58 protein-coding genes (2 of these 58 cut by a window edge) are annotated in these 57,671 nt (G+C 48.0%); 37 read left to right on the top strand and 21 right to left on the bottom strand.

From position 1 onward, the window contains the following. Positions 1-1,931, top strand: the 3' portion of a protein-coding gene (locus AB3R30_RS04440; RefSeq protein WP_458647934.1) for a DUF1565 domain-containing protein. Its footprint begins 196 nt before the window's first position; only the last 1,931 of its 2,127 coding nucleotides appear in the window; its start codon lies beyond the left edge, outside the window; its stop codon occupies positions 1,929-1,931. A 77-nt stretch (positions 1,932-2,008) separates the two neighbouring features. Here AB3R30_RS04440 and rpsJ read toward each other — a convergent pair whose 3' ends face one another. From rpsJ to AB3R30_RS04400, 8 genes are all read right to left on the bottom strand, one after another. After that, on the bottom strand, positions 2,009-2,326 hold the full coding sequence (rpsJ, locus tag AB3R30_RS04435; RefSeq protein ID WP_190343883.1) for a 30S ribosomal protein S10: 318 nt from the start codon (positions 2,324-2,326) through the stop codon (positions 2,009-2,011). A 174-nt stretch (positions 2,327-2,500) separates the two neighbouring features. Further along, entirely contained in the window at positions 2,501-3,730 is a 1,230-nt protein-coding gene (gene tuf / locus AB3R30_RS04430; RefSeq protein ID WP_458647933.1) for an elongation factor Tu, read from the bottom strand. 23 nt (positions 3,731-3,753) lie between these two features. Continuing rightward, entirely contained in the window at positions 3,754-5,874 is a 2,121-nt protein-coding gene (gene fusA / locus AB3R30_RS04425; RefSeq protein ID WP_458647932.1) for an elongation factor G, read from the bottom strand. Positions 5,875-5,963: 89 nt separating this feature from the next. Beyond that, positions 5,964-6,434, bottom strand: a complete 471-nt coding sequence (gene rpsG / locus AB3R30_RS04420; RefSeq protein ID WP_458647931.1) for a 30S ribosomal protein S7 — start codon at positions 6,432-6,434, stop codon at positions 5,964-5,966. Positions 6,435-6,607: 173 nt separating this feature from the next. After that, positions 6,608-6,985: a 30S ribosomal protein S12 gene (gene rpsL, locus AB3R30_RS04415; RefSeq protein ID WP_458647930.1), complete on the bottom strand. Its 378-nt coding sequence runs from the start codon at positions 6,983-6,985 to the stop codon at positions 6,608-6,610. Positions 6,986-7,197: 212 nt separating this feature from the next. Continuing rightward, positions 7,198-7,533 carry a HesB/IscA family protein gene (locus AB3R30_RS04410; RefSeq protein WP_458647929.1) on the bottom strand — a complete coding sequence of 112 codons (336 nt, stop codon included), beginning with the start codon at positions 7,531-7,533 and terminating at the stop codon, positions 7,198-7,200. A gap of 61 nt (positions 7,534-7,594) precedes the next feature. Beyond that, a complete protein-coding gene (locus AB3R30_RS04405; RefSeq protein WP_458647928.1) occupies positions 7,595-8,014 on the bottom strand; it encodes a phosphomannose isomerase type II C-terminal cupin domain in 420 nt (139 codons plus the stop codon). A 196-nt stretch (positions 8,015-8,210) separates the two neighbouring features. Then, the gene (locus AB3R30_RS04400) at positions 8,211-9,995 is read right to left on the bottom strand and encodes a phosphodiester glycosidase family protein (RefSeq protein ID WP_458647927.1); all 1,785 of its coding nucleotides are present in this window, start codon (positions 9,993-9,995) and stop codon (positions 8,211-8,213) included. 507 nt (positions 9,996-10,502) lie between these two features. On the opposite strand from AB3R30_RS04400, the gene gltB reads away from it, so the two are divergent. From gltB to AB3R30_RS04305, 19 genes are all read left to right on the top strand, one after another. Next, on the top strand, positions 10,503-15,182 hold the full coding sequence (gene gltB, locus AB3R30_RS04395) for a glutamate synthase large subunit (RefSeq protein WP_458647926.1): 4,680 nt from the start codon (positions 10,503-10,505) through the stop codon (positions 15,180-15,182). A gap of 152 nt (positions 15,183-15,334) precedes the next feature. After that, positions 15,335-15,559 (top strand): hypothetical protein, encoded by a 225-nt coding sequence (locus AB3R30_RS04390; protein WP_458647925.1) that lies wholly within the window; start codon positions 15,335-15,337, stop codon positions 15,557-15,559. After that, the gene (locus tag AB3R30_RS04385) at positions 15,537-15,851 is read left to right on the top strand and encodes a hypothetical protein (protein WP_458647924.1); all 315 of its coding nucleotides are present in this window, start codon (positions 15,537-15,539) and stop codon (positions 15,849-15,851) included. Before AB3R30_RS04390 ends, AB3R30_RS04385 begins: the two co-directional genes overlap by 23 nt. A 129-nt stretch (positions 15,852-15,980) precedes the next feature. Further along, complete coding sequence (locus AB3R30_RS04380; protein ID WP_458647923.1) at positions 15,981-16,649, top strand: GIY-YIG nuclease family protein; 669 nt, start codon at positions 15,981-15,983, stop codon at positions 16,647-16,649. A 183-nt stretch (positions 16,650-16,832) separates the two neighbouring features. Then, complete coding sequence (locus AB3R30_RS04375) at positions 16,833-17,108, top strand: Nif11-like leader peptide family natural product precursor (protein WP_458647922.1); 276 nt, start codon at positions 16,833-16,835, stop codon at positions 17,106-17,108. 152 nt (positions 17,109-17,260) lie between these two features. Next, positions 17,261-19,222, top strand: coding sequence for a S9 family peptidase (locus AB3R30_RS04370; protein WP_458647921.1), 1,962 nt, complete (start codon positions 17,261-17,263; stop codon positions 19,220-19,222). A gap of 67 nt (positions 19,223-19,289) precedes the next feature. Further along, on the top strand, positions 19,290-19,949 hold the full coding sequence (locus AB3R30_RS04365) for a rhomboid family intramembrane serine protease (RefSeq protein WP_458647920.1): 660 nt from the start codon (positions 19,290-19,292) through the stop codon (positions 19,947-19,949). Between the two features lie 5 nt (positions 19,950-19,954). Then, entirely contained in the window at positions 19,955-20,782 is an 828-nt protein-coding gene (locus AB3R30_RS04360) for an NAD-dependent epimerase/dehydratase family protein (RefSeq protein ID WP_458647919.1), read from the top strand. A 33-nt stretch (positions 20,783-20,815) separates the two neighbouring features. After that, positions 20,816-21,784 carry a biotin synthase BioB gene (gene bioB / locus AB3R30_RS04355; RefSeq protein ID WP_458647918.1) on the top strand — a complete coding sequence of 323 codons (969 nt, stop codon included), beginning with the start codon at positions 20,816-20,818 and terminating at the stop codon, positions 21,782-21,784. A gap of 91 nt (positions 21,785-21,875) precedes the next feature. Continuing rightward, positions 21,876-22,208, top strand: a complete 333-nt coding sequence (locus AB3R30_RS04350) for a DUF433 domain-containing protein (protein ID WP_458647917.1) — start codon at positions 21,876-21,878, stop codon at positions 22,206-22,208. 3 nt (positions 22,209-22,211) lie between these two features. Next, a complete protein-coding gene (locus AB3R30_RS04345) occupies positions 22,212-22,394 on the top strand; it encodes a DUF5615 family PIN-like protein (protein ID WP_458647916.1) in 183 nt (60 codons plus the stop codon). 4 nt (positions 22,395-22,398) lie between these two features. Continuing rightward, positions 22,399-22,551 (top strand): hypothetical protein, encoded by a 153-nt coding sequence (locus tag AB3R30_RS04340; RefSeq protein ID WP_458647956.1) that lies wholly within the window; start codon positions 22,399-22,401, stop codon positions 22,549-22,551. Next, on the top strand, positions 22,544-23,344 hold the full coding sequence (locus tag AB3R30_RS04335; RefSeq protein WP_458647915.1) for a WecB/TagA/CpsF family glycosyltransferase: 801 nt from the start codon (positions 22,544-22,546) through the stop codon (positions 23,342-23,344). The genes AB3R30_RS04340 and AB3R30_RS04335 overlap by 8 nt, the downstream gene beginning before the upstream one ends. 131 nt (positions 23,345-23,475) lie before the next feature. Continuing rightward, positions 23,476-24,222, top strand: coding sequence for a cell division ATP-binding protein FtsE (gene ftsE / locus AB3R30_RS04330; protein WP_458647914.1), 747 nt, complete (start codon positions 23,476-23,478; stop codon positions 24,220-24,222). A gap of 276 nt (positions 24,223-24,498) precedes the next feature. Next, positions 24,499-24,822, top strand: a complete 324-nt coding sequence (locus AB3R30_RS04325; RefSeq protein WP_458647913.1) for a 2Fe-2S iron-sulfur cluster-binding protein — start codon at positions 24,499-24,501, stop codon at positions 24,820-24,822. Positions 24,823-24,867: 45 nt separating this feature from the next. Then, positions 24,868-25,056, top strand: a complete 189-nt coding sequence (locus tag AB3R30_RS04320) for a hypothetical protein (protein WP_458647912.1) — start codon at positions 24,868-24,870, stop codon at positions 25,054-25,056. A 154-nt stretch (positions 25,057-25,210) separates the two neighbouring features. After that, positions 25,211-26,311, top strand: coding sequence for a DUF3326 domain-containing protein (locus tag AB3R30_RS04315; protein WP_458647911.1), 1,101 nt, complete (start codon positions 25,211-25,213; stop codon positions 26,309-26,311). Positions 26,312-26,540: 229 nt separating this feature from the next. Then, a complete protein-coding gene (locus AB3R30_RS04310) occupies positions 26,541-28,700 on the top strand; it encodes an N-6 DNA methylase (protein WP_458647910.1) in 2,160 nt (719 codons plus the stop codon). Next, a complete protein-coding gene (locus tag AB3R30_RS04305; protein ID WP_458647909.1) occupies positions 28,697-30,139 on the top strand; it encodes a restriction endonuclease subunit S in 1,443 nt (480 codons plus the stop codon). The genes AB3R30_RS04310 and AB3R30_RS04305 overlap by 4 nt, the downstream gene beginning before the upstream one ends. Here the strand turns inward: AB3R30_RS04305 and AB3R30_RS04300 are convergent. Next, positions 30,134-30,346: a hypothetical protein gene (locus tag AB3R30_RS04300; RefSeq protein WP_458647908.1), complete on the bottom strand. Its 213-nt coding sequence runs from the start codon at positions 30,344-30,346 to the stop codon at positions 30,134-30,136. The genes AB3R30_RS04305 and AB3R30_RS04300 overlap by 6 nt on opposite strands. Between AB3R30_RS04300 and AB3R30_RS04295 the strand changes: the two genes are divergently transcribed. The 5 genes from AB3R30_RS04295 (at position 30,345) to AB3R30_RS04275 (ending at position 32,670) form a co-directional block, all read left to right on the top strand. Beyond that, the gene (locus tag AB3R30_RS04295; RefSeq protein WP_458647907.1) at positions 30,345-30,557 is read left to right on the top strand and encodes a hypothetical protein; all 213 of its coding nucleotides are present in this window, start codon (positions 30,345-30,347) and stop codon (positions 30,555-30,557) included. The genes AB3R30_RS04300 and AB3R30_RS04295 overlap by 2 nt on opposite strands. 172 nt (positions 30,558-30,729) lie before the next feature. Continuing rightward, positions 30,730-31,044, top strand: coding sequence for a type II toxin-antitoxin system PemK/MazF family toxin (locus AB3R30_RS04290; RefSeq protein ID WP_458647955.1), 315 nt, complete (start codon positions 30,730-30,732; stop codon positions 31,042-31,044). Between the two features lie 154 nt (positions 31,045-31,198). Further along, the gene (locus AB3R30_RS04285; protein ID WP_458647906.1) at positions 31,199-31,444 is read left to right on the top strand and encodes a type II toxin-antitoxin system RelN family antitoxin; all 246 of its coding nucleotides are present in this window, start codon (positions 31,199-31,201) and stop codon (positions 31,442-31,444) included. 147 nt (positions 31,445-31,591) lie between these two features. After that, positions 31,592-31,918: a hypothetical protein gene (locus AB3R30_RS04280; RefSeq protein WP_458647905.1), complete on the top strand. Its 327-nt coding sequence runs from the start codon at positions 31,592-31,594 to the stop codon at positions 31,916-31,918. Between the two features lie 155 nt (positions 31,919-32,073). Beyond that, positions 32,074-32,670 (top strand): CPBP family intramembrane glutamic endopeptidase, encoded by a 597-nt coding sequence (locus AB3R30_RS04275; protein WP_458647904.1) that lies wholly within the window; start codon positions 32,074-32,076, stop codon positions 32,668-32,670. 96 nt (positions 32,671-32,766) lie between these two features. On the opposite strand, the gene lpxA is transcribed toward AB3R30_RS04275, so the two are convergent. Beyond that, the gene (gene lpxA / locus AB3R30_RS04270; RefSeq protein ID WP_458647903.1) at positions 32,767-33,573 is read right to left on the bottom strand and encodes an acyl-ACP--UDP-N-acetylglucosamine O-acyltransferase; all 807 of its coding nucleotides are present in this window, start codon (positions 33,571-33,573) and stop codon (positions 32,767-32,769) included. 202 nt (positions 33,574-33,775) lie between these two features. On the opposite strand from lpxA, the gene AB3R30_RS04265 reads away from it, so the two are divergent. Then, the gene (locus AB3R30_RS04265; RefSeq protein ID WP_458647902.1) at positions 33,776-35,215 is read left to right on the top strand and encodes an NYN domain-containing protein; all 1,440 of its coding nucleotides are present in this window, start codon (positions 33,776-33,778) and stop codon (positions 35,213-35,215) included. A 329-nt stretch (positions 35,216-35,544) separates the two neighbouring features. On the opposite strand, the gene minC is transcribed toward AB3R30_RS04265, so the two are convergent. Further along, positions 35,545-36,432 (bottom strand): septum site-determining protein MinC, encoded by an 888-nt coding sequence (minC, locus tag AB3R30_RS04260; RefSeq protein WP_458647901.1) that lies wholly within the window; start codon positions 36,430-36,432, stop codon positions 35,545-35,547. Between the two features lie 211 nt (positions 36,433-36,643). Next, positions 36,644-37,930 carry an FIST signal transduction protein gene (locus AB3R30_RS04255; RefSeq protein ID WP_458647900.1) on the bottom strand — a complete coding sequence of 429 codons (1,287 nt, stop codon included), beginning with the start codon at positions 37,928-37,930 and terminating at the stop codon, positions 36,644-36,646. Between the two features lie 372 nt (positions 37,931-38,302). Here AB3R30_RS04255 and AB3R30_RS04250 point away from each other — a divergent pair, with 372 nt between their 5' ends. The 5 genes from AB3R30_RS04250 (at position 38,303) to AB3R30_RS04230 (ending at position 41,698) form a co-directional block, all read left to right on the top strand. Further along, a complete protein-coding gene (locus tag AB3R30_RS04250; protein ID WP_458647899.1) occupies positions 38,303-38,524 on the top strand; it encodes a CP12 domain-containing protein in 222 nt (73 codons plus the stop codon). A 128-nt stretch (positions 38,525-38,652) separates the two neighbouring features. Beyond that, positions 38,653-39,255, top strand: a complete 603-nt coding sequence (locus AB3R30_RS04245; protein ID WP_458647898.1) for a DUF3177 family protein — start codon at positions 38,653-38,655, stop codon at positions 39,253-39,255. 35 nt (positions 39,256-39,290) lie between these two features. Continuing rightward, a complete protein-coding gene (locus AB3R30_RS04240) occupies positions 39,291-39,584 on the top strand; it encodes a DUF7734 family protein (protein ID WP_458647897.1) in 294 nt (97 codons plus the stop codon). A gap of 164 nt (positions 39,585-39,748) precedes the next feature. After that, on the top strand, positions 39,749-41,266 hold the full coding sequence (gene glmM / locus AB3R30_RS04235) for a phosphoglucosamine mutase (protein WP_458647896.1): 1,518 nt from the start codon (positions 39,749-39,751) through the stop codon (positions 41,264-41,266). 78 nt (positions 41,267-41,344) lie between these two features. Continuing rightward, positions 41,345-41,698, top strand: coding sequence for a histidine triad nucleotide-binding protein (locus tag AB3R30_RS04230; RefSeq protein WP_458647895.1), 354 nt, complete (start codon positions 41,345-41,347; stop codon positions 41,696-41,698). A gap of 104 nt (positions 41,699-41,802) precedes the next feature. On the opposite strand, the gene AB3R30_RS04225 is transcribed toward AB3R30_RS04230, so the two are convergent. From AB3R30_RS04225 to AB3R30_RS04215, 3 genes are all read right to left on the bottom strand, one after another. Next, the gene (locus tag AB3R30_RS04225) at positions 41,803-42,426 is read right to left on the bottom strand and encodes an ABC transporter permease (protein WP_458647894.1); all 624 of its coding nucleotides are present in this window, start codon (positions 42,424-42,426) and stop codon (positions 41,803-41,805) included. Positions 42,427-42,428: 2 nt separating this feature from the next. After that, positions 42,429-43,241: an ATP-binding cassette domain-containing protein gene (locus tag AB3R30_RS04220; protein WP_458647893.1), complete on the bottom strand. Its 813-nt coding sequence runs from the start codon at positions 43,239-43,241 to the stop codon at positions 42,429-42,431. 233 nt (positions 43,242-43,474) lie between these two features. After that, on the bottom strand, positions 43,475-45,067 hold the full coding sequence (locus AB3R30_RS04215; protein WP_458647892.1) for an adenylate/guanylate cyclase domain-containing protein: 1,593 nt from the start codon (positions 45,065-45,067) through the stop codon (positions 43,475-43,477). 534 nt (positions 45,068-45,601) lie between these two features. Between AB3R30_RS04215 and AB3R30_RS04210 the strand changes: the two genes are divergently transcribed. The 4 genes from AB3R30_RS04210 to wecB all read left to right on the top strand — a co-directional run bounded on the left by AB3R30_RS04210 (position 45,602) and on the right by wecB (position 50,098). Next, complete coding sequence (locus AB3R30_RS04210; protein WP_458647891.1) at positions 45,602-46,273, top strand: DUF1295 domain-containing protein; 672 nt, start codon at positions 45,602-45,604, stop codon at positions 46,271-46,273. A 43-nt stretch (positions 46,274-46,316) separates the two neighbouring features. After that, positions 46,317-48,092: a glycosyltransferase family 39 protein gene (locus AB3R30_RS04205; protein ID WP_458647890.1), complete on the top strand. Its 1,776-nt coding sequence runs from the start codon at positions 46,317-46,319 to the stop codon at positions 48,090-48,092. Positions 48,093-48,413: 321 nt separating this feature from the next. After that, the gene (locus tag AB3R30_RS04200) at positions 48,414-48,788 is read left to right on the top strand and encodes a hypothetical protein (protein WP_458647889.1); all 375 of its coding nucleotides are present in this window, start codon (positions 48,414-48,416) and stop codon (positions 48,786-48,788) included. A gap of 191 nt (positions 48,789-48,979) precedes the next feature. Then, positions 48,980-50,098, top strand: a complete 1,119-nt coding sequence (gene wecB / locus AB3R30_RS04195) for a non-hydrolyzing UDP-N-acetylglucosamine 2-epimerase (protein ID WP_458647888.1) — start codon at positions 48,980-48,982, stop codon at positions 50,096-50,098. A 53-nt stretch (positions 50,099-50,151) separates the two neighbouring features. Here the strand turns inward: wecB and AB3R30_RS04190 are convergent, their stop codons facing one another. The 3 genes from AB3R30_RS04190 to AB3R30_RS04180 form a co-directional block, all read right to left on the bottom strand. Continuing rightward, positions 50,152-50,574 carry a hypothetical protein gene (locus AB3R30_RS04190; RefSeq protein WP_458647887.1) on the bottom strand — a complete coding sequence of 141 codons (423 nt, stop codon included), beginning with the start codon at positions 50,572-50,574 and terminating at the stop codon, positions 50,152-50,154. Between the two features lie 66 nt (positions 50,575-50,640). Continuing rightward, a complete protein-coding gene (locus AB3R30_RS04185; RefSeq protein WP_458647886.1) occupies positions 50,641-50,925 on the bottom strand; it encodes a DUF7219 family protein in 285 nt (94 codons plus the stop codon). A gap of 326 nt (positions 50,926-51,251) precedes the next feature. After that, the gene (locus AB3R30_RS04180) at positions 51,252-52,625 is read right to left on the bottom strand and encodes a peptidoglycan recognition protein family protein (protein WP_458647885.1); all 1,374 of its coding nucleotides are present in this window, start codon (positions 52,623-52,625) and stop codon (positions 51,252-51,254) included. A 208-nt stretch (positions 52,626-52,833) separates the two neighbouring features. Between AB3R30_RS04180 and AB3R30_RS04175 the strand changes: the two genes are divergently transcribed. Beyond that, complete coding sequence (locus AB3R30_RS04175) at positions 52,834-53,547, top strand: response regulator (protein ID WP_458647884.1); 714 nt, start codon at positions 52,834-52,836, stop codon at positions 53,545-53,547. A 67-nt stretch (positions 53,548-53,614) separates the two neighbouring features. Here AB3R30_RS04175 and AB3R30_RS04170 read toward each other — a convergent pair whose 3' ends face one another. Beyond that, entirely contained in the window at positions 53,615-54,295 is a 681-nt protein-coding gene (locus AB3R30_RS04170; RefSeq protein WP_458647883.1) for a ComF family protein, read from the bottom strand. Between the two features lie 169 nt (positions 54,296-54,464). Between AB3R30_RS04170 and AB3R30_RS04165 the strand changes: the two genes are divergently transcribed. Then, on the top strand, positions 54,465-56,840 hold the full coding sequence (locus AB3R30_RS04165) for a putative PEP-binding protein (RefSeq protein WP_458647882.1): 2,376 nt from the start codon (positions 54,465-54,467) through the stop codon (positions 56,838-56,840). A gap of 14 nt (positions 56,841-56,854) precedes the next feature. On the opposite strand, the gene AB3R30_RS04160 is transcribed toward AB3R30_RS04165, so the two are convergent. Next, positions 56,855-57,220, bottom strand: a complete 366-nt coding sequence (locus AB3R30_RS04160; protein WP_458647881.1) for a DUF1818 family protein — start codon at positions 57,218-57,220, stop codon at positions 56,855-56,857. Between the two features lie 19 nt (positions 57,221-57,239). Further along, positions 57,240-57,671, bottom strand: partial view of a hypothetical protein gene (locus AB3R30_RS04155; RefSeq protein ID WP_458647880.1) — the 3' portion only. Its footprint extends 87 nt past the window's final position; the window shows 432 of its 519 coding nt (coding positions 88-519); its start codon lies beyond the right edge, outside the window — the gene reads right to left on this strand; it ends in the stop codon at positions 57,240-57,242.

Raw genomic sequence — 57,671 nt, 5'->3', positions numbered from 1 at the left:
TTGCCCAGCCTACAGTAGCGCAATCCTCAACAAGCATTCTGTACGTTAACTCTAGCGAGGGTAGCGATACGGAAAATGGTAGCGATCTCGCCCCATTAAAAACGATTACTCATGCGCTCAAAACTGCACAGTCCGGTACAACGATTCTCCTCGCGCCAGGAACCTACAGCGTCGAAACAGGGGAGACTTTTCCACTTGTGCTGAAAGCCGGAGTGACGTTGCAAGGTGATCCAGCAACAAGAGGGCAGGAAATTTTAATCCGGGGTGGAGGAATTTCAACCCGCAAAGTGTGGACGCAACAATCTCTAACGATAGAAATTACTTCTTCAGCAACGATAAACGGGGTCACGGTGACTAATCCAAATCCACAAGGCTATGGCGTAGGAATTGATGCCAGCAACCCAGTGATCACCAATAGCACCTTTACTGAAAATAGCTATGGAATGGCGATCGCAGGCGACAGTAACGCCCGGATTCAAAATAACTATTTTTATCAGAATCGCTCAGCAGGGATTGGAGTAGCGGGAATTGCTCAGCCAAATATTCAAGATAATATTTTTGAACAAAATGGTTCAGCAGTGCTGGTCAGCGATCGCGCCGCGCCTCTGATTGCGAATAATCGCATGACGCAGAATCAAGATGGCATGATTTTTCAAGGATCTGCCCAGCCAGTTGTTCGGAATAACTCTGTTGAAGGAAATCGGCAACATGGCTTGATTGCTAAGGAGATGGCACGTCCTGATTTAGGAACTCCTGCAAACCCAGGGGAAAATTTCTTTCGGAATAATGGGCTAGCTGATGTCAATGTTAAAGCAACCGAGCAAGTGATTTCGGCAGTTGGCAATGAGTGGGCAAACACCATTGGAACTTTAAACACAACGGTTTCTATGGCATCCTCTTCCAACTTGGCTGCTACATTTCCTATCCCTTCTGCGCTCTCAGCAAATCCATCCTCTGAGCCACCCCGCCCAATGCAAATTGTGCAACTTGCTATGCCGTCTAACCCGTCACAGCAGGCTACCTCTTTACAATCTAGCAATTCTATTCAGAGACCTTTCAACTTACAGCCGTCTCCTCAATCTTTGAGCATTACGCCAACCGTCAAGCGCTCACCGCTAGTACCGCCATTAATATCACCGTCATTAATACTGCCGCCAGTTTCAACATTGGCGATCGCCCCCCCTGCTCAATCCTCTGCTAAACGACAGAACCTATCAGCGATCGCGCGTCCTTTACCTTTATCAGTTGTGCCTCAAATCCCAACAGCGCCTCCCCTAGAAACCTTTCCGCTGCCACCTCTATCTTCTACCCTATCTGCCCGTCCCAATACACTCGCTAAACTATCCGCGCTGCCTACTCAAAAAAATCAGTTGCTACTCTTATCTTCAGTCCCAGCGATTCCAATCGCGATCGCCGTACCATCACCGGAAACTCCAGTTGCAGCTATGCCAGTTGCGATCCCCGTGCCGCCACCGGAAACAATAACACTACGCTCTAATTTGGAGAAAAAGCCAGTTCGTTCAATTAAAACTCGTTCAATTCAAGTAATGATTGAAACCCCAAAAGTTACTAAAAATAATTCTACAAGCCTGCTTCCTGTGCCAAGCCCTAACATTCCAGTGGGCAGAATTGGTGGGATGCCTAGTGTATATAGTATGCGTGGAGGGATTCAACCCTCTCTTCTACAAAATACGACCGTCTTTTCTAACAACCCAAAGGTTAGCGCAGTTCGCTTCCGAGTAGTAGTTCCGCAGCAAGAAATGGAACAGGCACAAATGCTAGCACTCGTACCTGATGCGTTCTTGGTTACCTCTAACAACCAAGTAATGATGCAAGTGGGTGCTTTTAGCGATCGCACAAAAGCGGAACAACTAGCACGAACTCTTGCCAGTCAAGGCATTTCATCCACCATAGAACCTATTAATCCATAAAGCTCAGGTTAGTTAGAACGCTGAAGCATAGCTAACTTTAAGGAAGAATGCCTCTAAGGAAGAACGGGTTTGGCGTTTTATAGCTTAACTTCAATATCTACTCCAGCCGGCAAATCTAGCTTCATCAGCGCATCGATCGTTTTGGAAGACGGCTGATAAATATCAATAATCCGGTGGTGGGTGCGTGTTTCAAAATGCTCACGAGAATCTTTATCTACATGGGGCGATCTCAATACACAATAAATTCGACGCTTTGTAGGGAGAGGAATCGGACCAATTGCTGTAGCGTTTGTCCGATTTGCTGTATCCACAATTTTTTCACAAGACGTATCTAAAAGCCGACGGTCAAATGCTTTCAGACGAATACGAATCTTCTGCTGCTGAATAGTTGCCATGTAAGTTCACCAATTTTAATTGTCTAGGTTCTGAATCAAAATTTACAAGCCATAAGTCAGGCTGGAACTCTGCTTAAATACAAGAATTAAGCTTCCAAAAAAGATGTGAATAAAGAATGAAAGCTATTGACAAACTCTTCTAAATCGTCAATAGCTTTCACCCAACAAAGATCGCTATTTTAAGATCTTTGCAACCACACCAGCCCCAACAGTCCGACCGCCTTCACGAATAGCAAAACGCATATTTTGCTCGATTGCGATCGGGTTAATCAGATCCACCGTCATTTTAATGCGATCGCCGGGCATCACCATTTCCGCCTCGGTTCCCTCATCAGTGGTGAAGGCGCTGATTGTGCCAGTCACATCTGTGGTTCGTACATAAAATTGAGGTTTATATCCAGGGAAGAAAGGTGTATGACGACCGCCCTCTTCTTTCTTCAAAATATAGACTTCAGACTCAAACTGAGTGTGAGGTTTAATGGATTTTGGCTTCGCAATAACCATGCCACGCTCAATATCTTTCTTCTCCACGCCTCGCAGGAGAATACCAGCATTGTCTCCTGCCATCCCTTCTTCAAGGCTCTTCTTGAACATCTCAATACCCGTCACCACAAATTCACGAGTATCTCTAATGCCGACCAGCTCAACTTTATCGTTAACTTTGACAGAACCGCGCTCAATCCGACCTGTTGCAACCGTACCCCGACCTGTAATTGAGAAGACATCCTCAACTGCCATCAAGAATGGTTTATCAATATCACGTTCAGGAGTAGGAATGTAAGCATCCACTGACTCCATCAACTCGTAGATTTTATCAACCCACTCATCTTCGCCCCGTTTAGTGGTTGGACTTGCGGTCATTTTTTCCAAAGCCCGTAGCGCTGATCCTGCTGTAATTGGAATCTCGTCGCCGGGAAACTCATAAGAATCCAGCAATTCACGAACTTCAAGTTCAACAAGCTCCAAAAGTTCATCATCGTCTACCATATCTTTCTTATTCAGAAAAACCACTAGCCGAGGAACTCCAACTTGACGAGCTAGCAAGATATGTTCACGAGTCTGAGGCATGGGGCCGTCAGCCGCAGAAACCACGAGAATACCGCCGTCCATCTGGGCTGCACCTGTGATCATGTTTTTCACATAGTCAGCGTGACCAGGACAATCAACGTGAGCGTAGTGACGATTTTCAGTCTCATACTCTACGTGGGCTGTATTAATGGTGATGCCGCGCGCCTTTTCTTCAGGAGCCGCGTCAATTTCGTCATATTTTCTTGCCTGTGCCTGTCCCAAAGCAGACAAGGTCATTGTAATTGCAGCCGTAAGTGTGGTCTTACCATGGTCAACGTGACCAATCGTACCAATATTTACGTGGGGTTTAGTCCGTTCAAACTTTGCGCGTGCCATTGATTATGCGTTCCTTTTCCTGATTATGCGTTCCCTTTGCTTTTCGCAATGATTGCTTCAGCTTCATTGCGGGGCACTTCCTCGTAGTTACTAAATTCCATCGAGAAAATTCCTCGCCCCTGAGTTTTTGTCCGGATATCTGTAGCATATCCAAACATGTTAGCCAATGGAACCTTTGCAGTTACTTTTGCAATTCCTTGCACATTATCTTGACCTTCAATTTGCCCTCGACGTGAGTTCAAATCTCCAATAACGTTCCCAACAAAATCGTCAGGAACTTCTACCTCAACTTTCATCATGGGTTCCAGGATAACAGGTGTCGCCTTCATTACGGCTTCTTTAATTGCCATAGAGCCAGCAATTTTGAAAGCCATTTCAGAAGAATCAACATCGTGATAGGAACCATCGACTAAAGTTGCTTTGAGATCAATGACTGGGTAACCTGCCAAAATACCAGATTCACAAGCTTCTCGCATTCCCTGTTCCGCTGGTGAAACGTATTCTTTTGGAACCGTTCCTCCAACAATTTTAGACACAAACTCGAAGCCAGTTCCTTCTTCCCCAGGTTCTAGCTGAATGACTACATGTCCATATTGCCCTTTGCCTCCACTTTGACGGATGAACTTCCCTTCGGCGCGAACTGCCTTACGAACAGTTTCTCGATAGGCAACTTGGGGCGCACCTACGTTTGCCTCTACTTTAAACTCTCGCTTCATCCGGTCTACTAAAATATCCAGATGTAGCTCACCCATACCCGCAATTACAGTCTGATTAGTCTCTTGATCGATTCTGACGCGGAATGTAGGGTCTTCCTCAGAAAGAGACTGGAGCGCCTTAGATAGCTTCTCCATATCTTGCTTCGTTTTCGGCTCAACTGCGACTGAGATTACAGGCTCTGGAACAAATAGGGACTCAAGAATGAGGGGTGAGTTCTCATCGCAAAGAGTATCACCAGTGAAAGTATCTTTAAGCCCAAGTGCTGCACCTAAATCGCCTGCACGAAGCTCATCGACCTCAATGCGATCGTCTGCTTTCAAAACGATCAAGCGCGAAATTCTTTCTTTTTTATCCTTTGCTGCGTTTAGAACATAGCTGCCTTTTTGCAAAATACCTGAGTAAACGCGAACAAATGTCAGCCGACCGTAGGGGTCTGCCATGATTTTGAATGCTAATGCCGCTAATGGCTGATCATCATCCGCAGTCCGGGTCACTGTTTCACCCTTCAAGGTAAGCCCTTGAATCGGTGGAACATCAACAGGGGCAGGCAAGTAATCTACAACGGCATCCAATAAAAGCTGGACACCTTTATTTTTAAAGGCAGAACCACAAATTACAGGAATAATGGCACCACTGAGTGTACTCTTGCGAAGAGCCAACTTGATTTCTGCTTCAGTTAGTTCCTGACCATCTAAGTACTTTTCGGTTAGAGCGTCATCTGTTTCGGCAACCGATTCAACTAACTTGAGACGATAGGCTTGAGCGGTTTCCACAATATCAGATGGAATTTCAGCGTTTTCAATATCGGTTCCCAAGTCGTTGTTGAAGAGGTATGCTCTCATCCGAACTAAGTCAACGATTCCCCTAAGTTTATCTTCACTCCCAATTGGGATCTGAATAGGTACAGCGTTGGCACGTAAGCGATCGCAAACTTGCTCATGCACCTTAAAAAAGTTTGCTCCAGTCCGATCCATCTTGTTGATGAAAATAATTCGAGGAACATTGTAGCGATCGGCTTGCCGCCACACAGTCTCAGTTTGAGGTTGAACCCCTCCCACCGAGCAAAGTACAGTAATCACCCCATCCAGCACTCGCATAGAACGTTCAACTTCAATAGTGAAGTCTACATGCCCCGGTGTATCAATAATATTGATCTTATACTCAGGCTCACCCGGCATGGGTTGAGTTGGGTTTTGGGGATCGCGTCGAGTCCAAGCAGAAGTAATAGCAGCAGCCGTAATCGTAATGCCACGCTCACGCTCCTGCTCCATCCAATCGGTGACAGCCGTTCCCTCATGAACTTCGCCCATTCGATGAACCACACCAGAGTAGAATAGAATTCGCTCTGTTGTCGTTGTTTTGCCAGCATCAATGTGTGCAGCAATGCCAATGTTTCTAACTTGCTCAAGCGGTACGTTACGGGGCACAGCTACCTCCTTGGTCTCTGTAACACTAATTCTTGCACTAGTGCTTTTAGAATCTTTTATTTTCTATTTTTGAGAAAAATTAAACTTAACTAGTAGCGGTAGTGAGCAAAAGCTTTGTTAGCTTCTGCCATACGGTGAGTCTCTTCGCGCTTACGAATTGCGCTTCCGGTTTGATTCGCTGCATCCATCAACTCATTTGCCAGCTTGCTTGCCATAGTTTTTCCAGCACGCTGACGAGCAAATTGAATTAGCCAACGCAGAGCAAGTGCAGTTCCTCTGTCTGAGCGCACCTCAATTGGAACTTGATAAGTTGCCCCACCAACGCGACGGGCTTTGACTTCTACCAAAGGCGTAGTGTTCTTGACTGCTTGCTCGAAGACTCCCATCGGATCAGAACCTGTACGCTGCTCTATAGCTTTGAAAGCATCGTAAATAATGCGTGAAGCTAGAGATTTTTTGCCGCTTTCCATAATTCGCCTTGACATCATGGTGACAAGCCGGGAATTGTAAACCGAGTCAGGTGGAACAGGACGTTTCTGAATAACCGTACGACGGGACATAAAGCAAATAACCTTAAATTAGCAAATAAACCAGAAAACTTTTCACACACCAGATACCAGCCAGCAGGCTAAACATAAATCTCAGCATTCAAGCAACATTGCCTGAAGTGCAAAGAAAATACTTGATTCTTAAGATTATAAAAACCAGTTTAGTAATAGTTGATGTCACTCAACTATTTAGCCTTAGGACGCTTCGCTCCATACTTAGAACGTGCTTGCTTACGGTCTTTGACCCCAGCAGTATCTAAAGTTCCACGAATAATATGATACCGGACACCTGGCAAATCCTTAACACGCCCACCCCGAATCATAACGACAGAGTGTTCTTGCAGATTATGACCAATGCCTGGGATATAAGCTGTTACTTCAAAACCAGAAGTCAAGCGAACACGAGCAACTTTGCGTAGCGCCGAGTTGGGCTTCTTCGGTGTCGTAGTATAAACTCTAGTGCAAACTCCACGGCGCTGAGGGCAGCTTTTTAGTGCAGGAGATTTCGTCTTCTTAATTAATTTTTGACGTTCACTACGAATGAGTTGCTGAATTGTAGGCATGTCTAGAATTAGTACGGCAATCTTACATTTTGGCTTTTGCGATCTCTATAGATTATGTTAGTCCGTTTACTTCAGTACTGAATCTTACGAAGCACCAAGACAGAAAATCTGAGAAGTCGGCAGAAATTCTAGTCTACCATACTTATTTTGATGAACGCACTACCGATTTTACAATCGAGTGTTCAACTTTAGGAAACGACCAACAGCCTTAGCTACTGATTACTTTGAATAGAGAAAGAGTTGCCGCAGCTACAAGACTGAAGAGCGTTAGGGTTATGGAAGCGAAAGCCGCCGCCCATCATGTCTTCTGAGTAGTCAAGAATTAACCCATCTAGGTAGAATAAGTTTTCAGAACTCACCAATATTGAAATCTTAGCGTTCTCATAAATATGATCTCCAGGTTGAGCATCAATATCAAAAGTGAGGGAGTAGGAAAGCTCGAGACAACTGCCGGATAATACTGAAATCCGAAGCTTTGAGTCGGTGTTGTGCGTTTTTGCTTTAAGCCGCAACACTTCGCTAGTTGCAGAAGTACTGAGTTGAATCATGGCTTAGTGAGTTGCGATCGCTGGATAAATTCGCGGATAGGATATTACAGTGTTATCTAGATTACTTTGAAGCGGTACGAGCATAATCATCTTGAAAGCGAATAATGTCATCTTCGCCAAGATATTCACCGTTTTGAACTTCTATTAGAACCAGTGGGATCACTCCAGGATTCTCTAGACGATGAGCCGTGCATTGAGGGACATAGGTTGATTGATTGCTGTGCAAAATAATTTCTTGATCCCCACAAACAACCTTGGCAGTACCGGAAACTACAATCCAATGTTCACTCCGATGATGATGCATTTGTAGGCTAAGGCGGTGACCAGACTTGACTTCAATCCGCTTAATTTTGTATCCTCGTCCTTCTTCAAGAATGGTGAATGATCCCCAAGGGCGTGATTCACCAGATGCAACAGATAAAGGGGGAACGTTTGATAAAGTAAGCGCTGAAACCTCTTGAATTTCTTGGGTGGAAGGCACGATTAATTCTCCTTGAGCTTAACCATTATGGGGCGTGTGGGAAGAACGTCTCCTGTGCGTCACCATAGCAAATTTTTCCAATAGCTTGACACCTTAAATCCTCCTATATTAGTTAACTTTACATATTTAACTATTTTCTAAAAAGCTAGCTTTATGTTGGGAACTGTTGATATAGAGAAGCAGTCTAGGAAGTGATCTAGCGAAGAAAAATGCCGATGCCGTTGTGAACACGAGCGGCTGAATTAGGGAGGCGATCGATGACTTGTCCCCCTAGATAAAGGGTGGTGGAGCTACCCCCATCTAGGTTGAGCGCGTTAATAGCCCCAAGCTGCTGAAGAATTTGCGTCATTTCGGTTAGGTTTAGTGCGTCACCATTCAGTTTTTTGTAAGCGGTAACTAACAGGACTTGACCTGCGCTAGTTTGAGCGATCGCGCTGCGGGGTGCGGCTTCCATTGCAAAAGCGTTGCTGAACCCTTCCAGTTTTGCGTCTAACACAATCTGCGAATTTTGAATCAACAGTGGTCCAGCGCCAAGCAAATAGGGATAGCGGTTTAGTTCCGGTGGATTGGTGTTGCTTTCGAGTTGTAGTGAGGTTCCCGGTGTAAAGATAGAAGCAATAGATTGATTTGATCGCAGCACCAATAAATAACCATTGCTAGGAATCGGCACTCCGGCGCTACCTGCTTTTGCTAAAGGCTGTTGGCTGATAACCCGATTGTTTTGCACTAATATGATTATCTCATTGTCAGATAAGGACGTGTAAGTTGCTCCCCAATCCGACGTATATCGAGCAACACCAGCTTGAATGTAGCCACTATTAAGATGAGTAATTGGTAGCTGTTGTCCTATGGATGTGGTGAGGGCTTCTTGGAGGGTAAGTCGTTGGAATGCAAAATTTCCTGAGTTATCCCAGGCGATCGCGCCTCGATTTAAAATGGGCCCCGATAGCCACCGTCCTTCTAAGCGAATGGCACCCAGGGGCAACTGCCGAATCCGGTTAAAAAAGCCGCCGTTAATCGCTGCGGTTGCCTGCGATTGCTGGGCAGTTTGGGCAAGGGGCGCAATGCCCATCATGGAAGAAATATTGGGCACAATTGGCTTTAGGCTTAATCCAGGTTGACGGGGATCGAGTTCTAGCCAGGTGACGGGCACTCGGTCGGTGCCGATCGCCACAGTCTGCTGCCGCCAGCGCAACCCTGGTGCCCACAGAATATTACGGTCAATCGAACTATCAGGACGAATATCGACAATGATGCGATCGGGCTTTGCAAGGCTCCAGATGCGCGGTTGAATGCCGTCAGGAATCCTCAATCGAACGCGAGTTTGCTTGCCAAATGACTCAACGCTAACCGATTGAACATAGTTGCCAGAGACCGTTTTGATTTGGTGCAAAACATCAGGGGTCACTTGGGCATTGAGAGTGAGAGTTACGTCCTGATTCGTCGCCTCGGTTTGCCAGGGAGTGGAGCGGTCTAGTTCAATCACAAGGCGATCGCCCCACGCAGGTTTGCCTTGACGAATTGCCCGCACATTAGCAGTCGAAGCATTAATTTGTAGGGTGGAATCAGCCATTTTCATCTGCCAACCCTTTTGAGCCGCCAGTTCCGTTACATCTAAATAGCGCAGGGATGAAATGATGCGCGGGGATAGAGTGCTGGGCTGCGAATTAGGTTGAGTAAACCATTGGATCGGCTGCTGAGTGGCAGTATTGGCGGTGAGAAGTTGGATGCCAAAAGTGAAGAAGAGGGCGCGATCGCCGATCCCAATTCGCAGCCCAGAATCATCTTGCCACTGGCTCCAAGGTGCAGAGAGCATCTGTCCATCGAGTGAAATTTGCGTCCCTTGCTGCATAGGTGGACTCGCCTGAACAGGGATAGAAATCCCTAAAAATAATACTGTTCCTAAAATGCTACCTAGCGATCGCCCTTGCTTAAAGCTCAATCGTCCTTTTAGCATCATTGAGTATCTATTGGCACTCATTTTTTTCCTGTTGATATGACTCAGCAAACTCAAGTCCGAAACGAAGCTTTACATCTCATAATGAATATAAAGACTATCTACATCTAAAAGACCTTGTGCGAAACAATCACCGTCTGTATTTGGCGAGCGATCGCCGTCTGTCTCCAGTGTAGATGCTGCTAAAAGTCAATAAAACCAACTTTCAGCTAATGGTTTAGCCTAATGGGTGTTTGGTTCCTGCTGTACTCTTCTTCAGGGTCTTTTGCTTGTACTGTTTATAAATCTCAAACTATTTTTTAAGCAATGAGCCTTTTATAGTGGTTTTCTATGGATTTGATTTTTTGGTTTTCTGTCAAAGCGTCTGCATTTTCCAACCCTGGGATTGGTAGTAACAAGATCTAGGGAAGCCCTTAAGAATTTCAAAAGCAGAACCTATCTAATTTAGTGATCTAATTTAGTGATCTAATCTACTGATTCGATAGACCTTGTAAAAATCACCCTATCAACCGAACGAAATACGTCATTGTCATGGCTAATGCAACTGTGAATCAGGATAGCAATCAATTGAATAGTGGATATGAAGGACAACGCTGGCTCGTGGAAGAGCGTGATGCCTGTGGAGTCGGGTTTATTGCCGATCGACAAGGGCGGGCTAGCCATGAGTTGATTGAAAAAGCGTTGATTGCCGCAACCTGTCTGGAGCATCGGGGTGGATGCAGCGCCGATCGCGATTCTGGGGATGGGGCTGGCGTGATGACCGCGATGCCCTGGGAGTTCTTTGATGCTTGGTTTGCAGCCGAGGGCATTTCACCTGCACGAGAGTACATTGGTGTGGGCATGGTGTTTTTGCCTCAAGATAAATCCGTGGCAGCGATCGCCCGTAAAACCCTTGAGCAAGTGTCCATTGAGGAAGGGGCAACTGTTTTAGGGTGGCGCGTGGTGCCCGTGCATCCAGAGTGTTTGGGCATTCAAGCGCGAGAAAATCAGCCGCAGATCGAGCAATTTTTTGTGCAATCGACGCTACAAGGGGATGAGTTGGAGCGGCAACTGTATCTGATTCGTAAGCGAGTTTTGCAAGTAGCAGAACAGGCAGTCGGAAAGGTAGTCGAGGACTTTTACTTGTGTTCGTTTTCTAACCGAACAATTGTTTATAAAGGCATGGTGCGATCGGCAGTGCTGGGCGAGTTTTACGCCGACCTGAAGCATCCAGACTACAAAAGTGCCGTTGCTCTATATCACCGCCGTTTTAGTACCAATACTCTACCAAAGTGGCCACTTGCCCAACCCATGCGGCTCTTGGGGCATAACGGCGAAATTAATACCTTGCTGGGTAATATCAACTGGATGATGGCGAAACAGCCAGATTTGGTGCATCAATGCTGGCATATTACTGGAGATCCTTTCAGTGAAAATACGTCTAGAAATCGCTTGCCGGATCTGATGCCCACCGTGCGGATGGAGAACAGCGACTCCGCTAACTTAGATAATGTATTTGAACTGCTGGTGCGATCGGGTCGCAGTCCTCAAGCAGCACTGATGATTATGGTGCCAGAGGCTTACCACAATCAGCCCGATATAGCCGATCATCCAGAAATTATTGATTTCTATGAATACTACAGCGGCGTTCAAGAACCCTGGGATGGTCCAGCGCTTCTGGCATTTTGTGATGGCAAAGTGGTAGGGGCATCCCTCGATCGCAATGGGCTACGTCCGGCGCGATATGTGATCACCCGCGATGGGTATATCGTCGTCGCTTCAGAAGCAGGCGTAGTTGACATTCCAGAAGCAGAAATTTTGGAAAAAGGACGGCTGGGTCCAGGACAGATGATTGCGGTAGATTTGCAAACCCACGAAATCCTGAAGAATTGGGAGATTAAGCAGCGAGTTGCCCAATCCCATCCCTACGGTGAATGGCTGAAGCAGCATCGCCAAGAGCTAGCAGTTCAGCCGTTTGAGAACGAAACGCCGAAGTTAAAACCGCAAGAGTTTCTGCGCTATCAAACTGCCTTTGGCTTTACGGCGGAAGACGTAGAATTGACTATTCAAGAGATGGCGGCTCAAGGCAAGGAACCCACTTTTTGCATGGGGGATGACATTCCATTAGCGGTGCTGTCTGCCAGACCTCATGTGCTGTATGACTATTTCAAACAGCGGTTTGCTCAGGTGACCAATCCGGCGATCGACCCTTACCGCGAACGTCTAGTGATGTCTTTGACGACGCAGTTAGGGGAACGGATTAACCTGTTGGAAGCCAAGCCAGAATCTGCGCGGTTAATCAAACTCAATAGCCCCGTGTTGAATGATGCCGAACTGGATCACATTCGGGAATCTGGATTGGAGACGGCAACCCTTTCGACCTTGTTCAAGATTGCGTTGGGTCCTGATGGCTTGCTGCAAGCAGTGATAGACCTGTGTCAGCAGGCAACCGCAGCCGTACAATCGGGTAAGAAAATTCTGATTTTGAGCGATCGCGCGGCTGAAAATGGCACCCCTGCAACCATCAGCGCTGACTTTAGCTATATTCCCCCTTTGCTAGCAATCGGTGCAGTTCACCATCACCTGATCCGCCAAGGTTTGCGGATGAAAGCGTCTCTGATTGTGGATACTGCTCAATGTTGGAGTACGCATCATTTTGCCTGCCTGATTGGGTTTGGTTGCAGTGCAGTGTGTCCCTATCTGGCATTGGAAACGGTGCGTCAGTGGTGGCACGATCCCAAAACTCAAGGCTTTATGGAGCGGGGTAAGCTGAAGCAAATTAGCTTGGTGGCAGCAGAAACCAACTTCCGCAGAGCGATCGAAGATGGCTTGCTGAAAATCATGTCGAAAATGGGGATTTCGCTGTTGTCGAGCTATCACGGCGCACAGATTTTTGAGGCGATCGGTATTGGCGGTGACTTACTCAATCTGGGCTTTTTGGGTACTGCGTCTCGGTTGGGCGGTTTAAACATAACCGAACTGGCACACGAAGTATTGGCAATTCATCAGCGGGCTTTTCCAGAATTGACGATCAAAAAGCTGGAAAATCTCGGCTTTGTCAATTCTCGTCCCGGTGGCGAATTTCACATCAATAGTCCAGAGATGACCAAGCATTTGCACAAGGCGGTCAGACAAAATCAATACGATCATTACGAGCTTTATCAGCAATATATGATGGGTCGTCCGCTGACGGCACTGCGGGATCTGCTGGATTTAAAGGGCGATCGCCCTTCCATTCCGTTAGAAGACGTAGAATCGGCGGCTGATATTGTCAAGCGGTTCTGCACAGGCGGTATGTCCTTGGGGGCGTTGTCTCGTGAGGCGCATGAAACCTTGGCGATCGCCATGAACCGAATTGGCGGCAAATCTAACTCTGGCGAGGGCGGCGAAGATCCGATTCGCTTTCAAACCTTAAATGATGTGGATGCAGCGGGACAATCCGCCACATTGCCTCATTTGAAAGGATTACGGAATGGCGATCGCGTTAGTTCTGCCATTAAGCAAATCGCGTCGGGTCGCTTTGGGGTAACTCCAGAATATTTGATCAGCGCCCAGCAGCTAGAAATCAAGGTGGCTCAAGGTGCCAAGCCAGGAGAAGGGGGACAACTTCCGGGCAATAAAGTCAGTCCATACATTGCCATGCTGCGCCGCTCAAAACCTGGCGTAACGCTGATTTCTCCGCCGCCGCACCACGATATTTACTCAATTGAGGATTTGTCCCAACTGATTTTTGACTTGCATCAGATCAGCCCAACCGCAAAAGTATCGGTAAAACTGGTCGCCGAAGTAGGCATTGGCACGATCGCAGCAGGTGTAGCAAAAGCAAACGCCGACGTGATTCAAATTTCGGGACATGAAGGCGGCACTGGAGCCTCCCCCCTGAGTTCGATCAAACATGCGGGTAGCCCTTGGGAACTGGGACTAACGGAAGTGCATCGGGTGCTAATGCAGAACAACCTACGCGATCGCGTCTTGCTGCGAGTGGATGGCGGTATTCGCACCGGGTGGGATGTGATCATGGCGGCATTAATGGGCGGCGAAGAATTTGGTTTTGGCACGATTGCCATGATTGCGGAAGGCTGCATCATGGCGCGGATTTGCCATACCAACAATTGTCCTGTGGGTGTAACTAGTCAAAAAGAAGAACTCCGTAAACGCTTTACGGGTATTCCTGAGCATGTGGTCAACTTTTTCTTTTTTGTGGCAGAGGAGGTGCGATCGCTGCTGGCTCGTTTGGGCTACCAATCCCTCACCGATATCATCGGACGGGCAGATTTGCTGAAAATGCGGGAAGGCGTAACCCTGACCAAAACTCACAGATTGAACTTGGACTGCCTGACCAAACTGCCAGATACCCGTGACGATCGCGCCTGGTTAACCCATGAAGCAGTACACAGCAATGGTTTCGTGCTAGATGATGAGATTTTGGCAGATGCCGACATTCAAGCCGCGATCGCTCACCAAACGAACCTAACCAAAACCTGGAAGGTGGTGAACACCGATCGCACTGTCGGGGCTAGAATTGCAGGCGCGATCGCCAAACAATATGGTAACAGCAGCTTTAGCGGACAGATCACACTTAACTTCATTGGGGCAGCAGGTCAAAGCTTTGGAGCCTTTAACCTACCCGGCATGACCCTTTCCCTGGAAGGAGAAGCCAACGATTATGTGGGTAAAGGAATGCACGGCGGCGAAATCGTCATTTTCCCTCCTGCCGCCGCTACCTATGATCCATCCGAAAACGTGATCATCGGCAATACCTGCCTCTATGGCGCGACAGGCGGCACTCTCTATGCGTTAGGTTTAGCGGGTGAACGGTTTGCCGTCCGTAATTCCCAAGCAAAAGCCGTGATTGAAGGTGCTGGGGATCACTGCTGTGAATATATGACAGGCGGCGTAATTGTAGTGCTGGGCAAAACCGGACGCAATGTCGGCGCTGGGATGACAGGCGGACTCGCCTACTTTCTAGATGAAGACGGTAGTTTTGCTGCCAAGGTCAACCCAGAAATCATTGAGCCACAGCGAATTACTTCTCCCGTAGGCGAACAGCAACTCAAAGAGTTAATTCAGGCTCACAGCGATCGCACCGGTAGTCCTAAAGCCAAGAAAATCTTGGACAACTGGGCGAAATATCTGCCGAAATTCTGGCAAGCGGTGCCCCCATCCGAGAAGGATTCCCCAGAGGTAAATCCAGAAACCTCGACGGATAAGCTGCTTAGCCCGGTGTCTTAAACGAGTTGGGTACTGAAAAATAAACAATTCACTCATTTCTCCTGGACAAGCAAGAGTTTGACCTCAAATCGATCAGGGGAGATCGCATCCTTATCGGAATCTGGACTAGCGGAAGATAGACTAGAAAAACAGTTGTGGATTGAGCGATCGCGATGTTGATTGCTCCTGAAAATCCTTCTGAGGAGTGCGCTAAGGAAATTAGGGCGACAAGTCTTAAAAAAGCTCAAAGAAAGTGTGAAGCGATCTCGGCTAAAGAATTGTTAATCGAGGTTCTTTCAGTTACTCAAGCCACAATTACACCCTACGAAGGCAATTATCGATTTACCTGTTGGTTCAGAAGTGAGGCAATACCCAATGTCAATGACAGCGACAGTTAAAGACTTGCGAACTATTCGCTATATCCCCAAGCCAGGGGAGCATCAGTTATCGATCAATTTAGGATTGGCGGATGCTGCAACAGTGCTTGATTTTGCTCGTGAGACAGGATTAGAATTCGAGGCTGTGCAAATTCCTACTCGTCAAGGCATTGAAATTCATGCACTGTTGCTCTGTCAGCAGTCCGAATCATTGCCTTTTGGATCTGATCTTTCAGATAAGCTTGATGAACTAGCTACAAAAGTTAGCTCTGCGGCTATTCGCCATGTTTACGGACGGTTCAAAACAGCATAGAAATGATGAATAGCTAGAAGCATCAAATAAAGAATTGCAGGAATCGCTTCCTGCCTCTGATTGAGATGGGATGGCAAAACTCAGGGATAATGGCTCTATGACGATCGCCCATCCGTAGGAAAAAATCAGGTGACAACCGATAATTCAACTCCCATCGAACATCAAAACGTGCCCCAAGCGCATCAAGGGCTGCACGGCTTTCTTTACAGTTCCGAGGATGAACATGGCGCTGTGGATGCCGCGATCGCAGAGTCATCCCTAGCCATTGAAACCATTACCCCCGTGGATACCTGGTGTGAAGCAGTGGGGAATGCCAAAGTTGCCGGGGTTTATGCCGTGCTAAATGGCGATCGCCAAACTCAATACATTGGCTATTCTCGCAATGTTGCTCTGGCTCTTCGGGGACACGTTACCCAAATTGGCGCTGATGTTTGTGCATTTGCGCGGGTGCAGCCGTTTAAGTTTCCCAAGCGCGACGAGATGGAAGCGCTGCAAAATGCCTGGATCGCTGAACTAGGTCGCACTCCACCGGGAAATGTGGATGATAGCGGACTGTGGGCAAACACGATTGGAGCCGCCGCGATCGCGGCAATGTCGGCGGCAGAACGCCAAGCTTATGATGAGAAAAAGCTGAAGCTGCGAAAAGCCATGGCAGAAGCCGAAAGCCAAGAAACGGTCGCAGGAGAGGGCGATAGCGCAAGCGGTGACTTGTCAGTTCGCCGCCAAAACCTGGAAGCTGCTGTCACAGAAGACGACTGGAGCAGCGTGGTGCAGCAGCAAACCCAAGAAACCCTATAGCACTGGATTACACTCGCTAAAGCGATCGCGCAATATCTGAGTGGGGCAGGATATTAATGCCAAAAAAATCTAGAATTTTAAAGCAGTTACTCTAGAGTGAGTTTTTTATTTTATGAATACTGCAAACTATTTTTAGTTTAAGCAGCACCAGATTTTAGGGTATAAGGCAGTATAGCAATCTGCTTGTCTGCCAATAGCATCAGCACCATTATGGAGATTCTGGCGATGTCCTTAGAAAGTGCAAGTCGATTTTTGGAAGCCGTTGCCTATGATGAAACATTACGAGAGCGGTTTGATCAAATGCAGGGACCGGAAGAATTCCTAAAAATCACTGAGCAGTTGGGTTATAGCTTTACCACGGATGAATTAATGTCGCTGGCGCGGGAACAAAGCGAAGGAATTACCGTGCGACGGCATACGGGGGTGTGGAAGTGGTTGCGTAGCATTGATTGGGTCTAAACAAGAGGAGAGTGGCGAATGGCGAATGGCGAATTAGAAACTCAAAATTCAAAACTTAAAACTCAAAACTTAAAATTCCAGCCATTCGTTGTCGCTAGTCAGGGATACACGTTAAAGTCAAGGGCGACTGAGCTTCCTACTGGATTTAGCTGATGCAATTTCTTCGATCTACTATTGCTTTGCTGTTTGCGATCGCGTTCAGTTTCATCCCGATGTCGCCCGCACTGGCAGCCAGTTTTGCGCCAAACGAAAATCTAGTAGTGGAAGGTATTCCAGCAATTCCGTTGGCGTTAGTCGAAGGGGTCAAACGCTATACAGAGTTTCGCTCAGCTAGTTTGGCGAGTTGGCATCCCCAGCGGCGAGAAATTTTGATTTCCACCCGATTTTGCAACAATGCTCAAGTGCATCAGGTGCGATCGCCCCTTGCGGCTCGTACCCAACTCACCTTTTTTACGGAGCCTCCTTCGGGTGCGACCTATCAGCCGACTCAGGGCGACTATTTTGTCTTTAGCCGCGATGCGGGTGGCAACGAGTTTAGCCAAAACTACCGCTACGATGTGGCAACGGGTGAAGTGACGCTGCTAACGGATGGCAAGTCTAAAAACAGTCGCGGCGTGTGGTCTGCTAAGGGCGATCACATGGCGTATACCTCAACCCGGCGTACGGGCAAAGATGCCGATTTGTATGTGATTGATCCGACGAAACCGAGCAGCGATCGCCTGTTTGCAACAGTGGAAGGGGGCGGTTGGGCACCCTTAGATTGGTCACCGGACGATCGCCAACTTTTAGTATTGCAATATCTATCTGCCAGCGAAAGCTATTTGTGGTTGTTTGATACGCAGACGGGCAACCGCACTCTGCTGACACCCAAGGGCAAAGAAACAGTTTTGTATGAATCGGCGGCATTTAGCAAAGATGGCAAGGGCTTGTATGTCGTCAGCGATCGCGGCTCCGAATTTCAGCAGCTTGCCTACTACAATCTTGCTAGCAAGCGCTATACGCCGATCACTAGCAAAATTAAGTGGGACGTGGAAGACTTTGATTTGTCGGAAGATGGCAAGCGTCTCGCCTTTGTCACTAACGAAGATGGAGTGAGCGTACTGCATGTGATTGATAAAACTCGTCGAGAACTTGCTCTGCCTAAATTGCCGAACGGGCTGATCCTCGGACTAAAGTGGCATCGGAACAATCGCGATCTCGGCTTTACGTTTGTATCGGCTCAATCGACTGCTGATATCTATTCAATTGATGTCACGACCAATAAACAAACGCGCTGGACAGAAAGCGAAACGGGCGGCATCAACACCCGCACTTTTTCAGAAGCGGATCTAGTTCGCTGGAAAAGCTTTGATGGCAAAACCATTTCTGGCTTTCTCTATCGTCCTGCTCAAAAATTTACAGGCAAACGTCCCGTCATCATTGATATTCACGGCGGACCTGAAAGTCAGTTTCGTCCGGTCTTTTTGGGGCGACAAAATTATTACTTGAATGAACTAGGTGCAGCGATTCTATTCCCGAATGTGCGCGGCTCCGCAGGCTATGGAAAATCCTTTTTGAAGTTGGATAATGGCTTTTTGCGAGAAGATTCGGTGAAGGATATCGGGGCGCTGCTCGATTGGATTGCAACGCAGCCGGATTTGGATGCCAGTCGGGTGATGGTGACGGGCGGCAGCTATGGCGGCTATATGTCTCTGGCGGCAGCAACAACTTACAGCGATCGCATTCAAGGGGCAATTAATATTGTGGGCATCTCCAACTTTGTCTCTTTTCTAGAGCGCACCGAAAGCTATCGTCGTGATTTGCGCCGCGTGGAATATGGTGACGAACGCGATCCTAAAATGCGAGAATTCTTACTAAACATCTCGCCGCTCAACAACGCTGAAAAAATCAAAAAGCCCTTATTTGTGATTCATGGCAAAAACGATCCCCGTGTTCCGCTCAACGAAGCCGAACAAATAGTAGCCACGGTTCGGAAAAACGCGACTCCCATTTGGTATCTAATGGCAAAGGACGAAGGGCACGGATTCGCCAAGAAACCCAATGCCGATTTTCAGTTCTATTCCACGGTGCAATTTATCAAAACCTACTTGTTGAATCAATCAGGTAGTCAATAAGTTGGATTTAACGCTACAACTCAATTAAGGGAATTCATTCAGCCGAATTTACAATAAGGGCAAACCCATGACACGGGACGGAGAAAAACAAGGAGTTCTTAAGGAAATCAAAACCCAAGCAGTGATCTTGGGGGGATTGGTGCTGTTGGCATGGGGGTTGGAATTATTTGACCTATTTGTACTGCGGGGCGGTGGCTCCCTCTACGGCGGGTTTAATCAATGCCGACTCGATTTACGTGGTGAATTGGCGCAATGCGGCTTAAACCAATTTGGCATCATTCCGCGAAACTTAATCGGGCTACGGGGCATCCTGTTTGCGCCTTTTTTACACGCAAACTTAGCACACCTGATTGGCAACACTATTCCCTTTGTCACTTTGGGCTGGCTAATTATGCTGAGCGAAATCAGCGACTTTTTTATAGTCAGCGTTATTTCTGCCATCGTAGGGGGGTTAGGCACCTGGTTGTTTGGCTCTCCGGGGATTCACATTGGCGCAAGTGGCGTAATTTTTGGATATTTGGGCTATCTGCTGTCGCGGGGCTATTTTGAACGGAAGCCGCTTTCTATTGCGATGTCTCTGTTTGTGCTAGTGCTTTATGGCAGTTTGCTTTGGGGATTGTTTCCCTTGCAATATGGCATTTCCTGGGAAGGACATCTATTTGGCTTTTTAGGGGGTGTTCTGTCGGCAAAGATCCTAGCGCGCGATCGCAAATCGGTTGGAGGATGAAAGCGTTGACGAATGCTGTGATTTTAGGCTGTGGCTATGTGGGGCGATCGCTGGCTCCCCGCTGGCGACAAACGATGACCGTAACGGCTACGACGACAACAGCAGCACGGCTGGCAGAATTACAAACCTTGGCAGATCGCGCTGTAGTGGTGAAAGGAAATGATGATGCAGCCGTGCGATCGCTGTTGCACAGTCAGCAAGTCGTTCTCTTATCCGTCGGTGCGCCCAACTCAACCGCTTATGAGGAAACTTACTTAAACACTGCAAAAACCTTAGTTGCTGCATTGAAAGAGTCACCCTCGGTTCAGCAGGTGATTTATACCGGCAGCTACGCAGTTTATGGCGATCGCGGGGGTGAATGGGTGGATGAAACTACACCAGTCATGCCGCTTAACCGCAAAGCTGAAGTCCTGGCAGAAACCGAGCAGGTATTGCTGAGTGCTGTCCATAATTCGCTGAAGGTTTGTGTTTTACGGCTGGGCGGCATTTATGGCACTGGACGCGAATTGGTGAAGATTTTTGGACGGGCAGCGGGTAGTGTACGTCCTGGAACGGGTGAAGAGGCTTCCAATTGGATTCACATCGACGACATTGTGGGCGCGATCGCCTTTGCCCAACAGCAAAACCTCAACGGCATTTATAACCTAGTCGGCACCGTCCCGATTACGACTCAGGAATTACTCGATCGCATTTTCACCGCGTACAGCTTACCCTTAGCCACCTGGGATGCCAATCAGCCAAGCGCTCGATCGTATAACGCTCGTGTGTCGAATCAAAAATTGCGGGATGCCGGATACGAATTTATCTACCCAGAGATCCAAGAAACGCTGTAATCTAGGCTTCTAGAAATTAAGCGACTGGTTCCCATGCACACTGTTTCGTCGAGTCCTGTCCCATCTTTGACCGTCAAAGACCACATTGCTCAGGTCTATCATCAACCGCTGCCCGATCTGCTGTTTGCCGCACAGACGACCCATCGGCAACACCATGATCCCCATGCTGTGCAGTTGTGTACGTTATGCAGCATCAAAACCGGAGCCTGCCCGGAAGACTGTGGCTACTGTTCCCAAAGTGTTCATAATCAAACGGATCTCCAGCCAGAGCCATTGATGGATGTGGCTGCGGTGGTGTCGGAAGCGGCGATCGCCAAAGCCAGTGGCTCCACCCGATTTTGCATGGGGGCGGCATGGCGCGAGGTGAAAGACGGTGCCCAATTTGAGCGGGTGATAGAAATGGTGCGGCAGGTAGCAGCGCTAGATTTAGAAGTCTGCTGCACCTTGGGAATGCTAAAACCCCATCAGGCACAGCAGTTAAAAGCCGCCGGATTGACTGCCTATAATCATAATCTGGATACCTCACCCGATTATTACCCAGAAATTATTACAACTCGCACCTACCGCGATCGCCTGGACACCATCCGCGCCGTTAGTGAAGCCGGAATTTCGGTTTGCTGTGGTGGCATTGTGGGTATGGGTGAATCAGTGGGCGATCGGCTCGATCTACTGGAATCCCTTGCTAATTTATCTCCCACTCCAGAATCCATCCCGATCAATTGCCTGGTGCCCGTCGCCGGAACTCCATTACAAGACGTGTCCCCCATTGACGCGATCGACCTCGTGCGGATGATTGCCACCACGCGCATCCTGTTTCCCGCTGCAATGGTGCGCCTCTCTGCCGGACGATTGACCATGAGCGATGAACTGCAAGCCCTCTGCTTTCTCGCCGGAGCTAACTCCATCTTTACCGGACCGAAACTCTTGACTACCCCTAATCCGGCAGGTTCTCAAGATGAGGCATTGCTACACCGCTTGGGCATGGTGCCAAAACCACTGTAATAGATTTCAGTAAAGTAGATCCATACTGCGATCGCTCATAGCCGTTAGTGCAGCAGAGAATGGGAGTAACAGATTGAATATAACGGAGTCTATGATGACAACCCTAAAACAGCTAGAAGCCCAATTACTCTCGCTCAAACCCTCAGAGCAGGCTGCCATCATTCAACTACTTTCAAATAATTTGGCAAATACTTGGGAGGGCATTCGCAAAACACCTAACGTTGTAGGCGGTGATGCCTGTATCCGTGACACCCGTATTCCAGTTTGGTTACTTATTAGCTATCGACGACTGGGGCTTAGTGAAGCCAAACTACTAGAGAACTACCCTGACCTGACCGCAACTGATCTAGCAAACGCTTGGGCTTATGCGGCAACCTATCCTAATGAAATTGAGATCGCCCTCCGTAAACAGGATGAAGCATAGCCTATGGCTCGATTTTATGCTGATGAACAGTTTCCCGCTGCAGCAACAATTGCCCTAAGAACACTCGGACATGATGTATTGACTGTTCAGGAAGCAGGCAATGGCAATCAGTGTATTTCCGACTCAGACGTTTTAGCTTTTGCCACAAACAATCATCGAACCGTTCTAACGATTCAACCGTCATGACTTTATTCAACTCCATAAAACTTCACCAGTTCATGCGGGTATTATTGCTTGTACTGAAAACCCGAATTTTGAACGACTTGCAGAGAAGATTCACCACGCAGTGATTCAACTTGATAGTTTAGATAGCCAACTGATTCGGATTTATCGAGATGCTTAACGATGAAACACTACGCGATCGCGATGGTGAAAAGATGGTGTCCCAGTCAGCCTTCCCTCAAGAATTACAATTGTTTTCCGTGTTGGGTGTGCCTGTTCATCTGACCAATGACTATCTGGGCTGGCTGGTGTCTCAGGCAGAACAACAGCTTGGTTGCCATGTGGTGACGCTGAACGCCGAAATGACGATGCAGGCGGGGCAAAATCCGCAGCTTGCCGAGATTATCCAACAGGCAGAACTGGTGATTCCCGATGGCTCTGGCATCGTGCTGTATTTGAAGCTGTATGGTAAGCAGGTAGAACGCCGTCCCGGAATTGAACTGGCGGAAGGAATGCTGCAAGCCTTTGGCAAGTCGCGAGATTTGGGCACGGTGTTTTTCTATGGCGGACAGCCAGGAGTTACGGATCAGGCTGCGATCGCGTGGCACCAGCAGTGTCCGAGCTTAGCGATCGCCACCCAACACGGCTATCTCAAACCAGAGGAACAGCTTGGGTTTGAACAGCGCTTAGAAGGGTTGCAACCTGGATTAATTTTGGTGGGTTTGGGTGTCCCTCGGCAGGAATTCTGGATTGCGGAACATCGCCATCTTTGCCCTAATGCGATCTGGATTGGCGTGGGCGGCAGTTTTGATATTTGGGCAGGCACGAAAACCCGCGCTCCAGAATTCTTTCGTAAAAATCATCTAGAGTGGCTGTATCGCCTGTATCAAGAGCCGTGGCGCTGGAGGCGGATGCTGGCGTTGCCTCATTTTGCAGGGCGATCGCTGCTTTGGCGAATGACGAAAGGCGAATGATGAATGACGTTCGCGTAGCGTCTCCGTAGGAGATATGACGAATGACGAAGGGCGAATGATGAGTAGGGAGCTTTTTTGGATCTTCTGTGTTCTAATAAACGAGAATTTGCGACCGCTTCATTCCCATACCCATGACCCAAGGTTCAACTCGCTTGCCAGTTAAAGAAACCAACTCGGTGTTGCATCCGCCGGATGAGACGCAAACGGCGATCGTCTCTTTGCAGCAGGTTCACAAAGCTTATGGGAATGGCTTTAAGGCACTCACGGATATCAACCTGGAGATTCAAAGCGGCGACTTTTTGTTTGTCACAGGTCCTTCCGGGTCGGGTAAATCCACCTTTCTGAAGCTGCTCTATGGCGAGGAACGGACGACAGCGGGTGAGGTGAGGGTAGATGGGTTGAATGTCGGTGAGTTAAAGGGCGATCGCTTAGCAAAATTACGTCGTCGGATGGGAATTGTGTTTCAAGACTACAAGCTGATTCCCCGGCGCACAGTGGCGGAAAATGTGGCGTTTGTGCTGTGGGCACAGGGATATGGTCGGCAGGAGATTCAGCGCCGCCTCCCGCCTGCCCTCAAAATGGTGGGACTTCAACATAAAGCAGATAGTTTTCCTGATGAGCTATCGGGTGGGGAACAGCAGCGCGCCAGTATTGCTCGTGCGATCGTCAATACTCCGGCGATTGTGCTTGCCGATGAACCCACTGGTAACCTGGATGCTGATAACTCTTGGCAAGTGATCAAAATCCTCAAAAAGCTACATGCGATCGGCATTACAATCATCGTCACCACCCACGACGAAAGCCTGATTCGCCTTTCAAACCATCCCGTCGTTCAAATTCGCAATGGTCATCTTTACCGCCCTGAACCCAACCTCTGATACAGTTACAGCAATACCTAAATACATTAATTGACTCAGACCATAATCTTTCGGCGTTGCTGAATCGAGATATGAAATTCGTAGGGGCAATCCCTTGTGGTTGCCCTTCATCTCCGTCAGGGTAGGCACAAGACCTACCCCTACAGTCAAAAATCATGCTTCTATTCAGCAACGCCAATCTTTCAACTGCATTCCTAAATCGAGTAGTGTGGAAATTTAGGCGTAAATCCCTAACCACGCCACTCGACACCCACCACTTACTACTTGCTACCAGTGATGTCTAATATTTATACTGTCGAAATTCACCATCAGGGTACGACTCACACCATTCAAGTGCCCGAAGACAAAACCGTTTTGGAAGTTGCCGACGAGCTTCAGTTAGACTTGCCCAGTTCTTGCCATGCGGGGGTATGTACGACTTGTGCGGCTCAGCTTTTAGAAGGAACTGTTGACCAGTCCGAAGGCATGGGAATCAGCCCAGAGTTACAGGAACAAGGCTATGCGCTGCTGTGTATTTCCCATCCTCGCTCTAATCTGAAAGTTGAAACTGAAAAAGAAGACACGGTTTATAACCTCCAGTTTGGACAACCCCAAAAATAAGCTTGCTTATTGGAATAGTTTTTAGTTCTTTACTTGTATTGCGTCATGACTACCCATTTTATTACTGCCGAAATTGATCTACAAGAGTCGCCTTTGGCACTTCAACGCGAAGTAGAAGCAGAGTTGCAAAAGCGGGGTGAACCTCTACGTTGGGCAGTGACAGCGGTTGATTTAGAGCGCCAGAAGGCTGTAGTCGAAGCGATCGTCACTCAAGCAGAAGCGGTAACTCGTTAATAACTCATTATTTTAATGAAAGGCGAGAGGCGAAAGGCGAGAGGCGAAAGGCGAGAGGCGAAAGGCGAGAGGCGAAAGGCGAGAGGAAAACTCAAAACTTAAAACTCAAAACTTAAAACTCAACTCCAAACTCCGTACTCCGCACCCTGTAATTATGAAGCGCCCCTACACCGTTATGCTGATTGTGCCCACTGGAATTGGGGCATCCATTGGCGGCTATGCAGGAGATGCTTTGTCTGTAGCACGGGCGATCGCGGAGGTGGCAGATTGTCTGATCACCCATCCCAATGTTCTCAACGGCGCTCAGCTTTACTGGAATTTGCCCAACGCCTTATATGTGGAAGGCTATGGATTGGATCAGTTTGCAGCGGGGGATTGGGGCTTGCATCCGGTGCATCACAATCGAGTCGGGTTGATTCTGGATCAGGCAATTGAACCCGATTTGCGAGTCCGCCATTTGCAAGCTGCGGATGCGACTCGCGCCACTCTGGGACTAAGTTTGACAGACTATATCGTCACCGATATGCCCTTGGGCGTGAATTTGAAAACCGCAGACTCTGGGGCAACTTGGGGCACGGTTGACCATCCCGATAGCTTGCTGAGAGCGGCAGAGCAGTTGATCACAAAAGCGGGAGCCGAGGCGATCGCGGTGGTTGCCCGGTTTCCCGATGATGTGGACAGTGATGCTCTGCAAAACTATCGCCAAGGTCAGGGCGTAGACCCGCTTGCCGGAGCCGAAGCCGTGATTAGTCATCTGGTTGTTCGCACCTTTCGCGTTCCCTGTGCCCATGCTCCGGCGTTACTGCCCTTACCCCTGGATGCCACCATTTCTCCCCGCTCTGCCGCCGAAGAGTTGGGACACACCTTTTTACCCTGCGTGTTGGTGGGGCTGAGTCGGGCACCGCAGTTTGTCTTGGCTGGTAATGCTGCTTCGGGTGATCTGTGGGCAAATCAAGTGGATGCGATCGTCATTCCTGAAACCGCTTGTGGGGGAAGCGCTGTGCTGAGTCTCTGTCAGCAATCTCACACGAAAATTGTGGCAGTGCGCGAGAATCAAACCAGAATGCAGGTTCCACCGGAAGCATTGGGCATTGCGGCAATCCAGGTGAATTCTTACCTGGAGGCGTTGGGCGTGTTGGTAGCAGATCGGGCAGGCGTCAGCCTAGAGTCACTCAGTCCTGCGATCGCGCCTTTGCTTGCGGAAAATACCAAAATGAGTGGGAGATCGCCTGAAATGAACAAGCAACCAGGCTAACTGAGCAGGCAAATTACCAGTTTGTTGATGGCATCGTTGGGAGAGAGCAAAAGCGATCGCCTTGGTAGTAAGGAGTGCGCTCTATGGTTCCATGAAATAGCTAGCGATAAACTTTCCTTTCAATTTCAAACTTTACTCTAAATACAAGCTGTGCCTCTTGCTCCTACCGCTTGCATACAGAGTTTAAAACAGCCATCATCAAACAACTGTAAGACCTGGAAAAGAACGAATGTCTCTGATCGCGCAAGGAGTTGAAAAAGGTTTAATCAAATTTGATGATGAGCAAAAGCAGATTACCTATGTTCATCAAAAAAAGAAGAGAAATTATACCAACCCTGAAGAAAAGGTACAGGCGGAAACATTTCTTCAATTGATTTTGACCTACGGCTATGACACAAAACGAATTCGCTTGTTTGTGTCCGTCACGATGGGATCATCGGTGAAAGAAGCAGACATTATTGTTTACAACGATGATCCATGCCTATCGCCTCACATCGTTGTTGAATGCAAGAAACAGGATGTCTCAGAAGCAGAATTTGCTCAGGCAGTTGAACAGGCGTTTAGCTATGCGGTGGCAGAGGGAGCGAGTTTTGTTTGGGTTACATCTGGCATTAAGAATCAGTATTATCAAGTTCCGAAGGAAAAGCCAAAAGACCGGATCACTATCACCGATATTCCTCAATGTGGTGTCGCGAAGCTTGCAAGATATAAGTACGCGAAAGGCGGTGGTTCTTCTAATGGACAAAAGCTATTTGAGTTAGAGGTTGTGACTGAGGATGAGTTAACCCGCAGATTTAAGCAAGGGCATCAATCGCTTTGGGGCGGCGGGGAACTGAACCCATCTAGCGCATTCGATGAACTGGATAAGCTGATCTTCTGTAAGTTGTGGGACGAACGCAAAGCCCGAAGGAAAGGCGAACCGTATGATTTTCAGGTTTTTCAGATTTTTAATGAAAGCTTTGAGGGGAAAACGCCTCAAGAACTTGAGCAGCAAGCAAACGAAGAATTAAGTGAGCGCATTAAGGCGCTGTATGACGAAGGGCGAAAAAAAGATCCTGAAGTGTTTAAGGATGATATTCGTCTGAGTCCTGAAAAGTTGCGAACGGTGGTTGGTTATCTGGAAGGAATTAATCTAGGAGATACCGATCTGGATAGTAAAGGTCGTGCCTTTGAAACCTTTATGGGGTCATTCTTTCGGGGTGATTTTGGGCAATATTTTACGCCTAGAGCGATCGTTAAATTTATTGTGGATGTTTTACCGATCAACCATGAGTCTTTAGTGCTAGATAGTTCTTGTGGAAGCGGTGGATTTCTACTGCACGCATTAGACAAAGTTAGAAAACAAGCAGATGAGTATTATCCCAATCACGAAACTACTCCAAAAGAATATAACCAACATAAAGAACACTGGCATGAGTTTGCAGCCAATAATCTGTTTGGGATTGAAATTAATGAACAGATTGCTCGTGTTGCCAAGATGAATATGATTATTCACGATGATGGGCACACCAATGTGATTGCATCGGATGGGTTACGCGGCAGCGAGGATTTAATCAAACGAAGTGGCAATGCAGGATTTGCCTATAGTCGTTTCAATTTTATTATTACCAATCCGCCCTTTGGTTCGGTGATTAAACAAACCGAGCAAGCCTATATGAATCAATATGGCTTTGCCTTGAAGCCTGAAGATTGGTTGAATCCTAAAAGCAGATCCACACCGAGAGAAACCCAAAATACTGAAATTTTATTTATTGAACAGTGTCACCAGTTTTTAGTAGAAGGGGGCTATTTGGCGATCGTTGTTCCTGATGGCGTTTTGACTAACTCTAGTTTGCAATATGTGCGAGATGGCATTGAAGATAAATATCGGATTGTTGCAGTAGTTTCCCTACCTCAAACGGCGTTTCAAGCAACGGGAGCAGGGGTCAAAAGTTCGGTGTTGTTTTTGCGGAAACATAGCCAATCCACAACTGAAAAAATTCAGAATCGAAAGTTTGATCTGCAAGAACAGATTAAACAGAGTAATGATTATCTGAAGCGATTAGAGAAACTTGAGAACGACAAAAAGCGCCACATTCGAGATTTGCGTGGTTTTGAAAATCCTCAAAGTTTATCGGGGAAAGCGTTGACCGAATTGGAAGCCTATAAGGAATGGAAAAAAGCGATCGCGGCTGAATATAACGAACAAATTGATGCGCTGAAAGAGGCATTGACTGAGCAATATGCTGAAGAAAAACAGCGATCGCTCGATGATTACCCAATCTTTATGGCGATCGCTGAGAACATCGGCTACGACGCAACCGGAAAACCCACCAACCTCAATGAATTAGATTTTATTGGTGAAGAACTTGCCCGGTTTATTGAAGCGATCGATCGAGGAGAAGCATGAGTTTTCAACTTTCGCCTGACGTTGATGACAATAAGATTTTTCTAGTTAATTTGAGTGAAGTTAACGAAAGATTAGATCCTAACTTTATTAAAAAATCTAGATTGCTGAAAAGTATTTTAGCAAACTCACAGTTTTCATTTCAAGAATTCGGCAACTATATAAAAAATATCCAGTATGGTATCTCCCAAATTTCAAACACAGAGCAAAAAGGAATACCAATGATTAGGATGAATAATTTACAAGGAGATGAGTGGAACTTTTTAGATTTAAAGAATATTGAGCTTACGAGTGAAGAGATTAATTTATATCGACTTAACAAAGGAGACTTACTTTTCAACCGTACTAACTCAAAAGAATTAGTAGGAAAATGTGGCGTATTTCGAGAAGAAGGTGATTGGGTTTTTGCTTCTTATCTTATTCGTGTTCAAGTAGATGAAACAAGGTTACTTCCTGATTTCGTATCAACTTTCCTGCGTCTATCTGTAGGACGGCTACAAATTGATGGGTTAAGTAGACAAATTATCGGAATGACGAATATAAATGCTGAAGAAATTAGATCATTACAGATTCCAAGTGTACCTTTATCTCTTCAGAAACAAACTGTTTTTAGAATGGACGCTGCTTATGATGCGAAAAAGCAAAAGGAGGCAGAGGCACAGCGGCTCCTTGACAGCATAGACGATTACCTTCTAAGCAAGTTGGGCATTAATCTACAAGAACCAGAAGAAAACACCATTCAAAATCGAGTTTTCTTCTGCAATTTAAGAAGTGTTGTGGGTAGAAGATTTGATCCACTTTATCACTCTGGTAATATCTATAAATTCATTGAAAGCTCAAGTTATAGCTTTGAGTATATTTCTAGGCTCACTGTTTACATGAAAACAGGTTTTGCTTCAGGAAAACAGGATCAGTCGAATGATGAGCAAGATGTTATCCAAATAAGATCAACAAACATCAGTGATGAAAGAGAGTTTATTTTTACAAGAAACGTTTACATTCGTAAATCAGAGTTGCTGAATAGAAAAAATGATGTATTGCAAATTGGCGAGGTCTTATTTAACAACACAAATAGTCAAGAACTTGTAGGAAAGTCTATATTTTTTGATTTAGACGATTCCTATTTTTGCTCAAATCACACAACAAGAATTGGCGTGCAGCAAGATAGAGTTGATCCCCAATATTTAACTCATATACTTAATCTTTATCAACGCAAACAAGTCTTTTTTAAAATATGTACAAATTGGAATAATCAATCTGGAGTAAATGTTAACGTTTTAGGTCAAGTTAAGGTTCCTATTCCACCGCTCGAAAAACAAATTGAAATCGTCGATCGCATTACGACAATTCGCAATCAAGCTAAACAACTTCGACAAGCTGCCGCCGCCGAGTTAGAGCGGGCAAAACAAGAAGTCGAAGCGATGATTTTAGGCGAATCATAAAAGCGAGACACACGATAACACAGAAACAACTGAATCTTTTCGAGTTTGGTGCATGAATTTGAGAGTAGCGATCGCGATCGCGCGATCGCAGAGGTAAGTCAGGAGGTCTCTCAGATAGCGGCTTGAGCCATTCTCTCTGTCCTCAGTTTGACCAAAGCTATCGATCGCAAAAAGTACCATACTGAAGTTAGCCAGGAAGATACCCATGAGAGCCTACGAATTTCCAGCAAAAGTCACAGCAGATGGACAGTTAGAATTGCCACCTGAATTACAGGTACGTCTGCGTCATCGACCGTCTGTTCGGGTTATTGTCCTTTTAGACGAAAGTGACGATGAATCTGAAAATTGGGCAACAATAACGGCAAAACAATTTCTTTCTGGGTACAGCGCAGCGGATGAAGTTTACGATCGCTTATAAAACATGACCCGTTATCAATCCGGCGCAATCCTGCTGCTAAATTTTCCGGCGTTGCTGATTGCAGCTATGATTTCCCTCATCCCCAACCCTTCTCCCCAAGGAGAAGGGAGCTAGAAATCTTATTCCCTCGCCCGTTGGGAGAGGGCTAGGGTGAGGGCAAATTTAGGCGTTCATAGATCAATTCAGCAACGCCAATTTTCCCTTTACCAATGAAGGTTCAAAGCGTCGTCCTGCTTTGGTTTTATTGGATACTGGCGATGCGGATGTGGTTGTTGCAAGAGTCACCAGCCAATCTCCCCAAACAGAGTATGACGTTCCATTAGAAGAATGGCAAAATGCAGGATTAGTCTTACCGTCGACTGTTCGCTTACATAAGATTGCAACATTAGAAAAGTCTTTCGTTGAACGCCAGTTAGGTTGCTTGACAGCGGATGATTGGCAGCGAGTTCAAAAAATCTTGCAACAAATATGGACTTCGATTTCCTAACTGTTAGATAACGTCTGAGGGTCGGAACTGAGCTTAGGATAGGCAATTCGTTTGTGGTTAAACTGCTGCCACACCTTACCTGGCTAAAATTCCCGACCAGATACCAACACTATCCCAGCAACCAAAATAGCAATAACTCCAATTTATAAAAACTATGAAAGCGATTGAAACCACTGCCACCATTAATGATCTGGGTCAACTCACTCTTGACGATCCACTTGTCTTAACCAAATCTCGTCGGGTTCGAGTCATCGTCCTGATTTCTGAAGACGACGAACCTGACCCCGATGACACCCCCGACGAAATTATTCTCGAAGGAATTCGTCAAGGCTTACACGAGGCGTTCACCGGACAAACCATCCCTCTAGCTCAATTGTGGGACGGAATTGATGCCGACTGACCCACCCCCCTCCAAATCGACCTCCCTCCCCGCTTCCAGCGCGACCTCCGCGATCTTGCTAAACGCTATCGCCAGATTCGTGCAGATCTCCAACCCCTAATTGAGCAACTCCAAGCGGGTGAACTTCCGGGCGATCGCATTGCTGGAGTGAACTACACCGTTTTCAAAGTCCGTCTCAAAAACAGCAATATCCAAAAAGGCAAAAGTGGTGGCTATCGAGTCATGTATTACGTCAAAACTGCTGATCGAATTATTCTGGCAACAATCTACGCCAAGTCAGATCGTGCTGATGTTGATACTGAAGTGATCGAAGATGCGATTCCCGTAGGGATCGTTTCACGAATCGCTAAATACGAAACGCGATGTGCAACTAATTTGCCCTCATCCCAACCCTTCTCCCCAAGGAGAAGGGCTTTCAGACATTTCCGGTTCCCTCTCCCACTGGAGAGGGCTAGGGTGAGGGCGTTGTTTTAGGAAAGTCGCACATCGCGTTACGAACAACAAATCCAATTACCTGATGAGCTTCCATGAGGGAGTCGCATCATTGAAATGTCTGAATTCATCAGCAAAGCTTGTTAGTATTTAGCCGTTGCCTTTTTTTACATCGCCCTTTTTTTCTTTCCTATCCTGTGGCAGATCCTTTTTCTGATGATCCTGAATTGATCCCGTTGACACGCACCCAAGTGTTAATCGCGATGGGAGTAACAGCGCTGCTGTTGTTGCTGGTGAGCAAACTGTGGGTCAAGTTTGGGTCGGGGCTAATGTTGCCGATCGCCTGGTCTAGCGAACATGCCCTGATGGGAATCGGGTTAGGGGTGGGCATCACTCTAGCCAGTTCAGTTGTTTATGCAGTGTGGGCGGAGTATCGCCAGAGTGCCGATTACTACCTAAAAATGGTCCTAAAACCGCTGGTGTTTCCCGACATTATTTGGTTGGGCTTGCTGCCGGGACTGAGCGAAGAATTGCTGTTTCGCGGGGTGATGCTGCCGACCTTTGGATTGGATGCGATAGGCATTCTGTTTTCGAGCCTCTGTTTTGGCATGTTGCATCTCAGCAGCTTTAAGCAATGGTCTTATGTGGTGTGGGCAACGGCGATCGGGGGCGTGTTGGGAGTTAGCGCTTTGATAACCCATAATTTGCTGGTGCCGATCGTGGCGCATGTCACTACTAATTTCATTTCAGGCTGCATCTGGAAATGGCGCGGCTTCAAAGAGGATGTCTCCTAAAGTAATTGCCCCAAAAAAGATGAGGACAAACCTATTTTGTGTAAGGCGATCGCGGCTTGATTTCCCAACTCCGCACTTCTTACTCCGCACTCTGCTTTACTCGATCGCGTCCTCTTCACTCTGACCCGATCGCCTAAAAAACTTGCAGATACCGCGTTTAGAGCCGCGAATGAATTGGCACCATTCCTGCACCAAAGCAGACTCAATCTGCTCTAGTTCATCGGTTGCCTGAGAAATATTGAGTCCAGAGCCATACAGCACTTTGAGCGCTTGTTTCAGGTCGCGGCGATCGCTAGCAGTGAATCCGGCTCGACGTAAACCAACGACATTCAATCCCATAATCGTGTTGGGGCTAACGCTGCGGGTAATGCAAAAGGGCAACACATCTTTTTGCACAGCGGAACCACCTGCCATCATTGCCAATCTGCCGACGCGGGTAAACTGATGCACCAAGCAGTTGCCGCTAATGAAAGCGCGATCGCCCACTTCCACATAACCCGCCAGCAGTGCGCCGTTTGCCACAATCACATCATCGCCTACCTGAACATTGTGCGCCGCGTGGCTTTGCGCCATAAACAAGCAGCGATCGCCAATTTCTGTGACCGTGCCTGCTTTCGTCCCACGATGAATCGTCACGCCTTCCCGAATCACGCAGTTTTCGCCAATTCGCACAAAGGATGCTTCCTGTTTAAATGCCAAATCCTGCGGCACATCGCCCAACACTGCCCCAGAGTGAACCTTACAGCCTGCACCCAAGGTCGTGTAGGGCAAAATCGTGACGTGGGGATTGATTGTGCAGCGATCGCCAATTTTGACGCTGTGGCCAATATAGGTAAATGCTCCCACCATCACGCCCTCGCCCACTTCTGCACCCGATTCAATCACTGCGGTTGGGTGTATCATCCTGCCTTCACTTCCATGCTGTATGCCATCTCAAACTTAGGACTATGCCCTTCGTAATCCCTTATACTCGCTCTGTTTCCCCTATGCAAGCCTGAGACAACCCTGTAGGTCTAGATTAGCTGGCAGTGACGTGAAACCAGTGATTCAAGAAATCGTAAATTATTTCAGCCATAATAGTGTCCATTGACCAGTTAGGGTTGTGATGGTGACGATGAGCGCAAACAGTCCAGTGATTCCACGCCAAGGTGCCGAGTTACTCTGTCAGGCGATCGCGACGATTCACCAGTATCACCCAGAATGGTTCATCGAAAAAATTCGTCACCATGATTGGCAAAAGCCACAGGTTCAAGATGCATTAGTCAATAAATTAGCTGGTTTGCTGGATCAGGAGTCCGCCCAAGAGCAGACTCAGAGAATTCGACAACTGCTCCAGCAATTCTTTCTGCCTGCTTTTTTTGAATCCTCCGCTTTTCAGGAATTGCAAGCTCAACTGAATCTGCTAGAAAGTGCCTCGACGGAGCCATTGGCTATCCCGAATCACCAACCTTACTTAAATGGGAAATTGGTTGAATCGAACCGGGCGATCGCCCTGCTGTTACTAGACGCTGAAAACTTGAAACTCGATATTCCCCAGGAAAACTTTCTAAGAAATATCTGTACATTGCCACTACAAATCAAAATTGCTTTTGCAAATTGGAAAGCCTGTGGCAAATACGACGAAGAATTGCATCAACGGGGATACGACCTGATGCATGTGCCCAGCGGAAATGATATGGCAGATGGCAAGATGATTGTCATGGGTTCTTCCATCCACGACCATTATCCAACGGTTCAGGAAGTGTTGGTTTGCTCCTCGGATAAGGTCATGACCAACCTGCATACGAAACTGAGCCAGCAAGGGTTAACGGTGTATCAGGTGCGAAAACAGCAGGATGGGGCGATCGCGATCGTTAACAGTAATACTGGACAAACGTTCACCTGTCCTAAAGTGGTGGTTCCCACGATTCCGCCCTTGGAAACTTGTATCACTCATCTGAAAGAAATCCTTCGCGCTGAACAACAAAAAACCGGAATTCTGTGGATTGAATTGGCTAAAATTTCTCAACTGTTTCGAGATAAATATAAATTTTCAATTAGTCAACTGGTAACCATTCACCAGCCAGGAAAACGAGCCAGAGAGTTATTTATTGACCGACCAGAAGAGTTTGTCGTGCATCAAGCTTCGGAACAAGCAGCACTCTATATCGCGTTGTTTGAAGCTGCGATCGCAACGCCTTTAGGTGAAACAGCACTACCGAATTCAACCGAGCTACAGAAAAAAGCTGGATTAACTGCGCCGCCATCTCTAAATAACGGTAAATCGGTTCAGCCTAATCCCCCTTCTGCTGAATTCCCCTTAAAAACAGCAAACGATTTAGAAACAGCGATCGCGAAAATTATCAAATCTTCAACCCAAAAAGATCCAGACGGCTTTGTGAATATCTCGGCGATCGGCAGCCAGTTCCGCCAACAATATCAACAACCGATTACAGCAGTTTTAAAGCAGCTAGAGATTAACAAGAGATATCCGACCTTTCTCCAAGCCTGTCCAAAACTGGTGGTTCAGCAAAAAGGCAACCTGTGGAGAGCGCGACTTCGATAGACAAAATTGTCTCAAATGAGTTCCTGTTAGCCGAGAGCGATCGCTGAGGGTGGGTGTACGCTCAACTCTCACGCTATATGTGACTCTATTTTCAGCGGGGTTTTTATGCTCTATCCCTCATGCAGCAAGCTGTCTAGCTAGGTTGTCACCCATTAAGCTCAAATGCTGGGAGCAGAGATACTTGCAACCGCAAAACTTCAGGTTACTGCTATGTTTCCTGTGAAGCTTTTTCAGAGCGGTTGAGGGCAAATCGATGAGCCAACACTTCGGACTAAGCCTTACCCAAGTAAATAATTCAGATAAATGGGCGATCGCGCTTATCCTCAGTCCTACTTGCGATCACCGGCTGCTTGATTGCGAGAAAACTCCAAAGCTCTGGCAATACGGATGGTGCCTTGGGGAGCAACATAGGCAACTTCGGGATAGTACTGAGCAGGCGGGTTTTCGGGTGATCTAGCCACAAAATCGGCAATGCGGATCTGGTTGGGTTCCATTTGTAGCGCCATGATCAGGCATTGAGCATTGCCTTTTGCACCTGCATGAGCAGTACCGCGCAACCGCCCCCAAACCAGAATATCCCCTGTGGCAACCACGGAACTGCCGGGATTCAAATCGCCCAAAATAATCACGGTGCCATTATGCCGCACATCACCACCCGATCGCAGCGTGGTTTGCAAATACAGCGGTTCTTCCATTGCTTGGGCAGACTCAGCGCCAGTCGGGTTCAGCTGGGCAATGGAGGATTGTTGCTCCACCGAATAGCCAGTAGTGGCAGCGGCAACAGCAGTTTGGCGACGGCTGGTATACACACGGGTGAGGCGAAGTTGCGCTTCGGTCAAGGCATCGGCGATCGCCTGAAGTTGGCGCCCATCTAGCAAGCGATCGCGGGCAATCAAATGGACTGACGTATCGGGCTGCCAAAGCCGCTCTCCCGCATTCAACCGCTGTTTAAGCTGCTGCAACACCTCCGACCAGGTTAACGAACTCGCAGGATTCTCGGCTTCCAGTTCAATTTCTGGCGGCAACATCAGCAGGAGTTTGCCATCCTCACTTTTGAGCCGCACCTGAAGATCCCGATCCTGCAAGCCCTCTGTGGGGGTGTCGGGATTGGCTGCTGTGGGAGCGTCGCCCTCCAAATCAAGCGCGATCGCAGCCATCTCTGGAGCAGCATCAGAAATCGGTGGGGCAGAGGAAGGAACTGAAGTATCAGGAGTCATAGATCAAGCGGTTTATGGCAGCAGTTTGCTGTGATTTTAGCGACCCAGAGTGTGCCTTTGCACAAAAACCCGAGGCAATCATTATAGGCAGACAGGGGAAAATCAGCATAAATCCTGGGTTAAAAGTGATCATCAAAAAAGTGGATAGACAAGGGCAAAACCTGTTTTAAGCATCTAACCTTACGACCTGCTTTCTATCCTCTAGGCTGACTCATGGCTGCCGAAAAATTCCAAATACGGAGGTAAACCCATGCAGAAAGGTGCTGTCGCCAACGGGACCGATTTCTCCATTGCAGAAAAAGCCACCTAGAGAAAGATTGGGCAAATAGCGATTGAACAAGAGAGAATCGAAATCAGGCTCACCATAAAGCCCCTCGCCTCTTCCCGTGCAGGAAAACATCAAGGCTCCACTACCCGACAATGTAGAAGCAGGATGGCTGGAAGTGTAGCGGAGCAGCAAGGTTTCCAAATCTTCTGCGGAGGCTTTGGCATCTCGCAGATGAAACTGAACGCGCTGACCAGGACGAATTCGATCGCCAATTGCGATCGCCCCCACTCTGGGATCAACTCCAATCAACTGCCGAATCAAAAAATCGCCCTGTTCCAATGTTTGCTTAAACTCACTTTGAGCAACGCCAATGAATAATGAATGTTGTGCCAATTCGCGATCGTCTTCATCCAGCGTTTGGATCAACTCTTGCAGCACTTCCAGCGGCGTTCCCTTCTGAGACACCCTCGACCCGCTTCCCGCAGACGCAAAACTGAGATCTGCTTGATCGAGCGCCAGCATAATATTTCGCTCACCCTCCGTCACCAAGTAAGGCTGACCAATCGGGCGGCATCCTTGCGCCACGATCGCATCCAGCACAATATTACCGCTGAGCGCCACGCCAACCATGCCTTCTTGATGTAAATAGCTATCACAAAAAATTCCACCAGAGTTCGTGATACTCCCGCTGATCAAGCCGCCAATTTTAGTCGATCCTGCATAGGCAAAATCCAGCCCTTGCAACAAGTCATTCAGCCGCCCAAAAGACGGGTCTCCCAGCAGCACAAACTGGGGCTGCTCGTCAGGAGAAATCCCAATCACGTCTACCCACGCCTTTGGAGAACTATCTAAATCGGGTAAATCTTCGGAGGATAGATGAAACGTATGCACATGAACCTCTGGAAGGGATGCCAGCATTAACGTTAAAGCAGGTTCGCCCTCTGCTTCACGAGGGGTGCCCTGACCATCCATCCCGGTGATTCCAGACCCACCACAGCCAATCAGAGGAACTCCTGGCAACTGATCTTGCAACAAAGGCATTAACCGAGAATATTCACTCGCAAAGGCAGACGAAATGAAAATTAACGCTAGATCAGGAGACGTTTGCAGCGCCGCTTGGGTTTGTTGCACCACCTCAGCGATCGCCGCTTCCAACGAAGGACGAGTCGATAAAAAACTTGCCCACTTCATTTGTCTTCTCAGCGGCTCTGCCATTGTAGTTTCCTCCATTGGACTGACCTCATAAAATTTAGGATGGATTGCCAAAGTGCCTCTAACCCAAGGAATTTTTACTGAATTAATAAAGTATTCTTGTAAACTCTTGTAAACATAGTTGTAGGAGATATTCTTGCAAAGAATCGGGTGAAAAAACCGCCGCCAAATCACTGATTCCAATCAAGCCTTTATTCAAGGAAGGGCGACTTCGCGTTACACTAACGCTAGGTCACATTTAGAGTGATTGCTTTCTGTATCCTAGATGGTACATGAGACATTTAATCTGTTTATCATTTATGCTCATCATTGGGCAGTCCTATTTTTAACGGTTGAGGTAGCTCACCACCCTCCTAATCTCCTTAAAAAGTTGTCTGGAAAACATTCATCATGAGCGACATTAAGCAAAAAATTGAAGAAGAGCTACAAGAGGCTCGCGAAGTGTGCGATATAAAAGGGGGCGGCTCACCAGAGTGTGCTGCTGCTTGGGATGCCGTTGAAGAACTGCAAGCAGAAGCTTCTCATCAGAAACAAGTGAAGCCTAAAAACTCCCTTGAAAAGTATTGCGATGATAATCCTGAAGCGGCTGAATGTCGCATTTATGACGATTAAAAGTAGTACTAGTTTCTAGAAATTGGTTGATTTGTAGTCTCCAAGATTTATAAAGTAGCTTGAATGCGAGTCTGTATTCAAGCTACTTTGTTTTGTGCAATCCTTTTCTCGTTTCTCCTAATACCGTTATGCAAAGCCCTCCTTGGCTCCCCTCTGTCGTTTGGACTGATTATCGACTCGCTGTTTTATTCACAGTTTTGTTTCCATTGGCGTTACTGATTTGGGCGTTCGTTCAAAAATCAGAGTCGATTCAGCATTTGCTGATTATCTATTGGCGAGTTGCTAGCTTGCTAGCAATTACGGTGGGGTTATTTATAGCCGCAATTCCTCTAGGTTTTTTGACAGGTTGGATTGCCAAAATTCTCATCCCGCTGTCTTTGTGGTTTTGGGTAGATCTGAATTATGAGATTAATGAACAGCCCAAGAGCCAATTGAAACTGGCATTTAGCGCGTGGCGGTGGGGGGTGACGTTTTATACGGTGGTGGGCGCGATCGCGGCAATTCCAGTGCTTCAATGTGCCTTTTTACCGTCAAAGCAACTGATCGCTCAGCCGTTCTGTAGCATTTGGCTTCAGCCCCCTTGGATATTTAAGCAATATTTTATGGGTGGCATGAAGCCTTATACCATCGGGCTACTATCCACCTTGGCACTGGTCATCTACATTCTATATTTGGGCTATTTTGTGTTTGTGCGGTTGGGTAAGCAAGGACGTTCTGCCACTAGCGTTTAACCAAACTACTAACTAAACCACTGTCTAATACCATTGTGAATAAACTCTTGCGCTTAGAGCAATACACTTTGAAACGCCCTCAAGAACTGCTGCTCGTGAAGGCAAGTATTGACGACGAACTGGACGAAGTGGCTATCTTTAAAGGCTTTTCCAGTTCTTTAACTCGTCCCACGGCGTTTGATCCTGATGTGCCCGTGCTGCCAGATACTGCCATCATTGTTGCGATCGATCGCCTCCGTAGTCCTTACAATCCCGATGCACCACAATACATCCAAAAAGGGCTAACCTGGGACGCGATCGAGCCACTATTGACCCAGGTAGGAGTTTAGTCCGGAGGGAAGTATCGAAGATAGAAAATAGAAGGGTAACTGGTGATTTCTAGTTGGGATTTCTGCCTAAAGATCACTATTTTTTTAGATCTTTACCATTTTTTAGGCGGCTTTTTCTAAAGAAAGTGTTATCTTCCTCTGTGTGTAGTGTGCGGAGTTAATCTATGGTTTCGTCTCCTGTCAGATTGCAGAAAGTGGGCAATATTGCCATACCTGCGGAGTCTTTGACCCATCAACTGCCTAAAGATATAAGCAAAGTGCTACCCGATACAGGGAGTGCAGGGTTTGCGGCTGGAACGTTGTCTTTGCCTGAAAGTCGCCTGTTTGGTACGGATGGGATTCGGGGACGGGCAGGAGAACTACTGAGTGCGCCGTTGGCATTGCAGGTTGGTTTTTGGGCAGGGCGGATCTTGCTGGCAAATGCCGCTGAGATTGGACCTGTGGTGATTGGGCAAGATTCTCGCAATTCCAGCAGCATGTTGGCGATGGCGCTGTCTGCGGGGTTGACGGCGGCTGGGCTAGAAGTGTGGGATTTAGGATTGTGCCCCACGCCCGCAGTTGCCCATGTGACGAATGACAGTGCGGCGATCGGCGGGGTGATGATTTCTGCTAGCCACAATCCGCCGCCCGATAACGGTATCAAGCTTTTTGGGGCAAATGGCAGCAAGTTGGCGATCTCCCTCCAAAATCAAATCGAAGCTGCCTTAAGAGGGGCTGTCCAAGACTTTATTCAACCTGCCATTAGCGGTTGGGGAACTCATTATCACCGTCCAGAGTTAGCCAAAGACTACTGCACCGCCATTCAGAAAACCCTGCACTCTAGCGCGAATGAGTTGCCCTTAAGCGGGATGCGAGTGGTGCTAGATTTAGCCTGGGGTGCCGCTGTGGAGCTTGCGCCGATCGCCTTTCAAGCCTTGGGTGCAGACGTGATTTGTTTGCATGATCAACCCAACGGCGATCGGATTAATGTTCACTGTGGCTCTACCCATTTGGGCACCCTTCAGGCAGCGGTCAAAGCCCATCAAGCAGACTTGGGGGTTGGCTTTGATGGCGATGCCGATCGCGTGTTGGCGGTTGATAATTTGGGTCGCCCTGTAGATGGCGACTATATTTTGTACCTATGGGGCACTGCGCTCAGACAAACTAATCAACTGCCTGGAAACACGATTGTGGCAACAGTGATGTCCAATCTAGGCTTTGAGCGTGCCTGGGAAAAACAGGGCGGCACGTTGGTGAGGGCGGCAGTAGGCGATCAATATGTTCATGCAGAAATGCTCAGTCACGGTGCCATGTTGGGCGGCGAACAGTCTGGGCATGTTTTATGTCGTCATTATGGGGTCAGCGGTGATGGGCTATTAACGGCTCTTCATTTGGCGCAGTTAGTCAAGCGATCAGGCGGATCGTTGGCTGATTTGGTTGATCAGAGTTTTCAAACATTTCCCCAGCAGCTAAAAAATGTGCGGGTTGAAGATCGGGCGCGGCGGGTAAACTGGCAAGACTGCGAACCGTTGATGCAGGCGATCGCGGCTGCCGAGACTGCAATGGGGGATCAAGGACGGGTACTGGTGCGCGCCTCTGGAACCGAACCCTTGATTCGCGTGATGGTGGAAGCCGCCAGCGAAGAACTGGTTCTCCACTGGACTAACACGTTGGCATTAGCCGCCCAACGTCACCTAACTTAGGCGTGTAGTGTGGCGCAAAAGTGACCCGGAAACCGATAAACTTTCCGCTAGTAGGCTGAGTTTTTAGGAGAAAACCGCGTGAGTAGCGAAGCAACTGAGACGATTTTTAGCAAGATTATTCGTAAGGAAATTCCGGCGGATATTGTATATGAAGATAATTTGGCGATCGCGTTTCGAGATGTAAACCCGCAAGCGCCTGTGCATATTTTGGTGATTCCGAAAGAGGCGATCGCCCAGCTGTCGGATGCAGAATCTAAAGATCATGCATTAATGGGACATTTACTGCTTACTGTAAAACACGTCGCTGAACAGGAAGGGCTAGCGAAGGGCTATCGAGTCGTGATTAACAATGGCGATGATGGCGGACAAACAGTACATCACCTGCATCTGCACATTTTGGGTGGACGACAAATGATGTGGCCGCCGGGTTAGGAGGGTGGGGGAGTTTTGAGTTTTAGTAGGGGTTTAGCATTCGGAATGTAATTCTTTGGGTAAAGGCAGAGATCATTGCCCGAATGCCAAACCCGTACAATTGGTTAGCGTTTTACCGTGAGTTGGCGTTCTAAAGCGCCAATGCCATAGTCTGCGATTAGGGCGATCGCGGCGGCGGGAACCGCTCCTGCCAAAATCAATTGGTTGTTGACCACGGCGATCCCGCGAAAAATAAACACGCCCAATCCACCGGCACCGATCGCTGCGGCAATGGTGGCAATGCCCACGGCAATCACGACGGCGACCCGCACACCTGCCAAGATTACGCCCAACGCCAGCGGCAGTTCCACACGGGACAGCAATTGCCAGTCGGTCATGCCCATGCCCCGCCCTGCTTCTCGCACAGCCGGATCGACGTTCATAATCCCGGTATAAGTGTTGCGGATGATGGGCAAGAAAGAATAAACAGTCAGGGCAATAATGGCGGGAGCGGCTCCAATGCCAACCAGAGGAATTAGTAAGCCGAACAGCGCCAAACTCGGAATCGTTTGCAGAATATTGGCGATCGCGAGTACGGGTTGACGCAGCGCCTTTTTGCGGGTGATCAAAACACCTAGGGGAATGCTGATCAGAATGGCGATCGCGACGGCAATGCCCACCAGTAAAAGATGCTCTCCCGTGCGCTGCACAATCTCGGAGCCATAGCGAATCAAAAAGAAATCTTGCATAGTTAGGCTCCCACTACAAATTTGGGAACCGATCGCAGCGTGTTGAGAAAGGTTTGGGCTTCAGGGTGGGGCGATCGCGCAAAAGCTTCTGGGGTGACTAATTCCACCAAGCGCCCTTTTTCTAGTAAGCCGATTCGCGATGCCAAAATGAAGGCTTCTTGAATGTCGTGGGTAACAAACACGACGGTTTTGTTGAGATCCTGCTGCAAACGGCGAAACTCCTGCTGCAATTCCATCCGAGTGATCGGATCGAGCGCCCCAAACGGTTCATCCATCAGCAAAATTGGCGGGTCAGCCGCTAGCGATCGCGCCACACCCACCCGCTGCCGCTGCCCCCCCGACAGTTGATGCGGATAGCGACTGGCGAACTCCGCCGGATCAAGCCCGACCTTGTGCAGCAATTCGTGGACGCGAGCTTTGACCCGCTGGGGTTTCTCGCCTTGCAACGTCGGCACCACTCCCACATTTTGCGCGATCGTCAAATGTGGAAACAAGCCCGTTTCTTGAATCACATAGCCAATTTGTCGTCGCAGTTGAATCTCATCCCAATCGGTCGTTGCCTTACCTCGAACTAGCACTTGCCCAGACGTAGGTGCCAGTAAGCGATTAATCAGCTTCATAGTGGTAGTTTTGCCAGAGCCGCTGCGCCCTAAAAGCACCAAAAACTCACCTGTTTCGATTGTGAAGCTTAAGTCGGACAGGAGCGATCGCCCATTCGCCTCAACTTCAACCTGCTGAAACTGCACAATTGGCTCGGCTGCTGCGATGCGGCTTGCTTCGTTCCACTCCATGCCTGCTCGATTTCCTAGCTTCACTGCCTCCTAACCCTACCATTTGGCAAATCGTTATTGCCAACCCCCAACGGCAATGCGGCAGGCAAGGATAAATGGCATTGCTGAATTTGGGAATGATTCTGTAGGGGCAATCCCTTGTGGTTGCCCTGAACCCCACCTTGTGGTTGCCCTTAACCCCGCCTTGGGTAGGCACAAGACTTACCCCTACCGAAATCCGAAATCTTTCATACCATCATTCAGCAACGCCGGATGAATTATCTTTTCACTCGATAAATATTCAGCGGTTTGGGCTGTCCTTTGACCGGGTGCGGTGGCAGAGCTTCCGTTACAAAGCTATTAGGGAGGGCTTGTTGGGTGGCATCCGTCATCAAAATCGGTTCTCCCACCTCCTTGGTCAACGATTCCACTCGTGACGCAATGTTAATCGTGTTGCCGATCGCCGTATATTCCAACCGCCGACTGGAACCAATGCTGCCGACTACCGCAATTCCAGTATGAATACCAATGCCCATGGCTAAAGGCGCTACTCCCTGTTGTTCCAACTGGCGATTGATGCCTTTCAAACTGACCAACATTTCTTGGGCAGCAGTCACAGCTTGCGCGGCATGGTCAGACAGATTTTCGCCCACTCCAAACAGCGCCATAAAACCATCGCCCAAAAACTTGTTGACCATACCCCCATGGCGTTGCTCGACGATTTCTACCATTTCAGTCAGAAACAGGTTAAGCAGCGTCACAATATTTTGCGGCGATTCGGTCGAGCAGCGACGAGTAAAGTTGCGTAAATCGGCAAATACTACGGTGAGTTCTTGCTCAATGCCGCCCAAGTTTGGGTCACGCTGCAAAATTTGGCTGGCGGCTTGTTCGCCCACATGTTGCCCAAAGGTTTCGCGAAGCTGCTGCTTTTCTTGCAGTTCTGCAATTAAGTAGTTGATCTCATCAATCAATGGACCAAATTCATCGGCGCGTAAGGATGTAATTCGGGCATCAAGGTTACCGTTCGCCACTTCAGTTGCCACGCGCTGGAGTTCTTTAATCGGTTCAATCACCAGTTGGCTGACCATCCAGGCACTCGTTAGGCTGAAAAGGATGCCCAAGGTGCCAACCGCGATCGCAAACCAGGCATCTTTCTGTTCACAAGTGTGTGGCGCAACCACCAGCAACAATAACGAGGCGATCGGGCAAATGCTGCCGCAAAATGCTAGAAATACCCAGCGCCAGCGCAAATTGAGGGGAAAAGTGCCGGGAGTTTGAGCAGGGTGAGCATCTTGGAACAAAATTGGATAGAGCAACTGCTGCGTCAACAGTTCGATGGAGAAAAAGCCGTGGGTGGTCGCAATTAGGGTTGCCACGATGAAAGAGATGGGTAAATCAAACCAGAGGCGGGGGTTGAGTGTGCCCGGAGCCAGGGAAAGCGTCAATAAGAAAACGGGAATGCAGAACAGCCAGAGACTACCCGAAATCGCCATGCCCCACCAGGGCAAATTGATCACTCGCTGTCGGGCTTTGAGCAAGCGATCGGCTGAAATGGGTTGATTGTGCAGCAGCTTGTGGCAAGGGCGATGTAGAACCAAGACTGTCCAAATCCACCATGCTGCTCCCACGGGGTAAACCACTGCATTAAACACCGCCACAGTGCCTAAAAACACCGACAATTGTTCGGCGCTCAACACTGGTCGAACGTAGGTGAAGTTGTACCAAATATTGAAGGCACTACCAATCAACTGAGCCAGTGTGGGCGCACCGATCACCAAGGCTAGCCGTCGCCCCAATGGGTTATACCAAGCAGCCTGAGATGCGATCGCCGTGAGGGACTCGCTTTGCGCGATCGCTGGCTCAATTCTCATGTTCATCTCCCTAGTTACGCCGTCCTTAGAATCAATCAGGGAATTTCAGTCTGTTTCAGGAAATTTCCTGGTTGATCTACACCCTAGCTTCTTCAAACCATCCCCTGCATAGGTAAGGTAGTGGTGTGTGAAACAATAAATTTGAGAAGTAGAGAAGTTAAGCAGTAAAGGGGTGAAGAAGTTTCGGCGTTGCTGATTGCAGCTATGATTTCCCTCATCCCCAACCCTTCTCCCCAAGGAGAAGGGAGCTAGAAATCTTATTCCCTCGCCCAACGGGCTAGGGCTAGGGTGAGGGCAAATTTAGGCGTTCATAGATCAATTCAGCAACGCCGAGGTTTCTACTGTATGCTCTTTACCCATTAGATTGAGATTGACAGGCTAGCCCTGCAATATAATCTGCTGATGGTCACTGCAAACCCACGAAAATTTGATCGCGTCCGTGGACTACAGACCGAAAACTGGCGATAGTCATAAAAATTGGGTTGATCAAACCATCGGCTAATCTAAGCCGCTAGAGAGAAAGGAGCGATCGAGATGCGGCTAAAACACGCGATCAATTGGCATAAAGGTTTGACCGCGATATTTGTGTTGGGGCTAATGGTGGCGTATCAAAATTTTACGGTGGGCGCGTGGGTTTATCTGGCGCTGCATGGCACTTATGGCATTCTTTGGCTAGTCAAAGATCGGATTTATCCTGATCGGCAGTGGGAACAAGAAATAACTATAGGCATGGGAGTGGTTACCTTTGTCCTGTTGGGATTGTATTGGGTTGCGCCCTTTTTATTGATTCGCTCTGGTGTAGTGCCACCCTTGCCGTTAGTGGCTGGGGCGATCGCCTGCAATATTATTGGGGTCTTTTTGCATTACACTAGCGATGCTCAAAAGTACTACACCTTGAAGTATAATCCCGGATTAATTACGGAAGGCTTTTTTGCAAAGTGTCGGAACACCAATTACTTAGGCGAGATTTTGATTTATAGTTCTTTTGCGGTGCTGACTTGCCACTGGGCACCATGGCTAATTTTGGCAACGTTTTTCAGCGCTGTTTTTGTGCCCAATATGCGAAAGAAAGATCAATCCCTCTCCCGCTATCCAGAATTTGCTAGCTATCAGATGCAGTCTGGATTAATTGTGCCAAAGCTTGTAAATTTGGGTGCTTGGTCTAATTCAACTCAGACCGATGCTCAGTCTTCTTCAGAACTTTAATCTAGCCCTTTTGTTTCTACTGGCTTTTATCTAGGATTGATTTGTGCTGAACTCTTTGCGATCATCGCCCGCTGAACGAATTCGCTTTCCTGTCTGGCTAAAATGGCTGCTAGTCGGCTTGCTGGTGCTTGGAGTAGTGTTTCGCTTCGTCAATTTGAACCACAAAGTGTATTGGCATGATGAAACCTATACATCCCTAAGAGCCGCTGGCTATACACGGGGCGAAATTGACGACCAGTTATTTCAAAACCAAGTGATGGCTGCCAGCGAGTTGCAAAAGTTTCAGCAGATTAAACCCGGAAGTACGCTGATGGATACGCTGCGATCGCTGGCAGTGGAAGATCCTCAACATCCGCCGCTCTATTTTTTGATGACGCGGTTTTGGATGCAAACCTTGGGAGCGCCCTTAGAGTGGATGTTTCGCAGCCCGTTAACCGTGACGCGATCGCTGCCTGCGTTGATTAGCTTGCTGTCCCTGCCTGCAATGTATGCCCTGGCTTGGGAACTGTTTGCCTGTCGTGACATCGCCCTGCTTGCCACAACCCTATTGGCACTGTCTCCCTTTGATGTTTTGTTTGCCCAAACCGCGCGGCAATATAGCTTGTTGACGCTCATGGTTGTGGTGAGCAGCTACCTATTGCTTCGAGCCTTACGTTTGACCAATACCCCCCCCTCTAATCGGTTGCATCACTACCGCAAACCGCCCCCGCTCTGGCATTGTTGGGCGATCTACACCGTCTCTGCCGCGACTGGGCTGTATACCCATCCATTTTTTGGCTTAACCTTGGCAGGTCATGCAGCTTATGTGGCACTGGATGCGTGGGTTTTTCAAGGTGCAGCACAACTCAAAAACACTGTGAAGATATTTGCAGGCGCAATCGCTGGAGCCATCATTCTCTACCTTCCGTGGCTCGTGGTCATGATTAGTAATGCCAAACGTGCCTTTGCCACGACTGATTGGACGCAATTTTCCCCCGGCATTGATTACCTACTGAAACTCTGGACGCTCAGTTTTACGGCTCTCTTTTTTGACCTAGATTTTGGCTTCAATAATCCCTGGACTTATTGGATTAGGCTACCGATCTTGCTCTTGATTCTAGTATCGATCTATAGTCTCTGCCGCAACACTCGTCCCACCGTCTGGCTGTTTGTGTTGACCTCCATCTTGGTGCCGTTTTTGCTGCTGGCAATCCCCGACTTAGTGTTAGGCAATAAACGCTCTGCGGTCAGCCGCTATCTCATTTCCAGCTTTCCAGGCGTGCAGCTTGCAGTTGCCCACTTTTTGGGAACTAAGCTCTCGATGAAAACGCTTTATAGTGGGCGATCGCAGCAGCTTGCTTCCCCAACGACACCACTCGTTCCTTTTCTGTGGCGCAGCACCTTAGCTGTTGTGCTGGCGGGTTGTCTGATTTCGCTGACGGTTAGCGCCTTTTCTGATAGCTGGTGGAACAAAGATTTGAGCTACGCCAATAATCAAACCGCGACTGTGATTAATCAAACGCCCACGCCATTAATTATTAGCGATATTGGAGACGATTTTACAAATACAGGTGATCTGATTTCTCTTAGCTATCGCTTCAACAAACCCGTCAGTTTGTTATTAGTAAATGATCCAGAAATCGTTAACACGCCTGAGTTTAAAGCTGCCCTTCAAGGAACAACTGCGATCGCATTTCGCCCTTCTAGAAATCTACAAATAAAACTAGAACAAACCTATGGCAAGTTATCTAGCGCACTTCCTATTGAACGACTCTGGAAAATCCCCCCAAAGGCAGATATTCCTGAGAAAAAGACTGTCAAAACTCAGAAGAAATATTAAGTAAAGCTTTTATCCAAGTCTAGGGAACAGTTTAAAGCTAGGAAAGCGATCGGCTTATCCCTATTAAAATATAGCTACCATTGACATTTACGAGAGCTTGACAGGCATAAATAGACCTAAAAGACAGTTTGTTTTTAGACGCTGAAGTGTCAGAAAAGTCAACTTCAAAGTGTAAACAAATACCTAAATGTGTAAATTTATCCAACGAACCCTTATCTTTTATTTGGTGATTCCCTATACTAATCTTCATTAGACCCCCGGTGTGGGGATCACATTTAGTATTTCAAAAATTCAATTCCCTTTATTTTTTAGGAGGAAGACATGGCTCTCTCTCACAGCCCAAGCTTGGGTAATTTTTATGCATTTTTAATGATCAAAAGTTTTCTGATTTGGACATTTACATTAGCGGTTTGTTTATTAATTGCAGGCTTTCCTCTCGTTATTTTGATGGTGGTTGTTGGCTCATTGCTAGCAGTCATTTTGCAATCTGTGATTCCGATGAGTTCTGTATTGCTAGTCGCGGGTGGCATTATTGGTCTCAATATTTTTGGGGTCATGTTCGGTGCTGCCATGTTGACACTGCGGGGCGTTCATCCTGATCAAGTAACCTGGTTGCGCTGGCTGCAAGGTGAAGAAAATCCTGGAAATAGCTCAGTTTATGCCGCTTGTCCTTTAACCTGTGCCACGCGCAATTAAAGTATTTTTCGTTTAATACTGTGCTTATTCCGCTAACTGATTGACGTTTCCCCTTGATAACCCGGCACGACCGGGTTTTTTGTTGGCTATCTCCCTCTCTATTGAGTCGCGATCGCCCGATTGTCACGCCTGAGCAAGCGTATGATAGGAGGAATCTAACTCTATAGGTTTTTCTCAAACCCGCGATCGCAATGCCGCAAGCCCCCATTCCCGTCAGCCTAATTGTGGGCACCCGTCCCGAAGCGATTAAAATGGCTCCGGTCATCCAAAAATTTCGCTCTTCCTCAGATTTTGATACCCAAGTGATTTTGACCGGGCAACATCGAGAAATGGTAGATCAGGTGATGCAACTGTTTGACCTAACTGCCGATCGCGATTTAGCGATTATGCAACCCAAACAAACCCTAACCGACATCACCTGCTGGAGTTTGCAAGGATTGCAGGATTTATTTCAGCAGGTGCAGCCCCGGCTAGTGCTGGTGCAAGGAGATACGACCACAGCTTTTGCCGCTGCCCTGGCTGCGTTCTACCAAAAAATCCCGGTTGGGCATGTGGAAGCCGGATTGCGAACCGATAACCTCTACAATCCCTACCCTGAAGAAGCCAACCGTCGCTTAATTTCTCAGCTTGCATCCTTGCATTTTGCACCGACCTCGCTGGCAATGGATCACTTACACCAATCGCGGGTGCCCGGAGCCATCCACCAAACCGGAAATACAGTAATTGACGCGCTGCTCTCCATGGCAAACCGCCAACCCCAGTGCCAAATTCCCGGATTAAATTGGAATCAATATCGTTTAATTTTGGCAACCGTTCATCGACGAGAGAATTGGGGCGCACCATTGCTCGACATTGCAGCCGGTTTTTTGCAGGTGCTAGAAAAGTTTCCCGATACGGCGTTGCTGTTGCCTCTGCACCGTAACCCGACCGTTCGCGAACCGCTACAAGCAAAATTGGGCAATCATCCCAGAGTATTTTTGACCGAACCGTTAGACTATGCGGAATTGGTAGGAGCTATTCAGCGTTGCACCTTGCTACTGACCGATTCTGGTGGATTGCAGGAAGAAGCTCCCAGCCTTGGCAAGCCAGTATTGGTGCTGAGAGAAACGACCGAGCGACCTGAAGCGGTGATGGCTGGAACGGCAAAGCTCGTGGGCACAAACCCAGCCAAAATCTTTCAGACGGCAGCCGAGTTACTTAGCAATCCTGATGCTTATGAGGCGATGGCAAAAGCAGTTAATCCCTTTGGCGACGGACACGCAAGCGATCGCATTCTCTCCATTGTCCAAGCCTATTTTGCAAACTCGTGACGGCTGGAAATTCTAGTCCCGTTGCGATCGCTGAGATTATCCAAAAAACCTCATTATTTGAGAAATTCCAGAACTCCAGATTGATTGACTTTCCAGACCAACAGCGCCGTAGCAGGCAGTATCAGCCACCAAAACCAGACCAGCAAAATCATCAATCGACACCAAGCGTGGAATAACCGCTGGAGCAAATTTGGGTAGACTTTCTGCTGACTGGGGCGTTTGTAAAACGAAAGCACCCCATGAACAATGTGCTTGTGGGCAAAAAGACTCAGCGGCACCACATCCCACCAAAGCCGTTCATATCCCAACGTTTTGTAGTGAGTATGGTGCATGTTGTAGCGATGGTAGCCACGGCTTGATTTGCCGAGAGGAAGGAAGGGAAAGGCAGCACAGCAATTAAACGACTTTAACCACTTGGGATGTCTGCCAAGCCACTCTTTAGAGCGGATATATTTGCTGTAAACCTTGGGTTTCATGAAGTTAATTAAAATGACCCATGCTAGAAACCTCCAATCGAGTGCCTATCTCTTCTATAGGGCTTTTCATTGAGGATCATCTCCGCTATCTTCAGGCAGATCGGGTTTTGGAGGGTGGGCTTGATCAAGCAATTCTTTTTTAGAGCGCTTTACCGTCGCCCATAGATCTTTGATTTGGTGATAAGCCTCCTTTGAGGTGATCTTGCCGCCCGTTTCTAATCCACAAATAAGAGAGACGCGCTGAGCAAATTCTTGTAAATTAGCATTAAAAACCAGTTGCTCTGGCGTAAACTCACCCCGATAGCGCCCAATGGGATAGAGAAAGTTATCTTTTTCGTTGCTGTCAGCCATAGCAAAACACCTACTGTGCGAAAGGAAAAAGGGGCTTTTGAGCGCAAAAGTTGCACTCTTCTGTCATCGTTTTCTCAATTAAAAACTCATTGAGAAAACACAGCTTTTATTGTTTATCTTGGTTTATTTTCTTAGTCTACTACCGAAAGAAATAGGGCGCTGCTGAATACAAGTATGATTTTTGACTGTATGGGTAGGTCTTGTGCTTACCCTGCTGGAGATCGAGGGCGACCACAAGGGATTGCCCCTACAAATTTCATCCCCAGATTCAGTAATGCCAGAAATAGATGCCTGTATAAACCTGACTTCTGAACCCTAACACTAGATTACAGTTGAGCATTTACCGCAGTGCGAATCTCTGACAAGCGCACTGTTCTGCCGCCTTCACTGCCAGGACATGCAGTAGCAACGCGATCGCGGTGCCCACAGATCAACGGTAAATTGCGCGTACCAAAGTCCGCCGTTGGAGTAGGGACTGGAGTCACCGTATTCTTAAAGCCATAGCGTTTACACAGCACCGTACAAAGCGCCACCGCCGCCTGATATTGCTGCTGACTAATCGTATTAGCGCTATACACGCCATCAAAAGCAATGCCTAAGCCATCATTCACCAAATCATGGGAACCGCGTTTTCGCTCTGATCGCCCTTCATAAACCCGTCCACTCGGCATGATGATGAAGTGATAGCCAATATCTGTCCATCCATTGCCATTCACATGTCCGTTATAAACAACTCGCATTCGGGCTGCTTCCTGAGCCTGCGTACCGCTGATTGCAGGTTGCCCACTGAGCGCCGTGTGATGCATCGTAATTCGTTTAGGGGCAAGATTAGGCAAATCTGCGGGCGTTGGGTTATTCGTCCAGATATTGCGTGACAGCACCCTAAACGTCGCGGCTGGCGGAGCTTGCACTTCAATAATAATCTGTGCCCGATCTTGCTCAGAGCCAATAATTTCAATCAAGCGATTACCGGGCTGCCGAAACAAGGTTTGTGCCTGCCATTTACCATCAACCACTTTTGGGCGCGCCAACTCTAGCTTTTGATCTGCCCGTAATACAAGCTGATCATCTTCACCGTAGTTTTCGGCAACTCCAGTCAACCTGACCACGGTTTCCACCTTCACTCGTTGAGGAGGATTGGTAAAGCTAAGGCGCGGCGGACGGGGCTTTGCTTCCACCACATCAATCTCAGTCTCTGCCCGAATCGTGCCATCGGTACTTAGAATTTCAATGACTCGTCGCCCCGCTTGATTGAATCCAATGGTCGATCGCCATTTGCCAGCCAGTACAGTTGGACGCGCCAATTCAAATCTCCGGTCAGACCGCAAGATTAATTGAGTTCCCTCTGCAAAATTACTAGCTGTGCCCTCAACTGTGGCAGACTGCAACGCCAGCAGCCGAGTCGGTATTTGCGTAAATCGAAGCTGCTGAGCTTGGGGTAGCGTCGTGACAACCTGCACCACTACGGTCGTATTGTCGTTCCCCAGTTCAATTCTTAGACGGCGATTACCAGCCGCTTGAAACAGAAAATCGACTTGCCAAGTTCCATTCGGTTTAACGATAGGACCATCCGTGCGAAATTGGTCATCTACCACCAATAACAGCGTTTTGCCTGCATCGGCGATGGAGGCAACACCCAAAATTGAAAATCGCTGTTGAGCTAAAACGGGACCTCTTGGAGCTTGGGTGACTTGAAGCATAGTGAAAGCCTTGGAAAAAATTGGAGTGCATATCCTGTAGAACCAGCTTAAAGCAACGGCAATGGTCAATAGCAAACAATTTACGAATGGCGAATAATGAAGGGCGAATGGCAATCTCTAACTCTCTCTGCACTCTGCACTCGAAACTTAGACAGGTTCGATACATCCGATACAATAGAGCAAACGCGGGTAGGAGAAACAGGATTGAATGGCAGGTCAACTGTTGGTGGTGGATGATGAACCAGGATTGCGCGAGGCGGTGCAAGCTTACTTAGAAGACAGTGGGTTTACGGTGGATGTTGCCAGTAATGCGCGGGAGGGACTGGAGTTAGCACGGCAAAAGTTACCCGATTTGGTGATTACCGATATCATGATGCCCCAAGTCGATGGCTACCAGTTTCTAAAGCAGTTGCGGGAAGAGCCTCAGTTTAAAGGGCTGCCTGTGGTGTTTTTGACGGCAAGGGGAATGACTAGCGATCGCATTCAGGGTTACACCGCTGGCTGTGATGCCTATCTGCCAAAGCCATTTGATCCCGATGAGTTGGTGGCGATCGTCACTAATTTGTTAAAACAAGCTGCTGCACGAGTGGCGACCAGTGATGATGAAGGTCACAATATTGCCGATTTAGCGCGACAAATTGCCGATATAAAAAGTATGTTGACTCAACGGGGTGCGATCGTTCAATCATCTAGCCCAATCAAACTTGATTTCACTCCCCGCGAACAAAGCGTACTGGACTTAGTGGTTGATGGCTTAATGAATAAGGAAATTGCCCGTCGCCTCGAAACCAGCGTCCGCAACGTCGAAAAATACGTTAGCCGCCTCTTCGTCAAAACAGGCACCAACAGCCGCACCGAACTCGTGCGCTTTGCCCTAGAAAATGGATTAAACACGTCAATGACGAGGGAAAGTGGCGAATGACGAGGGAAAGTGGCGAAGGGCGAATGACAAATGGCGAAGGTTGAATTCAAAACTCAAAACTCAAAACTCAAAACTTTCCCTTCATCCCTGCCTCTGTTCGCGCTAAGACAATGATTCCTTGAACATGAATTCCGTGTTGTCTCAAGGTTTGGGCGGCTGAGATAGCGGTTGCACCGGTGGTGTAGATGTCATCTAGCAGCCACACAGGGCGGGAAGGGGGTTTGTGCAAAAAGGGTTTGCCGATACTGAAGGCTTCTGCTAGGTTTTGCGATCGCTCTAGGCTCGATAGTTTGAATTGGGCTTCTGTGGCGCGAATGCGTTCTAAACCATAAACGGCAATGGGTAGCTGGGTGATGTGGCAAAAGTGTTGGGCTAATAGTTCTGCCTGATTAAAACCACGCTGTTTCTTCTTACTGGGATGCATGGGAATTGGCACAATCACGCTATCTGTCGTTGGATTGGTTGATCGCCAGGATTCCGCCATCCATCTTCCCAAAATCTCTGCTAGATGGGGGTTTCCTTCATATTTCAACGCCGCGATCGCCCGTTTCAATGCGCCGCCATATTGCCCCCAAGCAAAGATTGGCAATTGTCCTGCTTGCCCTGTATCCACCAATTCACACCGATACCGCTGAATCTGTTGCTGGCAAGAAACACAGACCGCTTGAGCTTGCGATCGCTGGCAAAGAGGACAAGGCGACTCTAAAAATAGACCTAATAACTGATTCAACTTCCAAGCTGGTTTCATATCGTTCTGCTCAAGCAACCCTTAGCTTTCAGAGTGCCCCTAGGAGAGAGATAGAGAACAGGTTTTGGGTTTCAGAAAATGAGAAAACTCTGCCCCCTAACCCCGAAAACCTGCCCTCTTCTCCCTGACACCTGCTATACCATCAAGGGATGTGTAACTTTTTTAGCTTGTGAATACGCTGTGTTGGCTTGAGCAGATTCAACCGGATCAGATAGTGCTGGTGGGGCAAAAGGCGTTTTACTTAGGTCAATTGCTGCAAAAAGGGCATCCTGTTGTGTCGGGAGTGGTGATTCCGGCAACGATTTTTCAGGCATTTTTGGCGCAGGTAGACTGGTCTGATCCGCTCTTTGAAGATATCCCCAATTCATCACTGCGGTTGAATATTGAAGATTGGCAGCAGTTGCAGGCGATCGCCCAACAGTTACGCCGCGCAATTTTGGCAACACCACTCCCGGCTGATTTACAGCAACCCTTGGCAGAAATCACACGTCATTGGCACCCGGCACCATTAATAGTGCGTCCTTCGTTAGGGGTGGCAGCTAGCAAGCGTTCTCATTTGGCAAAGGCAAACTTAGATCCACTTGTAAGAACCTCCGCGTTGATGAACAGTCAAGTGTGTCAGTTAGAAAACGCGGCACTAGAACAGACAATCCGAAATCTCTGGGCGGATTTTTTTGGGGCGAAAAGTCTATTCTATTGGCAACGCTTGGGGATTCCACTGTACCAAGTTCAGTTGTCTACGTTGATCCAACCTATTCCAGCAGCGATCGCAGCAGGAACATTGCGGTTAGTGAATGACCTGATAGAAATTCAGGCGACAGTAGGATTGGGCATGGCGATCGTCCGTGGGGAAGTTATCCCCGACAAATATCAGGTTTCAGTCGCAGAGGGAACGATTATTGCGAAACAACTGGGCATGAGAACCATTGCCTATCGCGTGATGGAAAACAACTTGCTGCAAATTCAGATGCTGAATATGTCTCAGCAGGAAAGCTTTGTTTTAGAGGAATCCCAGATCATTCGTCTGGCGCAGTTAGGGCAACAGGTGATAGCGGAGGCGAGTTCACTCGTTGAGCTTGAGTGGGTATTGCATCTCCAAAACGAAACGCCAATCTTAGAGTTTACTCAAGTAATTCCGCTCAATCCGCCCATACCTTCCCTTCCTCAATGGCGACCTAGCGCAGCACTGCTCGATCGCAATACTCAATCGCTGATACCAGAAGGGTTATCAGAAGCGGTTCTGGTGTCATCGGGAACGGCGGCTTCACCAGGACACGCGATCGCGCCTGCCTGGATTTTGTCTATAGAAAACGACCTGCCTTCATTGCCAGCAGGCTGTATCTTGGTGACCAAAACCCTACCGCTGGAATGGTTGCCCCTCTTGCAAAATGCTGCCGCGATTGTGATGGAACAGGGTAGCTTAACTAGCCATAGCGCAATTGTGGCAAGAGGATTGGGTATTCCGGCGGTGGTGGGTGTGCCCCATATAATCCATCAGATTCAGCCGGGAGAGTCTCTTTGGGTTGATGGCGATCGCGGTCAGGTGTATCGCGTTCCTCAGACTTTCAAAATTCAAGCTGTCCCAGTCACTCCGCAAGTTAGTCACAACCCCGCTCACATAATCGATTCATCGTCCAAGCATTTTGAAACGACTCGTCTGGCGATCGCTACTCAACTAATGGCAAACCTCAGCCATCTAGAGCATTTAGAAACATTGGCAAAACTACCGATTGATGGCATTGGGCTGATTCGAGCCGAACTTTTGGCACCCTCCATTTTAGGAACAGAGCATCCGGCTACTTGGCTCCAGCATCACACGAGCGCCGAGTGGATTGCAGGTTTCACCAAAAGCTTACTGCCGATCGCGCAGGCAATCTACCCGCGCCCCATTTTTTATCGTTCTCTCGATTTGCGCCCTCAAGAGTCTCGTTCTTTGCCATCGGGTGCCAGTTCGTGGGGGCTGCGCGGCACTCGTAGCTATCAAGCCGATCCTGCTTTATTTGATTTAGAACTGGCAACCCTCGCGCAAATGCAGCAAGCGGGGGCAACTAATCTGTGTTTACTCCTCCCTTTTGTGCGAACGGTGGAAGAGTTTGAGTTTTGTCGCGATCGCGTCAAACAAGCTGGACTGACTCAGTATCCGGCTTTTCAGCTTTGGATTATGGCGGAAGTGCCGTCTGTATTATTTCTATTGCCCGATTATGTCAAAGCCGGAGTTCAAGGTATTTCTTTGGGCACTAATGATTTGACGCAGCTTCTCTTTGATCTTGATCGCAATCAGCCTCAAACCGGTGCAACGATCGACGAACGACACCCAGCAGTAAAACGAGCGATCGCCCAACTAATTCGGCAAGCCAGAGAAAACCACATCCCCTGTTCAATTTGTGGAGAAGCGCCAGTTCGCTATCCCGACCTGATTCCCGACCTGATTCGCTGGGGCATCACCTCAATTTCAGTTGCTCCAGAAGCAATAGAAACGACTTATAGTGCGATTGTCCAAGCTGAAGAAGCGCTGAGGTTAGAAACGGCTCACTTCCCTAGTTGAATCAGCGCTATTGGCTAAAAAACCTTGAGCGATCGCACCGCTTGGATCAGTTCTGGCACCACTTCAGCCGCCCAATGACCTTCGCCGCGTCGTTCTGTCAGCACCATCAGATGCAGACTGTAGGCATGGGGATATCCGTTCGCTTCGAGCCAAATCAAATCACCTTCCACTTCACAGGTGATCGCTTCTTCATCCATTAATTCAGCTTGCATCTGGGCGATCGCGCTGACCAGTTGATTGAGCAATCGAACAAACTCTTCAAGCTCAACAGTGGTTAGCTCTAATGCCCAATCCTCTGCACCCACTAAACCTTGAAAAGTGGCTGCGTCTGCATCCCAACCAACTCGCCATCCGTTGCCAGTTTTAAGCAGTCGTGCCATGGGAAGAAGGGAAGAGGGGCTAGTTGGAAGGGGGTGTGGGGAGGGGCGATCGCCCGGATTGGGGAGAAAATCCATTCACCAATGCTTGCACTAGAGCATCGCGTTGGGCGCGGTTGAGCTTGCGAATGGCTGCCACATCTCCTTCAGCAGGATTTTTTTTCAGTTGATTCGCGCTCGGATAGTCGCTAGGTTCCAGCGCTCCTGTCAGACCCAGATACTCGGCAAGGGTCAGCTTCCAATCCAAGCGATAAATAGGAGGTCGTCCTTTGACATAGAGATGATAGCGAATCAGCCGACCCACCAGGGTATTCTCTGAGGCGACTTTGCCTGTTTCCTTACTGATGTATTGGTTTTCTCGCGGAAAATCGGGAGCTTGCTCATAAACCATTCGCCATACGCCTTCTGATCGCACGATTTGTTGCGCGATCGCCGCAGATGAGAACTGCCACCC

This window comes from Sivoneniella epilithica UHCC 1019 (assembly GCF_040830845.1).
Taxonomy (GTDB): domain Bacteria; phylum Cyanobacteriota; class Cyanobacteriia; order Leptolyngbyales; family Leptolyngbyaceae; genus ULC077BIN1.
This window is presented reverse-complemented; position numbering and strand designations above follow the sequence as displayed.

Coding starts and splice junctions, on each gene's coding strand:
- rpsJ (WP_190343883.1), bottom strand. CDS start 2,326: ATGGCAACTATTCAGCAGCAGAAGATTCGTATTCGTCTGAAAGCATTT.
- tuf (WP_458647933.1), bottom strand. CDS start 3,730: ATGGCACGCGCAAAGTTTGAACGGACTAAACCCCACGTAAATATTGGT.
- rpsG (WP_458647931.1), bottom strand. CDS start 6,434: ATGTCCCGTCGTACGGTTATTCAGAAACGTCCTGTTCCACCTGACTCG.
- rpsL (WP_458647930.1), bottom strand. CDS start 6,985: ATGCCTACAATTCAGCAACTCATTCGTAGTGAACGTCAAAAATTAATT.
- AB3R30_RS04410 (WP_458647929.1), bottom strand. CDS start 7,533: ATGATTCAACTCAGTACTTCTGCAACTAGCGAAGTGTTGCGGCTTAAA.
- AB3R30_RS04400 (WP_458647927.1), bottom strand. CDS start 9,995: ATGAGTGCCAATAGATACTCAATGATGCTAAAAGGACGATTGAGCTTT.
- gltB (WP_458647926.1), top strand. CDS start 10,503: ATGGCTAATGCAACTGTGAATCAGGATAGCAATCAATTGAATAGTGGA.
- AB3R30_RS04390 (WP_458647925.1), top strand. CDS start 15,335: ATGTTGATTGCTCCTGAAAATCCTTCTGAGGAGTGCGCTAAGGAAATT.
- AB3R30_RS04385 (WP_458647924.1), top strand. CDS start 15,537: ATGTCAATGACAGCGACAGTTAAAGACTTGCGAACTATTCGCTATATC.
- AB3R30_RS04370 (WP_458647921.1), top strand. CDS start 17,261: ATGCAATTTCTTCGATCTACTATTGCTTTGCTGTTTGCGATCGCGTTC.
- AB3R30_RS04365 (WP_458647920.1), top strand. CDS start 19,290: ATGACACGGGACGGAGAAAAACAAGGAGTTCTTAAGGAAATCAAAACC.
- bioB (WP_458647918.1), top strand. CDS start 20,816: ATGCACACTGTTTCGTCGAGTCCTGTCCCATCTTTGACCGTCAAAGAC.
- AB3R30_RS04350 (WP_458647917.1), top strand. CDS start 21,876: ATGATGACAACCCTAAAACAGCTAGAAGCCCAATTACTCTCGCTCAAA.
- AB3R30_RS04345 (WP_458647916.1), top strand. CDS start 22,212: ATGGCTCGATTTTATGCTGATGAACAGTTTCCCGCTGCAGCAACAATT.
- AB3R30_RS04335 (WP_458647915.1), top strand. CDS start 22,544: ATGCTTAACGATGAAACACTACGCGATCGCGATGGTGAAAAGATGGTG.
- ftsE (WP_458647914.1), top strand. CDS start 23,476: ATGACCCAAGGTTCAACTCGCTTGCCAGTTAAAGAAACCAACTCGGTG.
- AB3R30_RS04325 (WP_458647913.1), top strand. CDS start 24,499: ATGTCTAATATTTATACTGTCGAAATTCACCATCAGGGTACGACTCAC.
- AB3R30_RS04320 (WP_458647912.1), top strand. CDS start 24,868: ATGACTACCCATTTTATTACTGCCGAAATTGATCTACAAGAGTCGCCT.
- AB3R30_RS04315 (WP_458647911.1), top strand. CDS start 25,211: ATGAAGCGCCCCTACACCGTTATGCTGATTGTGCCCACTGGAATTGGG.
- AB3R30_RS04310 (WP_458647910.1), top strand. CDS start 26,541: ATGTCTCTGATCGCGCAAGGAGTTGAAAAAGGTTTAATCAAATTTGAT.
- AB3R30_RS04305 (WP_458647909.1), top strand. CDS start 28,697: ATGAGTTTTCAACTTTCGCCTGACGTTGATGACAATAAGATTTTTCTA.
- AB3R30_RS04295 (WP_458647907.1), top strand. CDS start 30,345: ATGAGAGCCTACGAATTTCCAGCAAAAGTCACAGCAGATGGACAGTTA.
- AB3R30_RS04300 (WP_458647908.1), bottom strand. CDS start 30,346: ATGGGTATCTTCCTGGCTAACTTCAGTATGGTACTTTTTGCGATCGAT.
- AB3R30_RS04285 (WP_458647906.1), top strand. CDS start 31,199: ATGAAAGCGATTGAAACCACTGCCACCATTAATGATCTGGGTCAACTC.
- lpxA (WP_458647903.1), bottom strand. CDS start 33,573: ATGATACACCCAACCGCAGTGATTGAATCGGGTGCAGAAGTGGGCGAG.
- AB3R30_RS04265 (WP_458647902.1), top strand. CDS start 33,776: ATGGTGACGATGAGCGCAAACAGTCCAGTGATTCCACGCCAAGGTGCC.
- minC (WP_458647901.1), bottom strand. CDS start 36,432: ATGACTCCTGATACTTCAGTTCCTTCCTCTGCCCCACCGATTTCTGAT.
- AB3R30_RS04255 (WP_458647900.1), bottom strand. CDS start 37,930: ATGGAGGAAACTACAATGGCAGAGCCGCTGAGAAGACAAATGAAGTGG.
- AB3R30_RS04250 (WP_458647899.1), top strand. CDS start 38,303: ATGAGCGACATTAAGCAAAAAATTGAAGAAGAGCTACAAGAGGCTCGC.
- AB3R30_RS04245 (WP_458647898.1), top strand. CDS start 38,653: ATGCAAAGCCCTCCTTGGCTCCCCTCTGTCGTTTGGACTGATTATCGA.
- glmM (WP_458647896.1), top strand. CDS start 39,749: ATGGTTTCGTCTCCTGTCAGATTGCAGAAAGTGGGCAATATTGCCATA.
- AB3R30_RS04225 (WP_458647894.1), bottom strand. CDS start 42,426: ATGCAAGATTTCTTTTTGATTCGCTATGGCTCCGAGATTGTGCAGCGC.
- AB3R30_RS04215 (WP_458647892.1), bottom strand. CDS start 45,067: ATGAGAATTGAGCCAGCGATCGCGCAAAGCGAGTCCCTCACGGCGATC.
- AB3R30_RS04210 (WP_458647891.1), top strand. CDS start 45,602: ATGCGGCTAAAACACGCGATCAATTGGCATAAAGGTTTGACCGCGATA.
- AB3R30_RS04200 (WP_458647889.1), top strand. CDS start 48,414: ATGGCTCTCTCTCACAGCCCAAGCTTGGGTAATTTTTATGCATTTTTA.
- wecB (WP_458647888.1), top strand. CDS start 48,980: ATGCCGCAAGCCCCCATTCCCGTCAGCCTAATTGTGGGCACCCGTCCC.
- AB3R30_RS04190 (WP_458647887.1), bottom strand. CDS start 50,574: ATGAAACCCAAGGTTTACAGCAAATATATCCGCTCTAAAGAGTGGCTT.
- AB3R30_RS04185 (WP_458647886.1), bottom strand. CDS start 50,925: ATGGCTGACAGCAACGAAAAAGATAACTTTCTCTATCCCATTGGGCGC.
- AB3R30_RS04180 (WP_458647885.1), bottom strand. CDS start 52,625: ATGCTTCAAGTCACCCAAGCTCCAAGAGGTCCCGTTTTAGCTCAACAG.
- AB3R30_RS04175 (WP_458647884.1), top strand. CDS start 52,834: ATGGCAGGTCAACTGTTGGTGGTGGATGATGAACCAGGATTGCGCGAG.
- AB3R30_RS04170 (WP_458647883.1), bottom strand. CDS start 54,295: ATGAAACCAGCTTGGAAGTTGAATCAGTTATTAGGTCTATTTTTAGAG.
- AB3R30_RS04160 (WP_458647881.1), bottom strand. CDS start 57,220: ATGGCACGACTGCTTAAAACTGGCAACGGATGGCGAGTTGGTTGGGAT.